Annotated in this window: 50 protein-coding genes and 2 tRNA genes (2 of these 52 running past the window's edge); 30 read left to right on the top strand and 22 right to left on the bottom strand. The window is 61.2% G+C overall.

The features are described from left to right. The 6 genes from G1C95_RS02955 to G1C95_RS02930 all read left to right on the top strand — a co-directional run. A protein-coding gene (locus G1C95_RS02955) for a relaxase/mobilization nuclease domain-containing protein (RefSeq protein ID WP_169171419.1) crosses the window boundary here: on the top strand, positions 1-452 show its final stretch. The gene continues 982 nt to the left of window position 1, outside the view; only the last 452 of its 1,434 coding nucleotides appear in the window; its start codon lies off the left edge, out of view; the stop codon is at positions 450-452. Positions 453-481: 29 nt separating this feature from the next. Continuing rightward, positions 482-1,399: a DUF3801 domain-containing protein gene (locus G1C95_RS02950; RefSeq protein ID WP_169171418.1), complete on the top strand. Its 918-nt coding sequence runs from the start codon at positions 482-484 to the stop codon at positions 1,397-1,399. A gap of 11 nt (positions 1,400-1,410) precedes the next feature. Continuing rightward, positions 1,411-1,734: a hypothetical protein gene (locus G1C95_RS02945; protein WP_169171417.1), complete on the top strand. Its 324-nt coding sequence runs from the start codon at positions 1,411-1,413 to the stop codon at positions 1,732-1,734. After that, complete coding sequence (locus tag G1C95_RS02940) at positions 1,731-2,141, top strand: hypothetical protein (RefSeq protein WP_169171416.1); 411 nt, start codon at positions 1,731-1,733, stop codon at positions 2,139-2,141. Before G1C95_RS02945 ends, G1C95_RS02940 begins: the two co-directional genes overlap by 4 nt. Further along, positions 2,138-3,811 carry a VirD4-like conjugal transfer protein, CD1115 family gene (locus G1C95_RS02935; protein ID WP_169171415.1) on the top strand — a complete coding sequence of 558 codons (1,674 nt, stop codon included), beginning with the start codon at positions 2,138-2,140 and terminating at the stop codon, positions 3,809-3,811. Before G1C95_RS02940 ends, G1C95_RS02935 begins: the two co-directional genes overlap by 4 nt. A gap of 153 nt (positions 3,812-3,964) precedes the next feature. Continuing rightward, positions 3,965-4,037 (top strand) — tRNA-Lys (locus G1C95_RS02930). Between the two features lie 182 nt (positions 4,038-4,219). On the opposite strand, the gene G1C95_RS02925 is transcribed toward G1C95_RS02930, so the two are convergent. From G1C95_RS02925 to G1C95_RS02835, 19 genes are all read right to left on the bottom strand, one after another. After that, complete coding sequence (locus G1C95_RS02925) at positions 4,220-5,035, bottom strand: hypothetical protein (protein ID WP_169171414.1); 816 nt, start codon at positions 5,033-5,035, stop codon at positions 4,220-4,222. A 264-nt stretch (positions 5,036-5,299) separates the two neighbouring features. Next, complete coding sequence (locus G1C95_RS02920; RefSeq protein WP_169171413.1) at positions 5,300-6,307, bottom strand: hypothetical protein; 1,008 nt, start codon at positions 6,305-6,307, stop codon at positions 5,300-5,302. 31 nt (positions 6,308-6,338) lie between these two features. Continuing rightward, positions 6,339-6,884 carry a hypothetical protein gene (locus tag G1C95_RS02915; protein ID WP_169171412.1) on the bottom strand — a complete coding sequence of 182 codons (546 nt, stop codon included), beginning with the start codon at positions 6,882-6,884 and terminating at the stop codon, positions 6,339-6,341. 28 nt (positions 6,885-6,912) lie between these two features. After that, positions 6,913-8,232: a CHAP domain-containing protein gene (locus tag G1C95_RS02910; RefSeq protein WP_169171411.1), complete on the bottom strand. Its 1,320-nt coding sequence runs from the start codon at positions 8,230-8,232 to the stop codon at positions 6,913-6,915. Continuing rightward, on the bottom strand, positions 8,232-10,592 hold the full coding sequence (locus G1C95_RS02905; protein ID WP_169171410.1) for a VirB4-like conjugal transfer ATPase, CD1110 family: 2,361 nt from the start codon (positions 10,590-10,592) through the stop codon (positions 8,232-8,234). The genes G1C95_RS02910 and G1C95_RS02905 overlap by 1 nt, the downstream gene beginning before the upstream one ends. 2 nt (positions 10,593-10,594) lie before the next feature. Further along, the gene (locus G1C95_RS02900; RefSeq protein WP_169171409.1) at positions 10,595-10,960 is read right to left on the bottom strand and encodes a PrgI family protein; all 366 of its coding nucleotides are present in this window, start codon (positions 10,958-10,960) and stop codon (positions 10,595-10,597) included. 26 nt (positions 10,961-10,986) lie between these two features. Then, a complete protein-coding gene (locus tag G1C95_RS02895; protein WP_169171408.1) occupies positions 10,987-11,838 on the bottom strand; it encodes a VirB6/TrbL-like conjugal transfer protein, CD1112 family in 852 nt (283 codons plus the stop codon). A 64-nt stretch (positions 11,839-11,902) separates the two neighbouring features. Next, positions 11,903-12,106 carry a hypothetical protein gene (locus G1C95_RS02890; RefSeq protein WP_033494380.1) on the bottom strand — a complete coding sequence of 68 codons (204 nt, stop codon included), beginning with the start codon at positions 12,104-12,106 and terminating at the stop codon, positions 11,903-11,905. Between the two features lie 169 nt (positions 12,107-12,275). Beyond that, positions 12,276-15,188, bottom strand: coding sequence for an LPXTG cell wall anchor domain-containing protein (locus G1C95_RS02885; protein WP_169171407.1), 2,913 nt, complete (start codon positions 15,186-15,188; stop codon positions 12,276-12,278). A gap of 285 nt (positions 15,189-15,473) precedes the next feature. Then, positions 15,474-17,186, bottom strand: a complete 1,713-nt coding sequence (locus G1C95_RS02880) for a SpaH/EbpB family LPXTG-anchored major pilin (protein WP_169171406.1) — start codon at positions 17,184-17,186, stop codon at positions 15,474-15,476. A gap of 551 nt (positions 17,187-17,737) precedes the next feature. Beyond that, positions 17,738-18,280 (bottom strand): type II toxin-antitoxin system VapC family toxin, encoded by a 543-nt coding sequence (locus tag G1C95_RS02875; protein WP_169171405.1) that lies wholly within the window; start codon positions 18,278-18,280, stop codon positions 17,738-17,740. Next, entirely contained in the window at positions 18,277-19,068 is a 792-nt protein-coding gene (locus G1C95_RS02870) for a hypothetical protein (RefSeq protein WP_205832663.1), read from the bottom strand. Before G1C95_RS02870 ends, G1C95_RS02875 begins: the two co-directional genes overlap by 4 nt. A 191-nt stretch (positions 19,069-19,259) precedes the next feature. After that, positions 19,260-19,478: a hypothetical protein gene (locus G1C95_RS02865; protein WP_169171403.1), complete on the bottom strand. Its 219-nt coding sequence runs from the start codon at positions 19,476-19,478 to the stop codon at positions 19,260-19,262. After that, positions 19,475-20,056: a ParA family protein gene (locus tag G1C95_RS02860; RefSeq protein WP_169171402.1), complete on the bottom strand. Its 582-nt coding sequence runs from the start codon at positions 20,054-20,056 to the stop codon at positions 19,475-19,477. The genes G1C95_RS02865 and G1C95_RS02860 overlap by 4 nt, the downstream gene beginning before the upstream one ends. A gap of 48 nt (positions 20,057-20,104) precedes the next feature. Then, complete coding sequence (locus G1C95_RS02855) at positions 20,105-20,689, bottom strand: WhiB family transcriptional regulator (protein WP_169171401.1); 585 nt, start codon at positions 20,687-20,689, stop codon at positions 20,105-20,107. After that, positions 20,686-22,038, bottom strand: a complete 1,353-nt coding sequence (locus tag G1C95_RS12375) for a helix-turn-helix domain-containing protein (RefSeq protein WP_205832662.1) — start codon at positions 22,036-22,038, stop codon at positions 20,686-20,688. The genes G1C95_RS02855 and G1C95_RS12375 overlap by 4 nt, the downstream gene beginning before the upstream one ends. Positions 22,039-22,380: 342 nt before the next feature. Beyond that, positions 22,381-22,830 (bottom strand): helix-turn-helix domain-containing protein, encoded by a 450-nt coding sequence (locus tag G1C95_RS02845; protein WP_169171400.1) that lies wholly within the window; start codon positions 22,828-22,830, stop codon positions 22,381-22,383. Positions 22,831-23,069: 239 nt separating this feature from the next. Next, on the bottom strand, positions 23,070-24,104 hold the full coding sequence (locus G1C95_RS02840) for a glycosyltransferase family 2 protein (RefSeq protein ID WP_169171399.1): 1,035 nt from the start codon (positions 24,102-24,104) through the stop codon (positions 23,070-23,072). A gap of 28 nt (positions 24,105-24,132) precedes the next feature. After that, positions 24,133-24,879: a TetR/AcrR family transcriptional regulator gene (locus G1C95_RS02835; RefSeq protein WP_205832661.1), complete on the bottom strand. Its 747-nt coding sequence runs from the start codon at positions 24,877-24,879 to the stop codon at positions 24,133-24,135. Between the two features lie 105 nt (positions 24,880-24,984). Between G1C95_RS02835 and ftsY the strand changes: the two genes are divergently transcribed. From ftsY to G1C95_RS02815, 4 genes are all read left to right on the top strand, one after another. Continuing rightward, the gene (ftsY, locus tag G1C95_RS02830; protein ID WP_169171397.1) at positions 24,985-26,403 is read left to right on the top strand and encodes a signal recognition particle-docking protein FtsY; all 1,419 of its coding nucleotides are present in this window, start codon (positions 24,985-24,987) and stop codon (positions 26,401-26,403) included. Positions 26,404-26,690: 287 nt separating this feature from the next. Beyond that, positions 26,691-27,986, top strand: a complete 1,296-nt coding sequence (locus G1C95_RS02825; RefSeq protein ID WP_169171396.1) for an ammonium transporter — start codon at positions 26,691-26,693, stop codon at positions 27,984-27,986. Position 27,987: 1 nt separating this feature from the next. Next, a complete protein-coding gene (locus G1C95_RS02820) occupies positions 27,988-28,326 on the top strand; it encodes a P-II family nitrogen regulator (protein ID WP_169171395.1) in 339 nt (112 codons plus the stop codon). A gap of 199 nt (positions 28,327-28,525) precedes the next feature. Beyond that, positions 28,526-30,352, top strand: a complete 1,827-nt coding sequence (locus G1C95_RS02815; RefSeq protein ID WP_169171394.1) for a [protein-PII] uridylyltransferase family protein — start codon at positions 28,526-28,528, stop codon at positions 30,350-30,352. Positions 30,353-30,361: 9 nt separating this feature from the next. On the opposite strand, the gene G1C95_RS02810 is transcribed toward G1C95_RS02815, so the two are convergent. Together G1C95_RS02810 and G1C95_RS02805 are read right to left on the bottom strand one after the other, a co-directional pair. Continuing rightward, on the bottom strand, positions 30,362-31,669 hold the full coding sequence (locus tag G1C95_RS02810; RefSeq protein ID WP_335341398.1) for an MATE family efflux transporter: 1,308 nt from the start codon (positions 31,667-31,669) through the stop codon (positions 30,362-30,364). 509 nt (positions 31,670-32,178) lie between these two features. Beyond that, complete coding sequence (locus G1C95_RS02805) at positions 32,179-33,363, bottom strand: ATP-binding protein (RefSeq protein WP_169171393.1); 1,185 nt, start codon at positions 33,361-33,363, stop codon at positions 32,179-32,181. 139 nt (positions 33,364-33,502) lie between these two features. On the opposite strand from G1C95_RS02805, the gene dnaB reads away from it, so the two are divergent. The 6 genes from dnaB (at position 33,503) to G1C95_RS02775 (ending at position 40,532) form a co-directional block, all read left to right on the top strand. Continuing rightward, a complete protein-coding gene (dnaB, locus tag G1C95_RS02800; RefSeq protein WP_169171392.1) occupies positions 33,503-34,972 on the top strand; it encodes a replicative DNA helicase in 1,470 nt (489 codons plus the stop codon). 1 nt (position 34,973) lies between these two features. Further along, complete coding sequence (locus G1C95_RS02795; protein ID WP_169171391.1) at positions 34,974-36,317, top strand: MurT ligase domain-containing protein; 1,344 nt, start codon at positions 34,974-34,976, stop codon at positions 36,315-36,317. A gap of 62 nt (positions 36,318-36,379) precedes the next feature. Next, positions 36,380-37,132 (top strand): type 1 glutamine amidotransferase, encoded by a 753-nt coding sequence (locus G1C95_RS02790; protein ID WP_169171390.1) that lies wholly within the window; start codon positions 36,380-36,382, stop codon positions 37,130-37,132. Between the two features lie 143 nt (positions 37,133-37,275). After that, positions 37,276-37,551 carry a phasin family protein gene (locus G1C95_RS02785; protein ID WP_169171389.1) on the top strand — a complete coding sequence of 92 codons (276 nt, stop codon included), beginning with the start codon at positions 37,276-37,278 and terminating at the stop codon, positions 37,549-37,551. After that, a complete protein-coding gene (locus G1C95_RS02780) occupies positions 37,548-39,359 on the top strand; it encodes an ABC1 kinase family protein (RefSeq protein WP_169171388.1) in 1,812 nt (603 codons plus the stop codon). The genes G1C95_RS02785 and G1C95_RS02780 overlap by 4 nt, the downstream gene beginning before the upstream one ends. Positions 39,360-39,611: 252 nt before the next feature. Then, entirely contained in the window at positions 39,612-40,532 is a 921-nt protein-coding gene (locus G1C95_RS02775; protein WP_169171387.1) for a YggS family pyridoxal phosphate-dependent enzyme, read from the top strand. Positions 40,533-40,678: 146 nt separating this feature from the next. Here the strand turns inward: G1C95_RS02775 and G1C95_RS02770 are convergent, their stop codons facing one another. Further along, complete coding sequence (locus G1C95_RS02770) at positions 40,679-41,692, bottom strand: ribose-phosphate diphosphokinase (RefSeq protein WP_169171386.1); 1,014 nt, start codon at positions 41,690-41,692, stop codon at positions 40,679-40,681. 318 nt (positions 41,693-42,010) lie between these two features. On the opposite strand from G1C95_RS02770, the gene rpsF reads away from it, so the two are divergent. From rpsF to G1C95_RS02695, 14 genes are all read left to right on the top strand, one after another. After that, the gene (gene rpsF, locus G1C95_RS02765) at positions 42,011-42,304 is read left to right on the top strand and encodes a 30S ribosomal protein S6 (RefSeq protein WP_169171385.1); all 294 of its coding nucleotides are present in this window, start codon (positions 42,011-42,013) and stop codon (positions 42,302-42,304) included. Between the two features lie 54 nt (positions 42,305-42,358). Further along, entirely contained in the window at positions 42,359-43,006 is a 648-nt protein-coding gene (locus G1C95_RS02760; RefSeq protein ID WP_169171384.1) for a single-stranded DNA-binding protein, read from the top strand. 80 nt (positions 43,007-43,086) lie between these two features. Next, complete coding sequence (gene rpsR, locus G1C95_RS02755; protein WP_003825431.1) at positions 43,087-43,335, top strand: 30S ribosomal protein S18; 249 nt, start codon at positions 43,087-43,089, stop codon at positions 43,333-43,335. Positions 43,336-43,354: 19 nt separating this feature from the next. After that, positions 43,355-43,801 (top strand): 50S ribosomal protein L9, encoded by a 447-nt coding sequence (gene rplI / locus G1C95_RS02750; RefSeq protein WP_169171383.1) that lies wholly within the window; start codon positions 43,355-43,357, stop codon positions 43,799-43,801. 296 nt (positions 43,802-44,097) lie between these two features. Further along, positions 44,098-44,171, top strand: a tRNA-Lys gene (locus G1C95_RS02745). A 199-nt stretch (positions 44,172-44,370) separates the two neighbouring features. Beyond that, positions 44,371-45,324 carry a DMT family transporter gene (locus G1C95_RS02740; RefSeq protein WP_169171520.1) on the top strand — a complete coding sequence of 318 codons (954 nt, stop codon included), beginning with the start codon at positions 44,371-44,373 and terminating at the stop codon, positions 45,322-45,324. 605 nt (positions 45,325-45,929) lie between these two features. Further along, positions 45,930-47,606, top strand: a complete 1,677-nt coding sequence (kdpA, locus tag G1C95_RS02730; RefSeq protein WP_169171381.1) for a potassium-transporting ATPase subunit KdpA — start codon at positions 45,930-45,932, stop codon at positions 47,604-47,606. Positions 47,607-47,609: 3 nt separating this feature from the next. After that, on the top strand, positions 47,610-49,766 hold the full coding sequence (gene kdpB / locus G1C95_RS02725; protein ID WP_169171380.1) for a potassium-transporting ATPase subunit KdpB: 2,157 nt from the start codon (positions 47,610-47,612) through the stop codon (positions 49,764-49,766). 32 nt (positions 49,767-49,798) lie between these two features. Then, positions 49,799-50,407 (top strand): potassium-transporting ATPase subunit KdpC, encoded by a 609-nt coding sequence (kdpC, locus tag G1C95_RS02720; RefSeq protein WP_169171379.1) that lies wholly within the window; start codon positions 49,799-49,801, stop codon positions 50,405-50,407. Positions 50,408-50,559: 152 nt separating this feature from the next. Continuing rightward, complete coding sequence (locus tag G1C95_RS02715) at positions 50,560-53,361, top strand: ATP-binding protein (protein ID WP_169171378.1); 2,802 nt, start codon at positions 50,560-50,562, stop codon at positions 53,359-53,361. Then, on the top strand, positions 53,358-54,047 hold the full coding sequence (locus G1C95_RS02710) for a response regulator transcription factor (protein ID WP_169171377.1): 690 nt from the start codon (positions 53,358-53,360) through the stop codon (positions 54,045-54,047). The genes G1C95_RS02715 and G1C95_RS02710 overlap by 4 nt, the downstream gene beginning before the upstream one ends. Positions 54,048-54,114: 67 nt before the next feature. After that, complete coding sequence (gene fbaA / locus G1C95_RS02705) at positions 54,115-55,203, top strand: class II fructose-bisphosphate aldolase (RefSeq protein ID WP_169171376.1); 1,089 nt, start codon at positions 54,115-54,117, stop codon at positions 55,201-55,203. A gap of 330 nt (positions 55,204-55,533) precedes the next feature. Further along, positions 55,534-56,820, top strand: coding sequence for an adenylosuccinate synthase (locus tag G1C95_RS02700; protein ID WP_169171375.1), 1,287 nt, complete (start codon positions 55,534-55,536; stop codon positions 56,818-56,820). A gap of 22 nt (positions 56,821-56,842) precedes the next feature. Next, positions 56,843-57,671: the 5' portion of a fluoride efflux transporter FluC gene (locus tag G1C95_RS02695; RefSeq protein ID WP_169171374.1), read on the top strand. 119 nt of this gene lie beyond the right edge of the window; 829 of the gene's 948 nt are visible here — the first part of the coding sequence; it begins with the start codon at positions 56,843-56,845; the stop codon falls past the right edge of the window.

Here is a 57,671-nt window from a genome sequence, read left to right as displayed (position 1 = left end):
AGCAGGTGCGTGTGGAGGACCTGTACGGGTACTTCTCCCGTCCACCCACACGGCTGGAGCCCGCTGTGCATGAGCGGATGACGGTCGCGATCGGCAAATCGGATGCGCAGCGCCGCTGGTATGCGATGCAGGCGCGACGACTCGATGAGCTGAACCGGCTGGCGGACGAGTTGAATACGGCCGGCCGTCTTGCTGCCAGTGGTGCCGCGGTGGATGATGCGATCGCCGAAACGACGCGGCGCATCGAGGAGGAGCGGGAAGCGTTTCAGGCGGCGTTGGTCGCGGTCTGCGACACGGACGGCGGCGGGCCGCTGTCTGACGATGCCGTAGTCGAACTGCGGGAGCGTGAACGCAGACTCGACGAGTTGGCCCGCGAACTGGACACGTTGCGTCGCGTGCGTGCTCAGGCTCAGCATGTCAAGCAGCGGCGGCACATCCGCCAACCCGAATAGATGCGGTTCATATATGGAAAGGATCAACGATGATCGAGGAACGATTGGAAGACACTGGTCGGCAGATCGCTATGGGAGTCAGCCGTGCCGGTGGCGGTTTCGCGCTGCGGGTCGGAGAGAAGACCGCCGGCTGGTTTCTGCGATTGGGCGGGCGTGGCTTGTCGGCGATGCGCGGCGTGATACGGAGAGGCCGCGATACCGGGAGGATGAGCGAGAAACGGTTGCAGCGCCTGGCCGGCGGTGACGTTCACGCGGTCGAGTTGGAGCGGCATCAGGCGCGTGCGGTGGCGCGCAGCCTGCGCCGTGCGGGCGTGCGGTATTCGGTGGAGCGTGACGGCCAGTCAACGTGGATTCATTTCGAGGGACGTGATCTCGACCATGTGACGCACGCGGTGCGGAGGGCGCTGCAGGATGTCGGCTATGAACTGCGGATCGACGGCCGGCAGCCGGCCGAGCGGCGCGGAAGCGAGAACACTCAGCCGCAGCAGGCAACGGAACTGGACCGGGACGAACCGCAGGAGCCTGCGCCGGCGGAACCCGAGCGATCATCACCAACGCATCGCGATGCCGCTCAGTCGGAATCGCGTGTCCCGACCGCAACGGCCGAGCAGCGCGACGAGGCATCCCCGGAAGTCGCGGCGGAACAATCCACACAGCCGATACCGGACGATGGTCAACCGCCGCAATCCCCGGCCGTATCACCACTGACTGCACATGGCGAGACTGAGACCGTTGCCGATGAGACCAATCGCCGGACCGTGCCAGAACCTGCTCCGTCAGAGCCGCGTGCTCCGGTCTCGCCGAAACCTGCTGTGAGATGTGGAGAACGGAAAATCAGCCGGCGCGACACACTCGCGGAACTTCGCGCGCGGATCGAGCGCAAACTCGCGGGCAAGCCGGTGCGGCCGGTTGCAACGCGGAAACCCGACCGCTCTCGAACCAGATAGGAGTTTTCAGGATGGGAACGAAACGATACATGATCGTACGCGGCGAACTCCTCGCCGACCCGGTGTTCACGGTTTCCGACACGGGCGGCGAACTGGTGCGGCTGAGGATCGGCGTACGCATGCCGAACGGTTTGGCCGAGCCGGTGATCGCGCAGGGCGGCTCCGTGATGCCTGCGTATTGTCGGGAGCAGCGGTTGGAACAAGGCGACCTGATCGTGGCAAGCGGCTGGGCCGATGCCGGCAACACCTCCCATGACATCGCCAACGCCGAAGTTCGGGTGAACGCGGACATGATCGCCGCCTCCACGTCAATGAACTGGAAGGAGCCGGCATGATTGAGCGGAACATGCCGATGACGCTCACACGGCTTGACCGACTGTTGTGCGGAGATCGTGAGGCATCCAGCATTGAATGGCGCGGAACGAACATGCTCATCATCGACTATGCGGATAACTCTGTGGATAACTTTCGTGAGATAGCGTCTGGAACAGGAGGAACAGCGGCGGAGGACATAGGTGCCGGTTCGTCAAACGGTGGCCGTCGAATCTCCGTCACGCCACTCGCAGTCACAGAACCATTGCCGAATACGACGGAATCTCAGGCCGCATCCCAACCGAATCGGGATGCTGCACCGCTTACTCGTGAGATGGTGCTGGAATCACTAAGGCGGCGCACCAATGAGCGACTACAGCGCAAACAGTCGGAGCAGCGTGCGCGAATAACGGAAGGTACGGTGCGATGAAACGTTTCCCCGTAATCTGTCTGACGATATTGTCCGCCTGCCTGCTGTTCTATCTCGGCAATCGCGTGTGCCTGCAAGTGCGCGGCGACATGACGGCCGGCCTGCCCGCCAGCGAGATCATCGACCGGATATTCGTCGGGATAGCGGAGCGCCCGCTGTTTCTGTCCCTGCACCGAGCCGATCTTATTGCCGGACTGGGCGCGGTGATTGCGATAGGCCTGATCTGGCTATACCGATGGTCGATGCGCCGCGACCTGCGAGAGGGCGAGGAGCACGGTTCGGCCAAGTGGGGCACACCGGCCGATATCCGTCCGTTCCGGCAAGGCGGGCGACATGACCTGCTGATGACCGCGACGGAATCGTTGGGCATCGATGGGCGGGTGACACGACGCAACTTGAACGTGCTGGTAATTGGCTCGTCCGGTTCCGGCAAGACCAGACGGTATGTGCTGCCGAACCTGAGGCAGGCGAACATGTCGTATGCGATCACCGATCCCAAAGGCGAGATCCAGAACGCGGTCGGCGAGCTGCTGCGTGGCAAAGGCTATGCGATCCACTGTCTGAATCTTATCGACCTTGAACGCTCGGACCGGTTCAATCCGATGCGCTATCTCAACCCGTCCGACCCCGAGGCCGGCATTCTGCGCCTGACGGAAAACATCATCACGAACACGGCCGGCGACAACAGGCAGCCCGGCAACGGCGACGGGTTCTGGGAACGCGCCGAACGCAACCTGTTGAACGCGCTCATCGCATGGGTACGGTTCGCCGAGGACGAGCCGGACCTGAACCGGGTCACGGACATGCTCGATCAGATGGAAGCCAGCGAAGCGGACGAGACCATGCAATCCGACGTGGACCTCATGTTCGACGCGGCACGTGAACTCGTCGCCGAATACCACGCAGACCCCGGCCGACATGACGTCGAATCACGACAGACACTGGAGGGTTTGGACTTCGCCGCACGCCAGTACCGCAAATTCCAGCAGGGGGCGGGAGAGACGAAGAAGTCGATCATCATTTCGCTGGGCGTCAGGCTTGCCCCATTGCAGGTCGGCAGCGTGCGACGCATACTGTCCGGCGACGACATGCGACTGGACAAGATCGCATTGCGGCCGACCGCCGTGTTCCTCGCCCTGCCGGACACGGAGAACACATTCTCGTTCCTCGCGGCGATCCTTTACCAATGCCTGTTCGAGTCCAACGTGTACCAAGCCGATCATGCGGGCGGCGGCAGTCATCGTCTGCCGGTGCACTGCTTCCTTGACGAGTTCGCGAACGTCGGTCGCATCCCCAACTTCCAGCGGCTTATCGCCACCATTCGTAGCCGCAAAATCTCCTGCTCGGTCATCATCCAGAACTACGCGCAGGGCAAGGCCATGTACCGCGACGATTGGGAGACCATCGTCGGCAACTGCGACTCGATGCTGTTCCTCGGCGGCACCGAAACCAGCACGCTCGAATGGGTGTCCAAACGGCTTGGCTCGCAGACCATCGACGTCATGGATGACAGCGAAAGCAAGGGCATCAACGGTTCATACACAACGAGCTGGCGGCGCACCAAACGCGAGCTCCTGCAACCCGACGAGCTCGGCCTGCTGCCCACCGACGAGTGCATCTACATTCTGCGCGGCGTCCGTCCGTTCCGCAGCCGCAAGATACCGATGTGACTTGCCTCGGCGCAGCGTGACAAGCGGACGCGCCAGTAGTGTTTCTTTGTTTCTTTACATACATAAATACAGAAAAACTACTGGCCGGCACGGAGGTTATCCGCCACGCCGATTTTTGGATTGTCTGGCGGAGATGTGTATCTTAGTGCTGTTGCCCCTTTAGCTCAACGGTTAGAGCAGCATCCTTTTAAGTTGTGGGTTGTGGGTTCGAATCCCACAGGGGGCACAGTTCAACCCTTGGAAGCCAACGTTTCCAAGGGTTTTTCTGTTTCTGTACGACTACTGAAAGCAAGAATGCCGGCTCAAGGAGCCGGCATTCCGAAGTCACAGACGGGACTCACCCCGTCCAGGCATATTTAATCGTACCAGAAAAACTGTCTTGAAGAAACCTCTGAGCGGGTGGCTTTGTCACTTGGCAGAAAGGATCGTGTTCAATTCTCTGGCAGCGCGACGTAGCGCCGCCGTATCTATCCAGTTGTGGGTGAACGCGGGGTTGATTGAGTTCAACAGGGACATGGACGTACCGATGATTTTGTTGACATTGCGCGCTTCCTTGTACAGGTTGTCGTAATGCGCTTCGTTGTTTCGTACCCTACGGATGTACTGCAGCCCAAGAGAAGTTTTGATGCGTCCAGTTTCCCCATCAGACGCATAAGGAAAAGCATTCCGAGTGGCTGTCATCCACAACTCTTGCTGGTCCAAAGTCTTTTCGCTGGTTTCCGGGTTTCCTATCAGCTTGACCCAAGTGCCCCACATCAACTGGGAGAGCACGTCGTCATGGATGACTTCCGCATTAACACGGTGACTACCACGGCGTACTCGCTGACGAGCATCGGCTCGTGCACGATCATTGGCATCATGAAGTGTCCCTCGGATGAGTCTGTTGACCAGATCCGGGGCGTTGCCCGGAAGACACCAGTCCTGTGATCCTTTTTCCCGGAAGGATAGTTCGCGTAGTTGACGATCCAGTGTGTTGCGCACGGCAAGCTCCACATAGCCAAGCTGCGAATGGAGTATGCCGGCGAATCGTTGGTTCCACTGGCATAAGGCTATGGCAAGATCAACATCGTCGGCGGCATCATCAAGATATCGTCCAAAGCGAGCCTGGCCAAGCAGTGCCGCTACCTCATCGGCCCGATTGCGGCGCTCCAGATCTGTTCCTGAAGAGGTATGGCTGGAGCCATTACTACCTTGCGCATTATCTATTGCGTCGGGCCTGACCATATCTGACCTCCAGATTCGATGTGATGATAAATATCAAGGATAGCGTTACCTTCGGCGCCTCCTGCCATGTCCAGATATTGTGACGATCCGCTGGGCAAAGGTAAACCGTCGGCATATCGGGGATATGCCGACGGTCTGGATGGATTAACTTGCGTTGGCGTGGGGTCGGGAATGGCCGCTTGCGTTTGCATGAAACGTGACGGTTGGTGCCGGGTCGGGGACGTGGGGTTGCGTTCGCGTTTGCATGGGATCCCGCGTCTGCTGTCAGAGGCTGCCGTCCCGGTTGGGTAGGCGCTCTGTTTGCTGGCCGGGAACATTCCACGAGGGCGCCGGCTGCGGAGTGGGCGGCTGGTACTGCGGCTGCTGTGGCTGCGTCGGTTCCGTCGCCTGTTGCTGCGTGGACTGCTGTTGTGCGGACTGTCGTTCGCGTTCCTCTTGCTCGCGTTGGTTCCGCTGCCGTTCCGCTTCCTCAGCTTTTGCCTGCTGAGATTCGACCGTCGCGGCAAGGCCGGTGATCTGTTTTACGACCGCGATGGCATCGGCCAGGTTCTCCTCAGTGACGGTTTTGCCGCGCCATGTGTCGGCAAGCTGGTTGAGCCGTGCATGTTCGTCGGATTCCGGTGCCTTGCGCAGCTTGTCGGCTCGGCCGATCGCCTCGCCGAGGGTCTTGGACGTCTGACTGGTCGTGTCGTCTAGCGTCGTAGCGTATGAGGTTTCCAGCTGTTTGGTGAGCTCTTCCATGCGTTCGATGTCCTGATCGTCCATAGCCTGTTCAAGCTGGCTAGGGTCGATTCGATCGGCGATGGGACTGCGCCTGATGCGTTCGAGCAGCGCCTTTGCGACCGTCATTGCATCATGCAGAAGTTCTGCTTGCCTGCGTTCGTTGTCCGCTTGTGTCGGTTGTTGGATGGTCGGTGCGGCATGATTCGTCGCGGTGATGACGCGAACGCCCGCGATTACGCCGCCGACCAGCAGCAGCGCGGCCAATCCGACCGCCGCCGGTTTGACGGCGTTTTCCGGGAATCGTGGCGCGAACCGACCGCTGTCGGCATCGGGATGCCCGTCATCGTCCTCGTCATCGTTGCGGTCATGGCGTCCGGCCGGTCCGAGGTTCAGAGGTATGGCATCGGCGGCATTATGGGCGATGTTGGCCGTGGAGCCTTCGCATCGTCGCGGCGGAGCATCCATACCGAGGACTTGGGTCGCGCCCGGATCGTCGTCATCGATGGCGGGGAAGCTGGACGGGCCGAGATTGAACGGTACGTCGGTCATGATCTTGTTCCTTTCCGTGACGCGTGGCCGGTTACAGGGCGTCGGTGTCGGGAACGTAGGCGCGTTCCCTGTCGTGGCTGATGATCTTGCTGGCCTTGTAGCCGTCACGGTCGAAGTCCGCGTAGTAGACCTCCCAGATCACGCCGGACTCGGTCTCGACCACGCATGCGGCCGCGTCGTCGTTGATGGCGACCTTCACGTAGCCGTTGCCAAGCGAGCCGGCGTCGTCGTGGCGTATGCGTCCGGCCGGTATCTGCAGGCCTTCCGCATCCTCGGTGAACAGGTCGCTCAGGTTCCGGTCGCGGTCGTCCCGGTCGGAAACGTACGCCTGCACAGCGAGAGGTGCCATCAGCACGCACGCTTCGTCCGTGCGGTAGGCGTCGATCCTCCGCCCGTTGACCGTCGTGTCCGATTTCGGTTCGACCGTCCGGTTTTGATCGTTGCGTACGACGATTGGGTCGATCGTGTGCCGTGCGGGCATGAGCGTGCGCAGGCATGCCGCGCCAAGCAGGATGACGGGAATGAGCGTGACCGTGACGATGATGATCAGGTTGCGTTTGGGGTCTCGATTGTTCATGGATGCTCCTTTGCGTGATGTGGCTCGGTCAGTGGATGAAGTCGATGTTCGCCTGGTTGTCCGCGAGCTGCTGCGCGGTGAGTGTGCGCAGGGTGACGCGGGCTGCTGCGGCGCCGCTTTCGGAGATGATGATGCCGCCGTCTTCGTTGACTTCCTCGACGATGGCGACGTGCCCGTAGTAATCGTCCGCGCCGAGTGTGCCCGCTTGGAAGACCATGACGTCTCCGGGACGGGGAGCCTTGTCGATCGGATAGCCGAACCGTTCGGCGCTGGCACGCCACATGCGCCCGTCGCCCATCCACGGGTCGACGGGCTTGCCGATCTGCTCGCGCCGGGACGCGGCCCACCATGTGCACTGCCAACGCTCGTACGAGGTGATTGCGGGCAGGTCCATCGCGTCCACGTTCACGGCCGTATCGTCGCCGTTCATGACCAACGGCGGTTCCAGCGAGCCGATCACGCTGCCGGTGACGGAACAGTCGCCGCCGGCGCAGCCCTGCTGCGTGGCGTTGAAGCCGGGCAGCCATGACAGGAGTGCCATGAGCGTCGCGAGCACCATGATCGCGGCCGTCGCCAATAGGAACACCGGCATGCCGACCGCGCCCGTCACGGCAGAAACGACGGACGCCATGATCCTGCGCGAGCCTTCGACGGCCGCCCGCATGAGATTGGACAAGCCGTCCGCCGCCTTCGCCACTCCCTTGGCGGTATTTCTGGTGCCACGCGTCGCGGAACCCGTGGAGCCGGGCGTGAATCTGGACAATGACGACGCGAAACGTATGCCTCCGGCCGTTCCGTGCGCCGTGTTCCCCGTACGGCGCATCCCGTCTGTTGTTCCGGATTGCGCGAGCCGGCGTGAGACACCGCGGGTGCTGCCGGGCGGCATGCGCAGCGTGGCAACGGGATTCGGAGCCGTGCTGGATGACGACGTGACAGGCGTATGACGAGCCGGACCGTTCACGATCTGTCTGCCGTTTGCCGGTTCCGCGAAGACGTCCACAGCCGGGTCGGCATCGGCGATATCGTCCAATGGCTCATCCACGCTCATAGGCCGCCGGTTGCGTCGCCCGCCGCTCCTGCCGGTGTTTGGCACCAGCCGGCTGGCGGAACGCAGCCCTTGCCCGACATCAAGGATCGCGTCAGCCGGGTCGATACCGTTTTCCTCATGCTCGTCCGTCGTCCCTGTCGCGGTTTGCATGGTGCCGCGGCCGAGCGCGGCGGCGTCGCCGGCGAGCCTGACCGTGGTCGAGCGCAGTCGGCCCGTCAGTCCTTCGCCTTCGCGGATGCGGCCGGTGTATGAGGTGAGTTTGCCGGCGGTGCCGGTCCGCGGGTCCATGAGTTCGACCATCAGGTCTCCCCGAATTTCGTGGTGAACAGCCGGTAGAGCGTGGAATCGGTCGGGATGCGCCCGTCGAACGGGATGAACGCCTCGCCTGCCTTGAGCAGACCCTCGCCGGGGCGTGCGCCGCCCAACCGTTCCTTCAGTTCGGGCGACAGATGCCACATGTCGGCCAGTTTCGCCGCGTCGGTGGGCGTCTGGTTCATGAGCAGCAGGAACGCGGAGTTGGCGAGCATGAACCGCGCCTCCTTGCTGGCGAGCAGTTCCTCGATGTTCTGGGTGACGCCGGTCATGCCGAGACCCCATTTGCGGGCGCGTTTGAACATGTCGAGGAACTGTTCGGACGCGTACCTGTTGGAGAACATGCGGTGGAACTCGTCCACATAGATCCAGGTGCGCCGGTCCGCTTTCCGGTTGCGGGCGACCCGGTTCCACAGATGGTCGAGCACGACCATCATCCCGAACGTCTTGAGCTCCCCTTCCAGCGCGGCCACGTCGAACACGGTGAACCGGTTGGACGTGTCCACGGTGGTTTGGCCGGCGAAGCCCGACAGGCTGCCGAGCGTATACGATTCGAGGCTCAACGCCAGCCCTCGCGCCTCCGGCTCGCTGCTGGCCACGAGCCTGCGATGCAGATCGGCCAGAGTGGGCTGCGGCAGGGCCGAATTGTTGCGGTATTCGCGGTACAGGCCGAGCGCGCACCGGTCCACGATGGAGCGTTCCGCGGCGTTCAGCCCGTCGGAGCCGCCGATGAGCGCGCCGATCATGGAGATGACCGCGTTCGCCTTCGTGCGGATCGGGTCGCCGTCCAGCGTGGCGTCGAGCGTGATGTCCATCGGGTTGATGCGGTCGGCGGAACCGGCGCTGACGATCACCCTCGCGCCGTGCAGCGCCTCGCACAGGGGCGCGTACTCATGTTCGGGGTCGACGATGATCAGATCGTCGTCGGGCCGTGACAGGAACAAGGCGGTCATTTCGGCCTTCGCGGCCTGCGATTTGCCGCTGCCGGTGGTGCCGAGCACGAATCCGTTCGCGTTGATCGTGGTGCGGGTGCGGTCGACCATGAGCGCGTTGCCGCTGCGCGCGTTGACTCCATAGAACACGCCTTGCTCGTCCATGATCTCCTGATTCGTGAAAGGCATCATGATCGCGGCGCCGCTCGTGGTCAGCGTGCGTCGCATCGGCAGCGGGTTCACGCCCAACGGCAGGCTTGCGTTCAACCCGTCGAGCTGCATGCAGGCGAGGGTTTCGGCCGTGCAGGAGAGCTTGCGGCAGGCGGCGAGCACGTCCTTGACCCGCTGGTCGAGCAGCGGGCGCGTGGGGGCCGAGACCGTGACCGCCGCCAGCGCCTCCACGAGCCGTTCGTTCGACCGGCGCATCTCGTCGCGAAGATTATGCGCCTCCTCCAACGAGTCGCGCAGGTCGGCGGGCAGTTCGTCGGCGGGAATGTGCCGTCGCATGTTCCTGCGGCGTTCCTCTAGGCGTTGCATGTCCATTTCGGCGATCTTGCGGTCCACCAGTTCCGCGCCGACGCTGCGATCGTACGGCGCGAGATGAATCGACACCGTGCCCTCGGTCTTCAAGCCGGTCAGTTCGGCGATCAGCCGGTCGGACATGATCGGCGGGAAGTCGCGTATCCACAACGTCGAGCGCAGCGTGTCGCCCGCGGCGTTCGACAGGCATAACACGCGCGCGTCCGTCGCGTCCACGCACCACGGCGCGACGAAGTCCTTCGACGTGGCGCGGCCGGATTCGACCAGCTTGTCGTCGTAGCGGAACGGTTCGCCCGGACGCAGCAGCAGGGCCAGCAGGCGCAGTCGTTCGCCTCGGCCGAGCGGCGTGATCTTGCAGCCGTCCAACGTGGAAAGCTGGCTTTCGGATGATTTGACGAGCCGGTTCAGCGTGGCCTGCGCGCGTTCCGGATCCTCTTCCATGATCGTGACCGTCAGGTATTTGTCGGTGACCGCGTTGCGGGAGCGTTCGCCGAGCTTGGCGAGCATGATGCGGTTCGATTCCGCGCGCAGCGCGTCGAACGGGCCGCCGTCCAGCCTCATGCCGACCATCGACATCACGTCATGGGCGTCGAGCGTGCGCGTCACGCAGGTGACCTGCAGCCGCGTGGAGCCGTCGAACGTGTTCAGGAACTCCGCCCACGCGTTGATGAGCTGCGCCTGCCGTTCGCGCGTGGCCGTCTCATAGTTGATGTCGGACATGCGCACGGTCACGCTCCACCGAGCGTCGCCCAGATACGCGATCCCGTTGGAGAGCATCGCCTCGTAGCCGATCAGCTCCTTCGCCGTGCGATACCCTCGCTCCCGCCGCCGGCGCATCCTGCGCCCCTGCCCGCCTGCCGGTTTGCGTCGTGCCATGATCATCCGTCCTTTCGTTCGCGTATGGCCTTCCTGCCCCGTTTTCGCTCCCGCCGGCGAGGCCGTGCGGGACCGTCGATGAAATACCGTTGCTGTCCGAACCGGCATGCGATCACGTATCCGAACCAGACCTCCGGTTTCAGTCCCTTCGGCCGCAGCCAACCCCATGCGGCCAACGGCAGGTTCACGAGGAACACCACGTACTGGCCGATGTCGGGGAGCCCGAGCAGGCGCCAGAACACGAGCCACACTCCCGCCGACAGGCAGCCCATCATCGCGGCCGCGGCGAGCTGCCGCCAGCTCATGCCCCACATGACCCGCGCCTCGGTGGCCGTGATCTCCTTGTAGATCCTGATCTCCAACGCCATCGCCGCCGCCTTCCCTGATCTCGCGTCTATTCGCCGAACACGGCCTTGGCGGTGGCCGAGGACACCATGACCAGACAGCCAAGCATGATCGCCCCCAACAGCAGCGTGCCGAAGTTCGCGATGATGTACTGCCACAGGTCGCCGCCGTCCACATAGCCGTCGAGCCGCAGCGCCTCACCGACGAACGTGCGGTACAGGATCACGCCGACCGTCAGGGTGATCGCCTGGAACGAGACCTGCCCGTAGCGTTTCAGATAGCCGACGCCCATCATGCGCGTATGCTCCGAGGCCATGAACACGACCGGCAGCGACGCGAAACAGGTCAGCATGTAGATCTGCATGAACCGCATGTACACGACCGCCAGCAACACCACGCCGGCGATCTGCGAGACGATGAACGGGATCAGCACCAGCACCATGAGCCCGCTCTGGCCGATGAGGCCGGCATCCTCGATCGCGGAGCGCATCTGATCGCCCAACAGCTGCGTCTCGCTGCCGGGCGCGGCAGCGAGTACACCAGACGCGGCGGACACGATCTGCGAGACGACCGCGTCGATGCCCTGCAGGATCAGCGCCGCATTGGACGCGAACAGGAGCACGAGCGCGCATTTGAGCAGCACGCCCCCGATGATCTTCACGCCCAGTTCGCGGTCGCCGTCCGCGCGAGTCGACGCGCGGGCCAGTTCCAGCGTGAACACGATGCTGGCGATGGTGGCGGACACCGGTTTGACCGCGCTCGTATGCACCGATCCCGCCATGCCGTACAGACTCGCGTTGAACTCGGCCGGTCCCAACGCGAGCCGGTCGAGTATGCTGCCATCGATGCCGCCGCCGATCGCGTTGAGCATGTTCACGCACGGTTCCACCAAGTCCGCCATGACCGGTTCACCTTCCTCGTTTGACTGTCCGATGCGAATCGACCGCCCGTTTGCCGACGGGCGTTCAGAAGCTGAGGTTGGCGAACAGGGCGGCCGCGGCGATGATGACCGCGCCGCCGACCAGCTGCCATATGCCGGACTGGGTTTGCGGGCCGGAATGGTCCTTCAAACCTCCGGCCAGGGTGATCGCACCCCATACGCTCCAGATGCCGCCGCCCAGCAGCGCGGCCTTCTGCAGCAGTTCGAGAATCGTGGTGATCGTGTCCATGACGGCTCCTTTGCGATGATGGGACTCAACGGTGAGTGGACGGCCGTCCGGTGTTGTCGAAAGCCGGACGGCCTTGGCGACGGGATGCCGCCGACCCTGCCTGACGGTCGACAGCATCCCCGTAGGAACCGTTGCGGTCATGCGGATGATGCCGTGGCCGCAGCGGAAGTCAGAGGTTGGAAACCGGGTTCCGGCGATGCGCGTGGGCGATGCGCAGCATGGCGAACCCGATCAGCAGGACGAGCATGCCGGCCGCCATGACGCCGGTCAGATCGACGCCGGTGTGCGGCAGCATGCGTTTCATGTAGGCGCTCCAGTCGTCCGGTTCGCTCGTGATCGGCGTGTCCGTGCACACCGTGCCGGGTTCGACCGGCTGCGCGGGCCGGTCGTCGAACGGGTCGTCGTCCTTCGGCACGCATTCGATGACCGGCGCGGCCTGTACGGTCGCGCGATCGGTGTGCAGGTCGGTGACGCCGGTCAATGTGCCGGTCACGTCCACGGATTCGCCCGGCTGCAACACGAGCGTCGCCCAGCCGCCCGGGTATTTCAGGTCGGTGACCGTGCCGTCTCCGGCAATCGTCTCGTCGGACAGTTCGAGACCGGTCAGGGGCACGTCGCCGGTGTTCGTGATGCGGAACACGATCACCGTGCCGTCGCCCGTGATCTCCAACGCGTCCTTCGTGTCGTCGCGGTCGCCCGTCTCCGGGCCGGACGCTTTGTCGAACTTCTCCACGTCGACGGACGGGGAGCGTTCGGGCGTGCGCGTGGTCACCGTGTTCGACGGGCGTTCCACGCCATTCAGCGTCTCCGTGAACGTGTTGGAGAACTCGCCGGCCTTCACCCGTCGGAACTGCACGTATGCGCGCCATGCCTGCGGCCGCGCGCCGTCGGCCGACACCAGGTCGAGATAGCGTTGCGTGGCTGCGACCGTGAACGAGCCGTCGCGCATGTCCAAGGCGAACAGGTCGCCGCCGAATCGCGCGGAATCGAAGCCGCTGCCCGCGATGCGCGAGCCTTTCGCCGCGATCACGCCGCCGGCCGCGTCGTGCAGGTCCTCGGCCGCGTACACGGCCCACTGGCCGGCGTATTCGTCGCCCGACTCGTCGTAATCGTCGTCGATACACCACTGCGTCACCTGCGGGTAGGCGCGGTTCGCGGGCAGCAGGGAGGAATCCAGCCGGTAGAGGAACAGCTGGTCCTTGTAGATGCTCATGCCGTCCGCGCTGTCCGCGCCGACGTCGACCGTCACGTCCTTGAACGGGTCGAGTTGTGCGAGCACGTTCGTGACCGTGTTCGACACCGCGCGGCGCTTGTTCGTGACCTGCACGGCCGTATTCTCGACCGAGCCGCCGTCCGCCGCCGCGATGACCGTCATCGGCAGTACCAGCTGGTATGTCTTGCCGAGCAGCGACTGGTCGATGCCCGCGTCACGTTCCACGGACAGTTCGTGCCGCGCGTATTCGGCCAGATCGGCGGGCTGCGGGTCGCCCGGCAGCACCGTCCCGTCGGCAAGCGTGGTGTCCACGGTCTTGAAGAACGCGTAGACGACGCCATCGGCGACCTGCACGTTCACCCGGTCGGTCACGTCCGCGCCCTGCTCGTCAAGCACGTGGATGCCGGCTTCGTCCACGTCCAGCACGGTTTCGTCGTAGTCGTCGATCACGCCCAGCCGGCGCACCGGATACGCCGGGTCGGCCAAACCTGCCGCGTCGATCGTGATCCGGTAGTACAGGCGGTCGCCGACCAGCACGGTCCTGCCGTCGATGTCCACCGACGCGTCCGCCTGTGTGTCCTGCTTGACCGGCTGCGGGTCGACCGGCCGGTTCGTCACCTCGTTCGACTCCAATCCGGAATTGTTCAACGTGATCCAGCCGCGGTTCGAGATCACCGTGTCCGTGGCAGCGTCCTCGGACACGGTTGCGTCGAACTCCAACCGATACCGGTGGTTCCCGTACGGTTCCCAATGCTCGTCCAGCCAGTCGCGTCGGAAGGCGACCGACAGTTTGTGCCCGGCGTCGTCCCACTCCACGTCGTACGCTTCGGCCGGCACCGTCACGCCGTCGCGCATGTCGACGACCGTCAGGCTCTCCTTGACCGGCGTCGTGCGCACGTCGTACTCGTCCACGAACTCCAGCGTGTGCAGCGTGTAGTCGGATGCGGCGTCCACCTGCAATTCCAGCTCATAGGTGACCGTCTGGCCGGGCAGCACGCTGTGGCCATCGATGCTCGACCCGTCGCCGCCCTCCGTTTCGCTCGCGGTCACATCCTTGTCGAACTCCGGGCGCACGATGCACAGGCGAGGCTCGTTCGTCTCCCAATACTCGTGATCGGCCCAGAACACGCCGCCGCGGTTGATCAGCTCGTGTTTGCCATCGCTGCACGTATTGTCGATCGACCCGCTGCGCGTGCGCATCGCGTCGATGTCCCGCTGCAGATCCTCGCGCACGTCGAACCTCACGTCGAACGGCACCAGCATCGAGAACTGCAACGACTTGCGACGTTCCCTCAGGTCCAGCGACGCCAGATACTCGGTCGTCGCCTTCGCCGTGACCGTCATGCCCTCCGAGACGATGTCGAAACGGTCGGTCACATCCTCGCCGGTCACGTTGATGCCGTCCAGCGAGGGAGCGTCGTATTCGTCCATTTCGGCCACGTACACGCGTACCTCGGACACGTCCCGCACATCGAGATACCGGTCCACCAGCGTCCAATCGTCCACCAGCTCCAACCGGGTGGGCTCATCCCACCACGGCACCGTGAAATTCACCGCCGCCGCGACCACGTCGCCGTCAAGGAACGACATGCCGTCCGCGCCGACGTGATTATCCCGCTCGGGATCGGAAACCATCTGCCAGACGCCGTCGTCGCCCATACGCACCCATGCCTTGTTCGGCAGATACCAGCCCAGCGACGCCGTATCCGCCGTATTGCCATGCCCGCCGGCCGTTCCTCCGACCACGCCGCCGCTTCCGGCGCCGGCTGCGCCGTCCGGCGACCCCAACGCCAGCATCGGCGACACCAGCAGGCACACCGCCGCGGCGATGGCTGCCGCAACACAGCATTTCCTTCCCAACACGCCCATATGAAACACTCCCTTTCACGAGGAGCCAGCCCCCGGCCGCGGCCGCCGCCGCGAGAAAAAGGGAGAGGGAAACCCGCGACGGCGAACGACGAACCGGAAAGCCCGTGCGGATCATTTGACCGGAGCCCACCATTGGCGCCCCACCGCACGCCAGCCAGTATCCGTTCCCATGCCCGCCGCCCGTGGTCCCGGACGGATATTGGAGTGCCGTATGCCTTGAGAAAACACGAAAGCCCCCGTCGCGCGATTCCGTAGGGTTGCGCAACGGGGGCGGTTGTGGAGCGTTTATTTGAGCAGGCGCCCCTTGCGATGGGTCATGACGGCGATGATCGCGCCGCCGGCGGCGAGCAGGCCGCCGATGACGAGGAACAGAACGATGCCGCCACTACCAGTCAAGGGCAGATTCGTGATCGTGGTGACGTTGCGCACGAACAGCAGGCCGTTCTTCTCGATCTGCACGAGCGAATCGGCCAGTGAGGGCACGCGTTCGAACACGACCAGCGCCGCTTTACCGGGATCCGCGGTGATCGTGACCTTGACCCGCACGTCGAGGTCACGGTAGCCGTCCGGCACTCCGGTTTCGCGCACCCAGTACGTGCCGGCGGCCAGACCGTCGAACCTTACGAGACCGTTGCGGTCGGACGTGGCGGTCACGTCCTCATCGGGACGGTCGGCGCGACGGTACTTGGCGTCGTCCACGAACGTGTCCGCCGTGTAGAGCGTGAACGTCGCGCCGGCAAGCGGCGTCTTGCCGTCCTCGCCGATCTTGTCGAATTGGAAGCCGTGCGTGTACACGGTGGTGTCCGGAGGCGTGAGCTCGCCAGTCTGGTTGGTTTTCGGATCGTTCGAGTACGTGAGCGTGACCGTGTTCGTGTTGCCGTCGCCGTCGATCGTCGCATGCTCGGTGAGCGTGGCCGAATAGTCGATGCGCAGCAAACCGCCCGCCATGCCGTCACAGCCATACGTATAAACCCATGCGCTCAGGTCGAGATCGATCGTGGTTGCCGTGCCGCCGTCGGACTCGCTTGCCCGCAGCGTGTAATCTTCACCGTCGAGCGGGCTCCATGACTGGCCGTCCTTGCTGGCCGTGACGGACAGATCATCGTTGAACCGCTGGCCTTTCGACAGGGTGTCCGCCAGGCGGAACACGTACGGGTTGGCCGTATCATTCGCGTATTTCGTGGTATCGGGGATGAGGGTTTCAATACGATAGTCCACGATGTCGCCCACATTGCGGTCGTCCGTCAACGTCGCATCGTCGCCGTCGATGATGCTCTTGCCGATCGTGACGCGCTGGTTCTTGATCTCGGCTGCGCCGTCGGCGTTGCCGATCGGCGGTTTCGCGGCGGTGATCGCCGTGCCGACCAGTATCGGCGCCGAACGCGTGGTACCGGTCAACGCCGTGTTCGCATCCTCCAATAGGTACAGGCCGGGCTGCAATCCGGCGAACACGACCGAGGAAATCGTGCCATCGGCGGTCGGCGTCGTCGTGCCGGACATGACCGGCGCATCCGTGACGGAAACGGTGGCCGCCATGCGATCGGCGAACAGCCGCCAAACCGGGGAATCCTTCGCATCGCCCTGCCGTGCCAGCCACACGATCGGATCCTCGCCGCCGGAACCCGTGTCCGCCGCGCCATCGTTGCCCCGCGCCGCCTCGCCGGGCATCCCACCGTCGGCATCGGCCGCATCGGCCGGGTATTCGCCGTCGCCGACCTTCGGCAGCGAGGCGATCACATCGCCGCGCACCGCGTCCTCGGTGCGCACCGTCACCGCGGAACCCTGGATCGCGAACCCGGCGAGTTTGACCACTTTGAAGTTCGCGCCATTCAGCGACGAGCCCGGACCGGCGTTCAGCGTGATCGAATCACCCAATACGGGCGTCGTCTCGCCGGTCTCATCGGCATGGGCGATGCCTCCGGCCGTCGCCGTGGCCAGCAATAGCACGGCCGTCATCGTCGCGCGCAGCAGCCGGCCGATCCTGTGGGAAGAGAACATGATCGAAGTCCTTCACTATCCGCATCCCCTGAACCAAGGTACGAACCGCGTCGACGGGGAAGAGAAAGGAAGAGAACCCGACGGCGCGGCCATACCATGAGAGGGAAGGTGCGGAACGTTTACCCGAACCACCCTTGGCCCGACCGCACGCCCCTCATCCTGCCGCCGCCCGTCACGGCTTTGTGGTCCCACGCCGATAATCGTCACCGTCCGACGCCGTTTATCGGCCGGTAGTTTCGTAGCATTTCTTTATTTTTGTATTTCTCGATAGCATGGGAGCATGCCTATCAACTGGTGGCGAGTCGCGCGCCTTGCCTGCTACGTTCTTCTTCTCGTCACATCCGTGGGAGAAAGCCTGCTGCTCACCGTCATAGCCGTAGCCGCAATGGCACTGGACGTAGCGGAATATCTCTGGGAAGGTCACCAGCATAACCAGCGTGGCAAGCAGTGATTATCGATTATGCAAAGGGAGCCGGCCACCTTGGCCGGCTCCCTTGACGTGTGACGAATGAGGCGAGAAATCTGCGCGTGGATAACCTGTCTCCAGTAACTTACTCGGTGAGTTCCAGCTCGCCTTGTTCCGGAGGCAGTTCAGGAGGGTTGCATGCGATGATGTCGGTCTGTCCCTGCTCTCGGGCTTTGCGCACCGTATTGATGAGCCCGTTATCCCATGTGTAGACGTGACTGGCATGTGCGTATTTCGCGCTGGCAAGAACCGCGGCATCACCTGGTCTGAGATTCTGCAACGCGGGAGTTTCACTGAACCAGCTGGCAGCATCTGCCGTCAGATCAACCATAAGCAGTTCGCAGTCGCGGCACCAATCCAGCAGTTGCTTCTTGTGACGGCGCTCCTGGCTGCGGGATTGTCCGGACTGGCCGGAACGGACAATGAAATTGCTGGATAGTTCGATCATCACTATCGAAGGCAGCAGCAGTTCCAGCTTGCCGGCGATGCCGTCATTAAGCAGACGCTTGGATCGAGGCAGATACGACGGGTCGGTCGTATCCTCCGAGCCGAGCGCCACATTGACGATCACATTCGTGTCTACCACGGCGCGCTTGGGATAGTTCTGCGGAACCTCGTTGTCGCTCACCGTTCACCTCCATCCGCGGTGTCGTCGATAGCGTTATCCCGCAAGGCGGATACGAAATCAACGGATCCAAGTCCGCCGGTGCAATCCAAGCCGATCGTCCCTTCCAAGTCTTCGGCCGTGACCAACGGATGATGTTCTCCGCGGACGATTATCAGTTCCTCCGCATCCATCGACAGCAGCTCGCCATCATTGGCCCGGACAAACCCTCGCGCATCGACCTCCATGCCCATCTGAATCTGTTTCACGATCGAGTCCAGCTCCGGTCCGAACCTGACATCGATACGACTCTGAGTGACACGGTCGATAAGGCCAAGCGTACGATGCGTAGTCTGCAGGATGATCTTATCCACATTGCCGCGCACATGACCAAACGAACGACGAGCGCCGCGAATCAACAACCGGTTGAGATCCGTAAGCGTCGCGGGTGTGAAGGTGCCCGCTACGCCACGCGAAGCAATCGTGACATCCGCTCCGGTCTCCTTGGCCAAGTCATTCAGGGACGACAATACTCCCGAGAATCGGGATATCTTTTCCCGGCTGACGGTATCGCTTGCGGCAAGGCGCGCGATCACACCCAGAGTGGCAAACGACCGTTCCGTGGCCTCGTCCACGACTACGGGCTCCGCCGCAAGATCAATGCTGTGCAATTCCATACGGGAGATGCGCCAGTCGGACGCATTCGCCACAGCCAGCATTTTGTTGAATACGGACACAGCCTGCCCCAATGCTTTCGGGGTTACGGCATCCGGCGCGCAATCCAGCTTGAAGCTAAAATCCTCGTCGTCCATGACACACCTCCTTCCTATCCGGAACAGAACAGACGACATTGTGGCGGCGCAAGCCACGCCGCCACAAGCCACTTCCATACCATTGCTGCACACCAGTGTACGAGAAACATCTCCCATCGCAAAGAGCAAATCGTCGGCAACATGCCGCACTTCAGCTTCCGCATGCTGTCCTTGCTTACTCATTCGCTTGCTCACTCGTGCCGGTCGAGGTATTCGGCGAGGGCTTGGGCGACGAGGTCCTGCATGCGGATGCCCTTGATGCCGGCGGCCGCTTTGATGCGGTTGCGCAGCGAGGTGCGGATCTTGATGCTGGTGACCATGTAGGGGTCGTTGGGCGGTTCCTCGCGGTAGATGTCGTCGACCGACGTGATCTCGCGTTCGGCGGGCAGATAGCTCAGGTTCCCTTTCATCGTCCGACCGCCCGTCTCAGCTCGTGCAGGACGAGGCCGTACTCCCAGAGTTTGGCCGGGCGGCGGCCGAAGCTGGTCTTGATCTCCTGCCGTTTGGGCACGATCGTGTCGAAGCGTGGCGTGTCCTGTGTTTCGAGCGCGTGCATGGCCTGCCGGAACGCGACCGTATTCGTTTCGACGCGGTTGAGCAGTACGGCGGCGGGCGTGCGTCCGGCCGCGTTGACGGTCGCCCATGCTTGCTGCAGGTCGACGGGAGATTCGGTGGTGGGCACGATCACGAAGTCGGCCGTGTCGAGCGCGGTTTTGAGGCCTGCGTGCGTGGGCGGCGCGTCGATGACGAGCCATTCTCCCGGCGCGGTGCGGATTGCGGCGAGTTCGTCGCCGGTGGCGGCCCGTACGTTGAACGGCAGCGTTTCGTTGTTGAGGTTGGCGATTCTGTCCCACAGGGTCGCGGAGTACTGCGGGTCGGCGTCCAGAAGCGTGACATGCTGCCCATCGCGGACGAGCGCGTGGCACAGGTATTGCGCGATGGTGGTTTTGCCGACCCCGCCCTTCGCGTTGGCGATGGCGATTCTCATGACGGTCTCCCTTTGTTTTTGTTTGTATTTGTGTTTTTCTTTGTTTCTTTATTTCTTTGCGGATGTGTCCGGCTGCGCCTGTTCGTCGGGCGTCTCCGGCGGATCGCGTTCGCCGGGTTCGAGCCGGGTGAGCCTGCGTGGCCGTCCGAGCGGTTCGCCGTTGCCGGTTTTGCGTGCGCGTTCGTTGCGTCGCCGGTTACGTACGATGCTGTGGATTTCGGGGTGGGCGTCAAGCCAGTCGAGCAGCCGCCGGTACGGTTGGGCGAGATCCGCGGCCTTGCGGCCGGGCAGGACGTCGTGGACGATGACGACGCGCATCGCGTACTGGCGTTCCTTGTAGGTCATGCCGCCGAGGATGCCGTGCGTGACCGGGCGCAGCAGGCTGCGGGCCAGGCACGGCATGAGCATTGGGCATTGCGCGCACAGGCGTTTGGCTGCGCCGCGCAGCATTTGGTCGGGGCGTGAGTCGCCGGCGGCGTCGAGTTCCATCCAGATCATGTCGTACAGGTCGAGCTGCGCCTGCGCGCACAGGCCGCCGGGCGGCAGCATCGACGTGTGTATCCACTCGTCGCCGCCCGTAGCTCGTGCTGGTTTGCCGGCCGGCTTGCCGGTGGGGCGGAACCCGTCCATCATGCGCTCCGTTCCATGCTCAGCATCCGGTCGAACGCTGCCAGTTTCTCTTCCTTCTGCCGCAGGTGTTCCTTCCAGCGTTTCGTCTGCTCGTCGGCCTCGACCCGTGCCCGCTTGACGGCTTCCGCGGTGCGCGTGTTGCCGTGCAGCGCCAGATTGCGTTCGTCGTACGCGCACACCGGGCACTTGTCCCGTCGGATGGAGCCGTTGAGATGGTTCTGCGCGAACGCGATTCGACTGTTCGACCTGCCGTGCTGGAACGACGAGTAGCCGAAGACCGGGCACTGCGTGACGGTTTCGCACGAGACCAGCACCGCCGCATGAGGGTCTTTCTCCTCCTCGTCTTTCGCCGGCATGGTCCCCGCCTTGATGCGTTTGACCCTGATCCGTCGCTGTTCGATCTCGCTGCGCCGTTCCTGCCACAGGCGTTCCCAACGTCGGGCGAACTCGGACATGCTCAGCATTTTCGGACGCCAGAACGGATTCTTGGCGGTCCACAGCACCAGCTCCAGAATCTCCATCTGGCTGTGCTCCGAGAGCAATTTCGCCGCGGCCCGCTGGTCGCGCGCCCGTGGCGGCTTGGCCCACACCTGTTCGCCGGCGAGCAGTTCGGCGAACCGTTCCAGCAGCGCGTCGCAATCGGACGCGGAGACATTGTCGCCGACGAACGTCCCGTCCGACTGATGGTTTTCGCTGGTGAAGCCGAAATCTTGGTTCGGTTCGTCGTCGCGGTCCGGTGCGTCGGACGATTGGCTGATGGTGGTTGTGCTGTTCCCGGCTGAGTCTCCCCGTGGGGAGATGTCCCCTTTAGGGGACAGAGGGGTAATAGGTTCATAGGATGGTTTGGGTGACTGCACGGTCACCGGGCTGGTGACTCGCAGTGCATCGGGCGTCTTGCTTCCACCCGGTGTTTTTCCTGCACCCGGTGACTGTGATGCACCGGGCGCTTCGCATGCACCGGAGTCGGCATCCTGCTCGGTGTCGTCCGCTTCCTCCATCTGGCTCCCGCCTCTGCACGACGTGCGCGGCTTGCGGTCCGTCGGCGCGGGCAGCGTCTCGTCGCGGTCCATGCAGATCTCCCATACGGTCGGCCGCTTGTACTCGGGCAGGTACTGGATCACCTCCGTGGCTTCCGACTTGCGGATGAAGCCGTTCTCCTCCAGCCAGCGCAGCTTGCGCTGCACCGACCGTTCGCACATGCACGAGTTCCTGGCCATCTTCTTGATGCCGGGGAAGGAGTTGCGACCGTGCTCGTCGGCGTTGTCGGCGAGGTTGATGAGCACGAGCTGGGCGTACGGGTCCTCGATCAGCCGCTTGAGCGTGAACACGCGGCTCAATGCCTGGATGCTCATCGGCGTTCACCTCCCGCCGGATGCGCGGCCACGGCACGCCGCAACCGGTCAGCGCGGCTGACCGATTCGTCGAGATACGGTGAAACCGTGATATAAGACTTTCCCTCAAAACCGTGGTTTTCCGGGCTTCCGCACGCGATGACGGTCACGTGCGCGGGTATACAATCCTGCTTGTAAGACATAAGAATCCAATCTCTGTCTGCACCGCGAAAGCCTTCCTTTCTCTTCACAAAATTCAGGCTTTCTTGGTTACTTTGATTGGAATCCGGGAAACGGTTTTGACCGGCCGCCTCCACGGATCCCGAACGGACCTGGCCCTCTCCCGCAAGGAGAGGGCTTCTTCTATGTGAAGGCGACCACCTCCTTCGCCATCGAAGGAACGGGATCGTCGGACAGGCCGAGCAGCCAGTCGCTGGAAACGCGGAAATGCGACGCGATGCGCCTGATGTCGGGCAGCGTCCAGTTGATGTCGCCGTTGAGCTTGCCCGTCACCGACGACTTCGACAGTCGCATGATACGGGCAAGCGCCGCGTAGCTCACATAATTCGGCTCACCCATCAGCATGCGCACGCGGCGCGTGGTCACGCCGTCACGGCGCAGCTCGCGTTCGCCCGCCGCGCCTTGCTCAGGCACGCTCGTGTCACGGTTCGCGGCGGGAACCAGCAGAAAACGGGTATCATGGGACTGAGGAACGACACCACGCCCGAACAGGACGCGCGAAGCATCGGCGAAGCCGTCAACGGCAAACACCGGCGACAACGCGCACGCGGCGGAGGCACTGGTCCGAGACATGGAAACACGCTTTCCATGACCGGGAGCCGTTCAAATTTAATCCGTGAAGCGGGTCGGGGCAGTACGTTTAATCCCCGAAAAACCCACGACTTAAAAGGACGCTGCTCTAACCGTTGAGCTAGAGGGGCAACAGCATGACATCATACATGCAATGGGTGGACATGCCAAATGCTGTCGGATATCACCGGTGAATCCTTTGTGGATTATTTGGTAGCTGCCTGCCAACCATCCGCCGACCGTCAGTTGAAGCCGACGAAACGGTTGGCGATGGTATAGCCTCGGCGAATAATCCAGCGGCCTACGGAACCGCGCAGATTCAGCGCCCGGGACATGGCACGCGAACGCACATCGTGCGCAATCGTAGGCGAATAAGCCTGCATATCGGCCCAAAGTTGGCGTTTCTTCTCGTAGTTCTCCGTATCCTTCGACAGAATCAGGAACACAGAGGTCACCGACGACTGGATGGCCAGGAAGTGAATCATATAGCGGTACAGTCCATCGGGCACCGTGCCGCGCTCCGGCGTGGCCTGCACCATGCAATGGTTGACATGAATCAGCTGGTCCACGCGGCGGATCATCACATCGGTCTGCACGCTCTGGCCCTCGCGGCCGATGAAATAGTGGTAGAACGGCAGATCCAAGTATTGCAGGCGCTTCACCCACGGGAACGGCTGATAGGCGTAGATGAAATCAACGTAGAACGTGTGCTCGGGGAGCACCATGCCGGAGTCGCGCACCACCTGCGTGCGGAAGGTGAGTGCGTGCATAAGAATGTATTCGGTCAGGCCGAAGCGTCCCAGGTCATCCCAGGTCAGCGGTACGCCGGGCTTCATGGCGTGGCGGAAGTTCACCACATGCTTGTGGCGTTTGGTCACCTTGTCATACACATAATTGGTCACCAGCATATCGATGGGCTCGGCTTCGTCATGCTGCGCACGCAGTGTGGCAAGCACCGTGTCGATGGCCTGCGGATCCACCCAATCGTCGGCATCCACCACCTTGACGTACATGCCGGTCGCCTGCTTGATGCCGGTGTTCACCGCGCCGCCATGGCCCTTGTTCTCCTGATGGATCGCGCGCACCACGCCGGGATTGTTGCGCTCAAGCTTACGGGCATATTCCAGCGTGCCGTCCTTTGAACCGTCGTCCACAATCAGCACCTCAAGATCGGAGGTGTCGGAGGCCGAAAGCAGCGAATTCACGCAACGATCCAGATAGGACTCCATATTGTATGCGGGTATTACGAAGGTGAGCGTCTTTGCCGGGGTCGTCATACGTCTTCTAGTTCTTCCCTTGGGTATCTTAAACAAGCGGTGTGTTAGTTTCTTCCCCACACGGTAGCACCTTATTGTCGGTTTCGGCAGCCTCCGGCATAGGTTGCGCCCCTGAATACATATCCGGTTGCCCTGAAATATCCCTGAGCGTGTCGGACTGTTTCTTCGCCTTCGCGCCTTCGAAGCGCAACTGCGGCTTGGAATCCAGACGGCTCAGGCCATGCCAGGCCAAATCCACGATGTAGGCGGCCAACTGCTCCTTGCTGACCTTCGGCCGATCGGCCCAATACTGCCCGGTGAATACGGTCATACCCACCAGCATTTGTGCGTAATACGGCACGCCCTTGGCCGAAAGCTTCTGTCGCTTGAACGTGGCAGACAGCAGATCCTCGACGCGCATCGAAATATCGCCCAACAGGGAACTGAACGATCCGGAAGGATCGGTGCTTGGCGAATCGCGCACCAGCACTTGGAATCCTTCGGCGTTCTCCTCAATATAGGTGAGCAGGGCGAGGGCGGTGCGCTCCACAATCTGGCGCGGGTGCAGGGTCGGATCGTCCAGAGCAGCGGTCAGTACTTGGGTAAGCGCTCGCATCTCACGATCCACAATCACCGCATACAAGCCCTCTTTGCCTCCGAAATGCTCGTAGACGATCGGTTTGGAGACCTTGGCGTGGGAGGCGATCTCTTCCACGCTTACCGCTTCGAATCCTTTGGCGGCGAACAATGAGCGACCTACGTCGATAAGCTGTTCGCGGCGCTGAAGCGACGTCATACGTGAAGATTGTGCCATGCCGAACCAGTGTAGTCGGCGGGTGGAATGGGCGACGGAAGGCTGCGGCGAGGTGCGCGAGGCCTAGTGCCGCGTAGACTTGGTGCTATGGATACAAATACTGTGTTAGCCATTGTTATTGGCGTAGTGATTGTGGCGGCAATCATCGTCGGAATCATCTGGTTCCGCAAATCGCGCGAACGTGGTTCGAGCCAGACGGCAGGCCAGGCAGCAGGTGCGCAGGAATCGGCGTCTTCCGCTTCCGCGACTGCGACGAGCGTGCGTTCGGTTGCGAAAGAAGCAGCGGCGCAAACAACGCAGGCCGGTCCGTCGGCTGAAGCAGGTGCTACTGCCGGCGCGGAAGCATCATCTGCAACTGACGAGTCCGCTGAAGTCGCTGAGACTACCGAAGCTGCTGAGGCTACTGAGCTCGATGAAACCGCCGCGCAGTCCGACGCTGCCGTTCCTGCCAAGCGCACCCCTGTGGTGCCGGATATCGCACCGGTTGCCACGCCGACCGCAAACGAACCTGTGGCGCTGGCCGAAGCTGCTCCTGCTGCTCCTGCCGAATCCGCTCCGGCACCCGTTGTCGAGTCCCCGGAACCGGTGGCCGGCCGCCTCACCCGATTGAAGGCGCGACTGGCCAAGTCCGGCAATCCATTCGGCAAAGCGCTGTTCAATATTCTGACCAAAGATAACCTGTCTGAGGCCGATTGGGAAGACGTCGAAGACACGCTGCTGCTCGCCGACGTGGGTGCCGAAGCCAGCGCACAACTGGTCGACGACTTGAGAACCGATGCCCGCGTGACCGGCAAGTCCGATGCCGCCGAAGTGCGCGAGGCTCTGCGGGACAAGCTCATCGATCTGGTTGGCCGCGATACTGACCGCAGCCTTAACGCCGCAAAGCCGGGGGCACATAAGCCGTCCGTAATCATCATGGTGGGTGTCAACGGCACCGGCAAAACCACTACGGCCGGCAAGCTCGCCCGCCTGTTCGTGGCCGAAGGCAAATCCGTGATGATGGGTGCGGCCGATACCTTCCGTGCCGCCGCCGCCGACCAGCTCGAAACCTGGGGTGCCCGCGTGAACGTGCCGGTGGTGCGCTCCGACAAGGATGGTGCTGACCCGGCGTCCGTGGCCTTCGAAGCCTCGGCCAAAGCCAAGGAAGCCAATACGGATGTGCTGATTATCGACACCGCCGGCCGTCTGCAGAACAAGGCGAACCTGATGGACGAGCTGGGCAAGATCCGTCGCGTAACCGAAAAGAACCTGCCCGTGGACGAAGTGCTGCTGGTACTCGACGCCACCACCGGCCAGAACGGCATGACGCAGGCCAAGGTGTTCGCAGAGGCAATCGGCATCACCGGCGTGGTGCTGTCCAAGCTTGACGGCTCGGCCAAGGGCGGCATTGTCATCTCCGTGCAAAAGGAGCTGGGCGTGCCGGTTAAGCTCGTGGGTCTTGGCGAAGGGCCGGACGATCTGGCACCCTTCGATCCCGAAGGCTTCGTGGACGGCATCCTAGCGTAGCTGTCTGCAATGTGAAACGCCGACCAAGGCTGAATCAAGGCCGTGAATCATGTTGGAAACATGGTTCACGGCCTTCGCTTTTCCCAATATTCAAGCCGCAACACACCCGTATCACCGTGCGTTCGTGGGGTCCAACGCTTAACAATCGCGTAACCTGCCGTAACGCAATCAAAATGAGTCGGGCGTTCACTGTCACACTGTTAGCCCCGCAAAGGGGACGGCAAATAGTGAGTAAAGCAGCGCCCGACCGAAGGCCTGGGTGCCATGAACAAGAGAGGGAGGTAGACATGGGAACGCTTGATTCCGGTAATACCGCATGGATCCTGACATCCGCGTCCTTGGTTTTCCTCATGACGCCTGGTGTGGCGTTCTTCTATGGCGGTATGGTTCGTGCCAAGGCCGTTCTGAACATGCTGATGCTTGAGGCGGCGGCACTGTCGGTGACGATGGTTATCTGGACCCTGTGGGGCTGGTCCATCGCCTACGCCGGCAATGATATCGCTGGCATCTTCGGAGACCCGGCCACCGGCTTCCTGCTGAAGGATTCGATGGTCGCCGAGGATGGCGTGTTCACCACCACCGGTCTGAACGGCAACAACTACCCGGTGTCTGTTGACGTGGCATTCCAGGTCGCCTTCGCCATGATCACCGTGGGCCTGATCTGCGGCGCCATCGCCGAGCGTGTGAAGTACAGCACGTGGATGATCTTTGTGGCCCTGTGGGTTACCTTCGATTACGCTCCGATGGCCCACATGGTGTGGAACGGAGGCCTGCTCTCTGGCACTGGCGCAATCTCCACCGCCATCGGCGCTGCCGCCCACGATTTCGCAGGTGGTACCGTTGTGCACATCAACGCCGCAGTCGCCGCTTTGGTGATTGTGCTCATCATCGGCAAGCGCAAGGGCTTCGGCACGCAGCCGTTCCGCCCGCACAATGTTCCGTTCGTGATGCTCGGCGCCTTCCTGCTGTGGTTCGGCTGGTTCGGCTTCAACGCCGGCTCCGCGTTCGCCGCTAACGGCACCGCTGGCTACGCTTGGGTGTCCACTTCCGCTGCGACCGCCGCCGCCATGCTCTCCTGGGGCTTCACCGAAAAGATTCGCTCCGGCCACTACACCGCCATGGGTGCCGCCTCCGGTATGGTTGCCGGCCTGGTCGCCATCACCCCGGCCGCCGATGTGGTTTCCCCGCTGTGGGCATTGGTGATGGGTGCCATCGCCGGTGTGCTCACCTGCCTGGCCTGCGGTCTGAAGTTCAAGTTTGGCTACGATGACTCCCTCGATGTCGTCGGCGTCCATGGCGTCGGCGGTCTGACCGGCACCGTGCTCGTCGGCTTCTTCGGTCAGGGCACCGGTCTGCTGGCCGGTGGCGACTGGAGGCAGCTCGTGGTCCAGGTGCTTATCGCCCTCGTTGCCATCCTGTACTCCGCCGTGATCACCGCCATCATCGCCTTCGCTCTGGAGAAGACCATCGGTTGGCGCGTCACCGAAGCTCAGGAAGTCGGTGGCATCGATTTGGCCGATCAGGGCGAACGTGCCTACGATTTTGCTGGTACTGCCAGCTCCGTTCTCAAGGAGGTGAGGTGAGATGAAGCTCATCACCGCAATCATTCAGCCCCATAAGCTCGACGACGTCAAGGAAGCGCTCGCAGCTGCCGGCGTGCACGGTCTGACCGTGTCCGAAGCCAACGGCTACGGTCGCCAGCGTGGTCACACCGAGGTCTACCGTGGCGCCGAATACACCGTGGATCTGATCCCGAAGATTCGCATCGAGGTGCTGTCGGACGATGCCGACGCCGAAACGCTGGTTGGCGTGATCGTCAAGGCCGCCGGCACCGGCACCATCGGCGACGGCAAGGTGTGGGTTGCGCCGCTTGACTCCGTAACCCGCGTGCGCACCGGCGAAACCGGCTCCGCCGCAATCTGATTACACGTCCCAGCTCCCCTGCTGTAAAAGTGGAAGCTGGGCATCAATATGACAGGATTCCCGCACGATGCCTTCCCCTTGGCCGTGCGGGATTTCTGTTACTTGCCTGATTTTTGTCATCTACCGACTTTTTCGAATAATCAGTCCCCGAATAATCGGGGTTCGTGCCTGATCCCAAGGCCCGAAGGAGGCTAATCATATGGCCAGCGCAGTTGATGGTCTTAAACAACGGTTCATGGCAATGAGCCAGCCGGACGACGATGGCGTCTACCGCAACGGCGCGGCCAAACGCAAGGCGCGCACCGATCTTGCCATGGACTGCCTCAAACAGTTGTGGGCCGAGGCTTGCGACGGCGTTGGCTTTGACGTGCCATTCAAAGGCATCGGTTTGGCGGCGGTTGGTTCGCTCGCCCGCGGGCAAGTGGGCCCCAGCTCCGATCTTGATTTGGTGCTGATCTATGACGGCCATGTGCTAAGCGATCAGCAGCTCAACGAATTCGCCAACAAACTATGGTATCCGCTGTGGGACAGCGGCTTGGATTTGGATCATTCCGTACGCACCCGGCAGCAGTGCGAAGCTGTGACCGACAGTGACCTGCCCGCTGCCATGGGATGGTTGGACGTGCGCCCGGTGGCCGGTGACGAGACGCTGATCGACAACACCGCCACTTCGATTCTTGAACGATGGCGCAAGGCTGCGCGCAAACGCTTGCCCGAACTGCTGGAATCCGCCAGCTCGCGACTGGGCGAATTCGGGCGCATGCAATACGTCAACCAGCCGGATATCAAAGAAGCGCGCGGCGGATTGCGCGACTCGGTGCTGGTATCGGCACTCGCAGCCTCCTGGCTGGCGGATCGCCCGCACGGCGTATACGACGAAGCCGTTGAACGTCTGCTGGATGTGCGCGACTGCATTCATGTGGTTGCAGGTAAAGATACGAACCTGCTGCTCGCGCCTTATCAGGCCCAAGTCGCCTCCATGCTGGGCCTGGCCGACCCGACCTGGCCGCAGGCCGAACGTGCGGCCTACGCCATTGACGATTTGCAGACACTGCTTGCACGTATCGGCCGGCGTATCTCCTTCTCCCTGGACTCCACCGCCTCGCGCGCTGAACATTCGCTCACCCATGAAAAGCCGCGGTTCGCATTCTTCCAAATGTTCTCCCAACGCTCCGGCGGCAAACGTGAAGCCCCACAGTTCGAAACCATCGCGCCCGGCATTGTCAAGCATGAGGGCGAACTGGTGCTCGCCCCCGGAGTTGAGCCGAAGCAGGACGCGAAACTAGCGTTGCGCATGGCCGTGGCAGCCGGCGAGTTTGGGCTACCGATCAATCCGGCGACGCTGGTCAATCTCAAGAACTGCCCGATCCACGACAACCAGTGGGATGAGGAATCACGCGAATTATTCGTGCGATTACTCGCCTGTGGGCCGGCGCTGCTGGACGTATGGGAAAGCATTGATTTCGTGGATTTGCCCGGCCGCTGGATGCCCGAATGGTTGGGTATTCGCAACCGTCCGTCCGCCTCCGCCGCCCACCGCTACACTATTGACCGCCATATGGTGGAGACGGTTTCCCGTCTCGGGCGTGAGACGCCTTCCGGTGGCCGCTATGACGACGAGCATATGCAGGCGCTGCTGTTGGCCGGCATCACGCATGATTTGGGCAAGCGCGCGTTCGTGCGCGATCATGCCGCCGAAGGCGCTCGCCATGTGCCGGTGATTCTCAAGCGTATGGGGTATGCGCCCGATGTGGTGGACTGGGCCACGACTTTGGTGCGCGAGCACCTGACGCTTTCCGAATTCGCTACGAAGCGTGACCCTTATGATCCGGCAGTGGGCAAGGAGTTGGCTGATCGGCTGCATCATGATTCCGCACTGTTGGATATGCTGTTCGACCTGACCCGCGCCGATGGGTCGTCGCTGGGTGCCACTTCCGGAGAAACCATCACCAAGCAATACGGTTGGTCCACATGGCGCGAGCAGATTGTTCGCGGCATGTATGCTGCGGCTCGTGCGGCGATGTAGATGTTGTGCCTACTTCATCCAGTTGTCGCCGCGCACGCGCAGGGCGTTGAATAGGGCGCGCAAACCAATGAACACCACATTGATTACGCTCCACAGGGCTATGGTGCGCGCAGTGTCCGAGGTCAGTACCGAGCCGCTGGCTACGCCAATTGCCGTTAGGCACGGGAAATAGACCAGTGCAGTGACGGTGCAGGTCAAGGCTAGGTACCGGTAGTCGCCCGCGCCGATCAGAATGCCATCCAACGCCCACATCCATCCGCCGAGTGGCAGGAATATGGCCAACGTCACCAGCCCGACCGTAATCTGCTGTTGTACGGCAAGCGTAGGCGAGAACAGGGGAGCGGTCACCAGCCCGACGACAGCCAGCGCGAATCCGATGATGATGCCGCCGACCAGTCCGGCTCTGCCAGAGGCTTGCGTCATCGCACGCGCCCGATCGCGTCGACCCGCGCCCAGTTCCGTGGCCACCAAAGCCTGGCCGGCGATGCCAATGGCGTCCAGCATGTTGATAACGAAATTCCAGCTCGAATTCACCGCCTGATAGGCGGCCAGCACCTGATCTCCCATGCGCGCGGCCAGCATCACTGTGGCCACCATGCTTGCGCGCAGCGCCAGGGTGCGCAGGAACAGGGGAGCGCCATCGCCCGCAGTGGTCAGAATGCCGGCCAGGCGGGGCTTCCAATCCGCGCCATCCGCCTTGGCCCACAGCAGAGCCGGTATGGTTAGGAAAATGCCCATAAACCATTGGGCGATCAGCGTAGCCGCGCCCGATCCGGCGATGCCCCAGCCGAAACCGAACACAAACAGCAGGTCGAGCACCGTGTTCGTGACTGCGCCGGCCACCGCCGCAATCAGCGTGATACGCACTTTCTTAAGCCCACGGAAAATGCCGTTTGCCGCATACACCAGCAGCATGCCGGGCAAACCGAACACAATGGCATGCAGATAGGCGACCGCGTGTTCCAGCACTGCGCCTCGCGCGCCCATAATCCAGCACAATGGTTCGGCTGCGGCAAACAGCGCTGTTGACACGATTGCGCCGATTAGCAGCGCCAGCCACATGCCGTCGATGCCGGCTTCCAACCCTTCGCGCCGGCGGCCCGCACCGATGAGATGCGCCACTTGGCTGGTGGTGCCGTATGCCAGGAACACGCACAGTCCTACGCAGGTGAGGATGATGGTCGAGCCGATGGATAGGCCTGCCAAAGCGGCGTCCCCGATATGGCCCACGATGGCCGTGTCAATCAGGATGAACGCAGGTTCGGCAATCAGTTGGCCAAAGGTGGGCAATGCCAGCGACAGAATCTGACGGTTGATATGACGGTTGGTGTGATGGTGGTCTGTCTCGTCGACCTGTTGGACTGCGGACTGTTGGGTTGCAGCAGGCTGGTTTGCGGCCTGGTTGACCTGGTTGGCTTGGTGGTCGCCATGGTGGTTGTGATGCACGCCTCCCACCCTACCGCCTTGGTGCTCCTTGCCGGTGCGATGCAGGTTCATGTGAACGTATGTGGGCTCATGCGAGCGCGCGATGGGGCCGACCTGCCCAATATCATGATTGCCGATATGACGCAACTGGCGATGATGCACGTGAAAAGTTGTCCCCGACTATCCCCATGTTGTGCACAGCGTTATCCCCCATGTGTGTACAACTCTGTGGATAACTTACTGTTTATCCACAGAGTTATGCCCATCATGTGGATAACTCATTTTTCTATCCACATTTGCCCTTCCGCGTGTCGAACAAACCATGAACGAACGGTGAACAACAGCGCAAAGCGCCATCGAATCAGTATCGGCTCAGCGCTGCTTTCAGCAATCGCATAACATCAAGCATCATGTTCCGTTTGACTGCTGGTGTTCAGTCGGTAGTAGGCCGCATGCTCGCGCAGATATTCACGCAAATAGGGGATGGCGAAATCCACGTATCCGTGTCCGGCTTCTTTAATGACTTGGGCATCCAGCAGCCTCATGCGATAGATATTCGCATAGTTGGTGTCGCGTCCCATTCTTTGGGCAATGGCTGAAGTGGAAGATGGTCCATCGTCCTGTGCCATCGCCAGCAGGTATGTGCGGTCAATGGGGGAGAGACCGTCCATCTCTGGGCCATGAACGGTGTCGCCAAGACGAACGAGAGCTGCGGCAATTCCTGTTTCGACGTCTTGAGCGCTCGCGAGGATGTGGTCTTCGGCGACGCCACGACGGCGCACTGTGCGCCATATGTTGTAGCCGACGAGTTGAATCATGAACGGGTATCCTTCAGTGGCTTTGGCGGCTTTGCTAAGATCCTCATCTTTTAGAGTGATACCGGTGTCCGCGAATGTTTTGCGGAATGATTCTTGTACTTCATCCCAGGGAACATCACCGAGTTTTTCTGGTTGGGCTCGGCGCAGGAACGTTGTAGCGTCGTCGTTCAGCCATTTGGAAGATAGGCTGGGTAGTCCAGCGAACACAAAGGCGTAATTACGTTCCTGCGTAGTTAGAAATTGCATAGCGGTGGCGATGGCGATCATGTCATCGCGGCTTGCTGCCTGCGCTTCGTCTATGGTGACCAGCAACCCGCCGTCGTGAGATTCCTCGACGTCGAGCCTGCGGCTGAGCGCATCCCGCAACGTCAATGGCATCATGTCATCGCCTGCTGCCTTCAGCTCGCCGAATTGCAGTGTGCCCACCAGAGGAACTTTGAGCTCAGGCTTGAATGAGATGCCGATACCCTCGTGCTGCGGTTCAACGCGAGACATCAGCCGCTTGGTTAACCCCGGCGACGCGGATTCGGCTACAACGCTCCACCCCTGAGCTTCGGCCATCTTATGAAATTCCGTGAGAATCACGGTTTTGCCGACACCACGCGCTCCGGTAACGCACATCAGGCGTCCAGGAGCACCGGGGCCATCATCAAGTCCCTCTTGGAAGTCGTCGAGCACAGGTTGTCTGCCCACCAGCAGTGGCGGCGTCCGTCCGGCGGTGGGTTTGAAGGGGTTGGTACGATGCCTTTTTTCTGCTTTGAAGACCATGTCTTCATTCTAGGGCAAATATAAAGAAATATAAAGAATATAAAAGAATATAAAAAATACAAAAGGGCGATGCGCGGCTGTCGGAAAGGTTGCGCTGACGCTGCCAAGCCGACCCAGCGTGGGCCTATACTGGCTGACTATGGCAGAAGGAAACGAGAACTATCAGGGTGGTTCAGGTTGGACGGACGATACGCGCGGATCCCGCGCCGACCGCGCCGATCGCGGCGGTTCTAACGCACGAACCAGCAACGCGGCAAGCAGTGGAACTGACCTGTTCGACCGTGTGCCCCCGCATGATGACGACGCGGAAATGGCCGTGCTCGGCGGCATGCTGATGAGCAAGGACGCCATCGGCGAAGTGTCGCAAACCATCGAAGTCACCGACTTCTACCAGCCCAAGCACCAGATCGTCTATAACGCGATCATCGACCTGTTCGCCGCCAGCCAGCCGGTGGACGTGGTGCTGGTGGCCAACCAGCTGCTCGCCGACGGCAATCTGGACAAGGTTGGTGGCGCCGACTATCTGCATTCGCTGGTCGCCTCCGTGCCCACCGCCGCCAACGCCATGTATTATGCGCAAATCGTGCATCAGCGTGCGATTTTGCGCAACGTGATCGCCGCCGGCACCAAAATCGCGCAGCTTGGCTATTCCGCCGAAGGTTCGCAGGCCGAGGATGTGGTCAACCTCGCCCAGTCGGAAGTCTATGAGATGTCGATGGGCAAAGTGCGCCAGGATTACGCGGCGATCGGCCCGGTGGTGCATGATGCGCTCGACCAGCTCGACAAACTCCAGCAAGGCTTGGTCAACAAAGGTGTGCCCACCGGGTTCCGCGATATCGACGATGTGACCCAGGGCCTGCAACCCGGTCAGATGGTCGTCGTCGCAGGCCGCCCGGCCATGGGCAAATCCACGCTCGGCATTGACTTCGCGCGCGCCGCCGCGCTGCACCACGGGTTGACGTCCATCGTGTTCAGCTTGGAGATGAGCAAGGTGGAATTGGCCCAGCGCATCATCTCCGCCGAAACGAATATTCCGATGGCCGCGCTGCGTCGCGCCGACGACATCACACCGGAACGATGGAACACACTCAACCAGTTCTGGACGAAAATGCAGAACGCGCCGCTGTTTATCGACGATTCGCCGAATATGTCGCTGATGGAAATCCGCGCAAAATGCCGCCGCCTGAAGCAAACCAATGATCTGAAACTTGTGGTTATCGACTACTTGCAGCTGATGACTTCGGGCAAGGCTGTGGAATCCCGTCAGCAGGAGGTTTCTGAATTCTCTCGTGCTCTCAAGCTGCTGGCCAAGGAGCTTGAAGTGCCGGTAATCGCATTGTCGCAGCTCAACCGTGGCCCTGAAATGCGCAACGATAAGAAACCACAGCTTTCCGACCTGCGTGAATCGGGTTCAATCGAACAGGATGCTGACGTGGTGTTCCTGGTGCACCGACCTGACTTCTACGATAAGGAGGACCGCCCGGGCGAGGCCGACATCATCATGGCCAAGCATCGTAACGGCCCCACCGAAACCTTCCATCTCGCCTTCCTCGGAGCCACGTCCAAATTCAAGGACATGCCGCAGGACTACAACGCACAGGCGGTGTGACATGTTCGCTACAGCTGCAATCGGCAAATTCATCCGCTGGGGACTGCGCGTCACCAAACACGGCGGCTCGGCATTCCCCGGCAAAATAGTCGAGCAGATCGACCCCGGATTCCTGGCCCGTACACTCGGTCAGCTGCCCCTTGGCGTGGTGCTCGTCTCCGGCACGAACGGCAAAACCACCACCACCCGCATGGTCGCCTCCATGCTCGCCGACCTAGGGTTGAAGGTATTCACCAACCCCACCGGTTCGAACTTCACGCGCGGCGTGGTCTCCGCACTGCTCGCCGAAGTCTCGCTGGGCGGCACATTGGACGCCGATATCGCCGTGCTGGAACTGGACGAAGCCTACGCCGTGCATTTCGTGCGCCAGGTGCACCCGCGCTATGCCCTGCTGCTCAACGTGATGCGCGACCAGCTGGATCGCTTCGGCGAAATCGACACCACCGCCAAACTGCTCAGCCACGTCGCCGCGGCGACCAGCGGCACCGTGGTGCTCAACCGTGAGGATCCGCGCATCGCCGCGCTCGCCGACGTGGTGCCGGCCGGCACGCAGGTGCGCTACTTCGGCTTGGCTGACGGGTTGCGACGCTACTTCCCCTCCGATGACGATATGACCACCACAGTTAGCGCCGAGGTTCAGGGGCAGGGTGGTGCGCAAGCAGATGCTCAGACGGATAGCACTGCCGGCACTACCAAACTGCCCGCCGATGTAACCCTTGTCGCTGTTGGCGACCATCAAGCCACATTCCTGATGGATAGCAAGGAACACGCCACTTCCGTCAAGCTGGAAGGCGTCTACAACCTGTACAACGCCGCCGCCGCGCTCGCCGTGGCGCGCGCTGTGATAACCGATGCCAAGGGCGGTGCCGATGCCGCCGCGCTTGTTCGCGCGGCCTCCCGCGTCACCCCGGCATTCGGCCGCGGCGAAATCATTGACGTGAACGGCTCGCCGGTCGAACTGCTGCTGGTCAAGAATCCGATGGGCTTCCGCCTATCGCTGGCCAGCTTCGATGCTTCCGGCGCGGACACCATGATCGCCATTAACGACGAATACGCCGACGGGCGTGACATGAGCTGGCTGTGGGATGTGGACTTCACCAGTCTGCGCTCCGGCGGCGTGAGCATGGTATCCGGCGTGCGCGCCTGGGATATGGCCCTGCGTCTGGAATACGACCAAGTGCCGGTCGCCACCGTTGAACCCGACTTGGAACAGGCCGTTGACGCATTCGTCGCCGGGCATCCCGGCGTACCCAAGCACATCTACTGCACTTACACTGCCATGCTCAAAATCCGTGCGATACTCGGGCGCATCACCCATGTTGCGGACGCGGGCGTAGGGCGCTGATAGCTGGAAACAACGCTGACAATGAAACGCTGGAAACCAACAGACAAGCCGGAGAACAAACAATGACCAAGCAGATTGACGTCATGTCCCTCTACCCAAAGGATATGAACATCTACGGCGATTCCGGCAACGTGCTTACGATTCGCCGCCGACTGGAACTCTACGGCTATGAGCCGGTGATCCACCAATACAATCAGGGTGACGACTGGCCTGGGCATGTCGATATGATTCTTGGCGGCGGCGGGCAAGACACCGGGCAGAAAAAGATCATCGACGACTTCTACAGCCGTGCCGATCTGCTGCGCTCGTTGGCGGGCGACGGTGTTCCCATGCTGATGATCTGCGGCCTATACCAGCTGTTCGGCGAATACTTCGAAACCGTGGATGGCACCAAACTGGACGGTATCGGCGTCATCGGCGCGTATACCGTGGGCCAAGATGTGCGCATGATCGGCAATCTGGTGGAACACAGCGACCAATTCGGCGATGTGATCGGCTACGAGAATCATTCCGGGCAGACCTTCCTGCGCGACGGCACCCGTCCGCTGGGGCATGTTGACGCCGACGGTTGCGGCAACAACGGTGAGGATCATACCGAGGGCGCGCGCGTGAACAACGTCATCGGCACGTATATGCACGGCTCGCTACTGCCCAAAAACCCCGCAATCAGCGATTTTCTTATCGAAACCGCCGCAACCCGACGTTATGGCAGTTTCGATGCCTCCGACCAAACCCCTGAACAGGCCGCGGCACTGGCGCACTTGGACGAAACTGCCGCTGCCGCGCGTCGAACTGCCGCAGCCCGCCCGCGCTAATCGTGTCGCGGTGTATTGGCAGCGCATAATGCGACGGAATCATTCCAACGGCTTAATGCACACCGCGCTGCCGCTGCGGTAGTCTAGGTAGCTAAGGACGCGGCCACCCCGGTCGCGCCAAACCCACGCGAAGGAGGGTTATCATGGCTGATTTCGATCTGGGAGAGGGCCTGCGCAAGGTCATGCTGGCGGGCATCGGTGCCCTGGCCACCGGTTACGAAAAAGGTAACGAAATCGTTGAGGATCTGGTCAAGAAGGGTGAGCTGACGGTGGAGCAGGGCAAGGCTCTGAACACCGAGCTCAAGCGCAAGGTCGGCGAATCGCTGGTCAACGACGCCAACAAGGATGACGCCGCCAAGGAGCAGGCTGAGACGACGGACGCCAAGCCCGCCGAGGATGCCGAGGATAAGGCCGAGTGACCTCCCCACAAACACCCAGAGAGCCGCAATCGACCCCGCTTTCCAGCAGGGTCGATACGGTTCTCACGCCCGCAAAAGCCCAGCGTGAGGCTGGGGGCGCGGGTGCCAATGCCGCGGCCTCAAGTGCCGACGGTGGACGTTCTGGCATTACTCCGGACGATACTATCGCCCTGTTCGGTCTGCGCCGCGACGATTTTTCTCGCCGTTATCATCTGACGCGTCGCAGCAGGATTAAAAGACTGGCGCAGATTACGCGCATCGTCGAACGATTCGACATTCTGCACGGGTTGACGCCGGTGAAAATGCGTCTGATGTTCGAGGCGCTGGGCCCCACGTTCGTCAAAGTGGGGCAGATTCTGTCGATGCGCTCCGAAATGCTGCCGCAAAGTTTCTGCGATGAACTGGCCAAGCTGCGCGCCGACGCTGACCCGATGCCATATTCCACTGTGCTGCAGGTGCTGGAAGCCGAATATGGCAGGCCTGTAGGCGAGATTTTCGAACATATTGATCCCAAACCATTGGGTTCCGCTTCTTTGGCGCAGGTGCATCGTGCCACATTGTCCACCGGCGAAGACGTGGCCATCAAAGTGCAGCGGCCCGGCGTGCGCGAAACCATGGCACAGGATGTTGCCATTATGCGCTCCATCGCCAAAACCGCCTCCAAAGTGATGCGTTCCTCGCAGATCGTGGACTTGAAGGGCGTGGTCGAGGAACTGTGGGAAACCTTCCAGTCGGAAACGGACTTCCTGATCGAGGCACGCAACCTCGCCGAGTTCAAACGGTTCTCCGAACGGTTCCGCTACATGGACTGCCCGACCCCATACACCGATTTGTGCACCGAACATGTGGTGGTGATGGAGTATGTGGACGGCATCTCCGTTTCGCACCCTGGCCAGCTGATCGCCGCCGGCTACGATTTGAAGGAGATCGGCACCAAACTCGTCGATAATTACGCCACGCAGATTCTCGACGACGGCTTTTTCCACGCCGACCCTCATCCGGGCAATATCATCGTACGCGACGGACAGATCGTGCTCATTGATCTGGGTATGACCGGCCGGCTCGACGGCCGTACGCGCAGCGTGCTCAAAGACATGATTTTCGCCGTAGCCAAGCAGGATTCGCCGGCGCTGGCCGACGGGCTGTTGCGTTTCGCGGGCACCGAGGCTGATCCTGAGGATTATCCGGCGCTGCTGGCCGACCTCGACGTCATTGTCAAGGAATTCGGCACCGTGGATTTGGCGGAACTCGATCTGGCGGCGTTCCTGACCTCGCTTACCCAGCTGGCCCAGCGTCATGGCATCGAAGTGCCCAGCACCGTGACCACTGTGGGGCGCGCGCTGGTGACGTTGGAGGGGCTGCTGGACGAGTTCATTCCCGACGTGAATATGATCGAGATCATTTCCGAACATATCGCCACGTCAAAAACACCGCAGCAGATGGTTAAGGACGAAGTCAAGGATCTGGCAGTTGAAGGGCATCAGGCGCTGCATTCCACACTCCTGGCCTTGAACGAGCTGAAGGTTGCCTCCCGAATGCTCACGCGCGGCCAGCTGCGCGTGAATATGGAGCTGGTCGGCAGCGAAGAGCCATTCCAGCTGCTGAGTGATATGGTGAACAGGCTGACGATGGCGCTGATTATCGTCGGTTTGTTCGTCGGCTCGTCCATCGTGTATTTCGCGGGCATGAAGCCGATTATTTTCGGCGTGCCCATCGTGGGATTCCTAGGGTATATCGTCGCCTTCGCGCTCGGCGTGTGGATCGTCATCGACATCTACCTCAAAGGCCGCAAAACCAAACGCCGCTAACCTGTTGGTATGCACGGTTTGCCTGTCGATTTATGCGGTTCGACTGTCGATTCGTACGTTTCGCCTGGTCGTTTGCACGGTCCGACTGCAGGATTGTTATATACCTACGTAACAATCCCGCAGTCGAACCGTGCTAATCGGCAGTTGAATCGTGACAGTTGATAGCTGAACCGTGTCAATCGGCAGTTGTTGCATGCACATCAGTGGTGGGGATTACGATAGGGGCGGTTTGATATGCAGGGGAGCGACGACATGACGGCTTATATGGATCACAAGGATCTCGCCAACGAGACGATTGATGCGGCGCGCGCGCGGCAGATTGCGGACGGCGTGCACGATGTGCTCGAACGTATCGCCGCAGCGGAGGCGGCGGCCGGGCGCAAGGCCGGTTCCGTCAAGCTGCTGGCCGCCACCAAAACCCGTGATGTCGGCGAAATCATGGCCGCCATTGATGCGGGCGTGCGTATGATCGGCGAGAACCGTCCGCAGGAGATTGTTGTCAAAGCCCCGGGACTGGTGCGGTTGCTGAGCGAACGTGGATTTACCATTGGCTGCACCGCCGATGTGCCGCCGGTTTCGTTGGGCGCGAGTGTGCCGTCGGGTTCCGCGCCGGTACAAGCCTCGCCTGCCGTCGCTGCTGCTGCGGAGGGAGCTGACGGCGACGCCGCACATGCTGCGCTTGCGACGCATATTCCATTTCATGTCATCGGCCAGCTGCAATCCAATAAAATCAGCAAGGTACTGCCCGTGGTCGATGGCATCGAATCGGTGGATTCCATCGAATTGGCGGAGAAAATCGCACGCCGCGCCACAATGCGCGGGGTGACGGTTGGCGTGCTGCTGGAAGTCAACGAGTCCGGCGAAGCGAGCAAGTCGGGGTGTGAGCCCAGCCATGCCATCGACTTGGCCAAGCGCATCGGTTCGATGGGCGGCCTTGAATTGCAGGGGCTGATGACCGTTGGTGCTCACGTGGACGACGAAAACGTGATCCGCGCAGGATTCGCGCATCTTCGTCGTACGCGCGATCAGATTCTCGCATCGGGTGCGCAAGGCACCGAGCATTGCACCGAACTGTCAATGGGCATGACGCAGGATATGGCCCTCGCCATCGAAGAGGGATCCAGCATCGTGCGCGTCGGCACTGCCATCTTCGGCGCACGCGCCTTCGTCTGATTGGTAATCAGAATCTGAAACTGCAAAAGACTGTCATCTTCCGAGCAATGTGGAAGGTGACAGTCTTTTTGCGATATGTATGTACAAGCTGTAATGGCTTGGATTTTGTGGTCGGGATCAGTGTATCAGATTCGAACCAGTTTGAATCAGGCGTAGATATTGCGCGGACGCATGTCTTCGGGCAGGCCGTCGAGCAGGATGGCCACTGAGCCCTCTTCGAACACGGAACGGATGCCGGCCGCCAGCAGCGGGGCCACGGACAGCACAGTCATATTTGGCAGACGCTTCTCTTCGGGAACTGGCACGGTGTCCATCAGCACGATTTCACGTGCACCGCACTTGCTCAGGCGCTCCACGGCGGGGCCAGACAGCAGACCATGGGTGGCAACCAGCGTCACCGACTTCGCGCCGGCGTTGTTCAGCGTGCGCACAGCCTCGCAAATAGTGCCGGCGGTGTCGATCATATCGTCCACCACCACGCAGTCGCGGCCGTCCACGTCGCCGATGATGCCATGCGCTTCGGCATGGTTCGGGCGCGTGATATCGCGCTGCTTATGAATAAAGGCGAGCGGCAGATTGCCCAGCTTGGCGGCCCACTGCTCGGAAACCTTGATGCGTCCGGCGTCTGGCGAGACCACCGTCGTGTTGTCCAACGGCAGGGCGCCGCGCACATAATCCAACAACACCGGGGTGGCGGTCAGGTGATCGACCGGACCATCGAAGAAGCCCTGCTCCTGCGTGGCATGCAAATCAACCGTCATAATACGGTCGGCGCCGGCGGCGCGGAACAGATCAAAAATCAGGCGAGCGGTGATGGGCTCGCGGCCGCGGTGCTTCTTATCCTGACGCGAATAGCCCAGGAACGGAGCGACCACGGTAATCGACTTGGCGGACGCGCGTTTCAGGGCGTCGATCATGATGAGCTGTTCCATGATCCACTTATTAATATCGCCCGAATGGCACTGCAATACGAATACGTCGGCACCACGCACCGGCTCGGTGTAGCGCACGTACATCTCACCGTTGGCGAAATCGTACGCCGTGGTTTCCAAAATCTCGGTGCCGAGCACTTGCGCGACCTTGTCAGCCAGCTCGGGGTATGCGCGACCCGTCACCAATACGAGTCGTTTATCCGGGGTGCCTTCAAGAATCGCCGACATGCTTTCGCGTCCTTTTCACTTGAGAGAAATAGCCATCAAATTTGCCACAAACTAGTGTACAAGCACCCCGTCGCAGGCACGCACGGTGTCGCCGGTCATTTCGCTGTTAAGACAGGTATATGAGACCGCTGTGCTGCTGCTGGATGGCGGGATTGTGCGAAACGCTTCAGTGTAGCACCTCAGTCCGGCCCGCGCTGTATCTTTGAAAAGTTGTTTTCCGGCGACTCGCCTTCGGCGTGTTGCCATTATGAAAGCATCGCGTAAACACACTCCTGCCATGGAACGTCCATGGCCGAACTAGTCCGAAGGAGGTGGGTGATGTCTGCGCACAAGTACGAACTGATGTTCATCGCCGATCCTGAGCTGGATGAGCGCGGTCTGAAGAAGCTGACCGAGCAGTATCTGGAAACCGTCACCAAGGAAGGCGGTTCCGTTGATGAGCCCGATTACTGGGGCCGTCGCAAGCTTGCCTATGAGATTGCCGGCAAGACCGAAGGCAACTACGTTGTGGTGACCTACACCTGCGAGCCCGCCGTGAGCGACGAGCTTGACCGTGTGCTCAACCTCAACGAATCCGTGATCCGCACGAAGATTCTTCGCAAGGACGCCTGAGTCAAGGCGCCCGGTTCAGCTGCACAAGCTGTAGGTAGGTAAAGAAGGTACGTTATGGCAGGCGAAACCACCCTCACCATCGTGGGTAACCTCACGGCCGATCCCGAGCTGCGCACTCTCGGCAGCGGCGCGACCGTGGCCAGCTTCACGATCGCTTCCACCCCGCGCAACTGGAATCGTCAGACGAACCAGTTCGAGGACGGGCAGGCGCTGTTCATGCGCTGCTCCGCGTGGCGCGATCTGGCCGACCACTGCGCGCAGTCGCTGTCCAAGGGCATGCGCGTGATCGCCACAGGCCGTCTGCAGCAGCGTTCCTACCAGGCGCAGGACGGTTCCCAGCGCACCGTCGTGGAGATGCAGATCGACGAGATCGGCCCCTCCCTGCGCTATGCCACCGCGCAGGTGTCCCGCCAGCAGTCGCAGGGCGGCTTCCAGGGACGCTCCGGCGGCTATCAGGGTGGCCAGCCCCAGCAGGGCTACGGCAACCAGGGCGGCTACAACGGCGGCGCCACCTACCAGGGTGGCCAGGGTGGCTACAACGCCGGTGGTGCCGGCTACGGCCAGCCCGCCGCATCCAACCCGCCGGCCCAGGCTCCCGCCGTCGACCCGTGGAGCAACGCCGCATCCTCCGATGCCGGCAGCTTCTCGACGTTCGGTGCCTCCTCCGATTTCGGCGGGGACGACAACGAGCCCGAGTTCTGACGGATCCCGGAACCCACCTGCCGGGAACCTCCCATGGCGCGTGCAGCGCCAAGCACATTTCAAGATTTAAGGAGAACATCATGTCACGCAAGAGGCCGCAACCGCCGGTCAAGCCGTTCAAGAAGAAGCCGAACCCCCTGAAGACCGCCAAGGTCACCGAGATCGATTACAAGGACGTCGCGCTGCTGCGCAAGTTCATCTCCGATCGCGGCAAGATCCGCTCCCGTCGTATCACCGGCGTGACCGTGCAGGAGCAGCGCGAGATCTCCAAGGCCATCAAGAACGCCCGCGAGATGGCCCTGCTGCCGTACGCCACCTCGGGTCGCTGAGTCAGGAAGGCTTTGAACAATGGCTGAAACCAAGGTTATTCTCACCAAGAACGTGCCCAACCTGGGCCACCCCGGCGACGTCGTCGACGTGAAGTCCGGCTACGCCCGCAACTACCTGTTCCCGCAGAACCTTGCGTTCGCGTGGAGCAAGGGCGCCGAAGCCCAGATCGTCGCCATGAAGCGCGCCCGTCTGGCCAAGGCCGTCGCCACCCGCGAAGAGGCTATCGCCGCCAAGGACGCCATCGAGGGCACCACCGTCGAAATCGCCGCCAAGGTCTCCGAGTCCGGCAAGCTGTTCGGTGGCATCTCCGCCGAGAAGATCGCCATCGCGCTGTCCTCCAAGGCCGCCGTCAACCCGAAGGCCATCGAGGTCGAGACCATCAAGACCACCGGCGACTTCCCCGCCAAGGTGGCCCTCCACCCGGAAATCACCGCTTCCTTCTTCGTGAAGGTCGTGGCCGAGTGAACCATTCCGGCCCCTCCCGCCCCGGCGGGAAACCGGAATCATTCAGACTGAAAGTCTGAGCTTAAGCATTGCGAAACCCCGCACAGCTTCGGCTGGCGGGGTTTCGTGTGTTTAGCGTTGCTGTTTTGCTGGATTCGTTTATGTGCGTCTATTTGTGTGCCTTTTTCTGTCTGTCTTTTTGTGCTCGATGGACTGGTATAGAGGCTGTAATCGGTGATATAGTGCGCGACACGCCGATGTTTGCGTCAGAGCGAATCCCGAGTATAGTAATCACTCGGCTCAAGAAATTGACCAACGCCCCTTTAGCTCAGTTGGTTAGAGCAGCTGACTCTTAATCAGCGTGTCCAGGGTTCGAATCCCTGAGGGGGCACCTTCCGAAAGGCACTGTCAAGGACAGTGCCTTTCTTGTATTTCGAGCAAGCTTGTTATTCACACCGGCTCGTATTGTGGTGCCGCGGTATGAAGCGATGAGAGACGTGCCGCAGGGCGCGCAAGACAGGGAGAAAAGAGGCGGCGCAGTGGCGGCACAAGGCAACGATGCACGAACGACAGTAGAGGATACGGAACGTATGGTGCAGACGCGCCAGACGGGCGACAAAGCCGGTGCGCACGCATCAACAGCCTCTGTGCCCAGTCTCGAAAAAACACCGCGCACTATTCTGATCGGCGCCGCGTTGGCCTTGGGCGGCGGCGTACTGTGGGGCGTCAACGCCACCGTTTCCAAAATCCTGATGGCCGACTATGGTGCCGACCCCCTGTGGATTGCCTGCGTGCGCGAAATCTTCGCCGGATTGATCTTCTTGGTCTGCTCTGCAGTGTTCCTGCCCAAGCAATTCATCGGTGCGCTCATGGACTGGCGTTCCTATCCGCGTATGCTGCTGTGCGCTGTCACCTGCGTGCTGATGGTGCAGGTCTCCTATCTCAAAGCCATCGACTGGACCAACTCAGGCACCGCCACCGTGCTGCAGACATTGAATCTGCTGGTCGTGCTGGCCATCGTATGCGTCACCGGGCGGCGTTTGCCTGGCAAGCGTGAAAGCATCGGTGTGGCACTTGCCTTCATCGGCACCGTGCTGATCGCCACAGGTGGCGATCTGACGCAACTTTCGCTGCCGTTGCCAGGTCTGGCTTGGGGATTGACCGACGCAGTGTGCACCTCGCTAATGGCTGTGCTGCCGATTGCATTGATGGCCAAATATGGCAACTTCACCATCAATGGCATTATGTTCATCGTTTCCGGACTGCTGCTGGTGCCATTCGCACGTCCTATCGCCACAGCGCCTGCCTTGGATTGGATGGGCGTGGCGATGATGGTGTTCACCGTGGTCGGCGGCACGTTCGGCGCATATTGGCTGTATCTGGGCGGCGTGCAGCGGGCTGGTGCGATGCGTGCCACGATGCTTGGCACCAGCGAGCCGGTCACCGCCACGATTTCCGGCGTGATGTTCGCCGGTGCAGTGTTCACGCCCACCGATTGGGTGGGCTTTGCCATGATCATTGTCATGGTCTTCCTCGTGCGCTAACCAGCATCGGTGCTCCTGCCGTTTATCACGGCTGGCCTGCCGGTTTGCACGGTTCGGCCGCTGGTCTGCACGGTTGGACTGCGGGATTGTCACATACCTACGTAACAATTCCGCAGGTCAATCGTGCAAACCGGCAGGTGAACCGTGCGGGCCGACAGTCCGACAGCCCGACAGTGACGATTGGGCGACGCCGATAGCCTGTCGTGTTAGCAAAGTGTTAGGAACCGCATACACCGGCGTATGCGTTCCGTTAGAACCGGCATAAGCCCATCGCAAAGCCTCTAGGGTTATTTTTCGCAATGGTGCCCCGGAGGTTGTGCGGTTGCCGCTGCATCCAAAGCGTCGACAGCCGCATAACGGCACGGGGTATTCCTACTGAATGGAGAAAGAAATGCCTTGGTGGGTTGATGTGGCCTATGTGGCTGGCACGATCCTGTTATTCTTCCTGCTGGATGTGCTCGGCAAGGCGGTGGACAAGCTATGATTACCACCATTTTCACTGTTATCGGCATCGTGTTGGGGATCGTCGGGCTCGTATACATGTTCTATGCCCTGTGCCGCCCCGAGAAGTTCTGAGACAACGTCTGTAAAGGTTCCCAATACCCATGGTTTACCTGTTTGCGATTCTTACGCTGGCGTTTGTGGCGCTTGTTTTGGCTGCCATCTACAAACCGCTCGGCGATTACATGTACAACGTATTCAATACCGATAAGGATCTTGCCTTCGAACGTTGGATCTACGCGATTATCGGTTGCGATCCCAAGAAAGGCCAGACTTGGCGCGCCTACCTGCGCGGCGTGCTGGGCTTCTCCCTGCTGAGTGTGCTGGTGCTCTACCTGCTCCAGCGCGTGCAGGCCTGGCTGCCGTGGTCACTCGGTCTGCCGAACGTAAAAGGCCCGCTGGCCTTCAATACCGCAGCCTCCTTCGTGACCAACACGAACTGGCAGTCCTATTCGCCAGAACAAACCCTTGGCTATACGGTGCAGTTCGCCGGCCTGGCCGTGCAGAACTTCGTTTCCGCAGCGGTCGGCATCGCCGTGGCCATCGCTTTGGTGCGTGGCTTCGCATGGCGCAAGTCCGAAACCATCGGCAACTTCTGGGTTGATCTGACCCGCTGCACCATGCGCATCCTGCTGCCGATTTCCGTGGTGATGGGCATTATCCTCATCGCTCTTGGCGTGGCACAGAACTTCGCCGGTGTCGTCGACGTGAACACTATCGCCGGCGGGTCCCAGAAGATCATGCAGGGCCCGGTGGCTTCCCAGGAGGTTATTAAGGAACTGGGCACCAACGGCGGCGGCTTCTTCAACGCCAACTCCTCCCATCCTTACGAAGACCCGAACCTGTGGACCTGCATCATTGAAACGCTGCTCATGCTGGCGATTCCGGTGTCCCTGACCCGCACTTTCGGCCGTATGGTCGGCTCCGCCAAGCAGGGGTATGCGCTGCTGGGCGCAATGGTCGTATTGTTCGCCATCTCCTTCTTCGCTGTGGTGAGCTTCGAATCCTTCAGCGATGACCCGATCACCCGCCTGACCGGAGGCTCTATGGAAGGCAAAGAGGTGCGCTTTGGCACTGTGCTGTCGGGCATCTTCTCGACCACCTCGACATCCACCTCTACTGGTGCCGTGGCCTCCATGCATGACTCGTACACCGCCCTCGGCGGCATGATGTACCTGTTTAACATGATGCTCGGCGAAGTCAGCCCCGGTGGCGTGGGCGCCGGCCTGTACGGCATTCTGGTGATGGCCGTCGTGGCCGTGTTCATCGCCGGCCTGATGGTCGGCCGCACACCTGAATACCTTGGCAAGAAAATCGGCCCGCGCGAGATGAAAATGGCGTCGCTGTACTTCCTTGTTATGCCGGTGATCGTGATCGTGGGCGTATCCCTGAGCTATTTGCTGCCGTTTGCGCGCCAATCGATTGTGAACACCTCGCTGAACAATTCCGGCAACCACGGCTTCACCGAAGTCGTCTACGCTTTCGTTTCCGCCGCGAACAACAACGGTTCCGCCTTCGCCGGCCTCACCGCCGACACCCCGTGGCTCGACACCATGCTGGGTCTCGCCGTGCTGCTCGGCCGCTTCGTGCCGATTCTGCTGGTGCTTGCGCTCGCCGGTTCCCTGGCCAAGCAGGACGCCGTGCCTGTAACTGCCGGCACCATGCGTACCGACAACAAACTGTTCGTCGGCCTGTTGGTCTTCGTTATCTTCATTATCTCCGCGCTGACGTTCTTCCCGACGCTTGCTTTGGGACCGTTGGCTGAAGGTTTGGTGGCATAACACATGTCTGAAGCTACTGCAAATGACGTCATGAAGGACGTCAAGAAATCCAACAACCAGTCTCTGGGAGCGATGCTTCTCAAGAGCCTGCCGGATGCGTGCAAAAAGTTCGATCCGCGCACGATGTGGCACAATCCCGTGATGTTCATCGTGTGGGTGGGTGCCGCCTTCCTGACACTGGTCGGCATTTTTGAGATTTTCGCGCCTGAACTGCGCCAGGGTGAACCGATCCAGTTCACTTGGATTATCGCCGTATGCCTGTGGGCTACCGTGCTGTTCGCCAATCTCGCCGAGGCCGTGGCCGAGGGACGAGGCAAGGCTCAGGCCGATGCCCTGCGCAAAACCCGCACCACCACGCCCGCCCGCTTGGTAGTGGGCTATGATGCTGCGAACGATCCTGATGTGCGCGGACCAGAAAAGGGCGAAGGACCCACCACCATCCAGGAGGTGCCGTCCAGCGACCTGAAGCTCGGCGATGTGGTTGTTGTCTCCGCCGGTGAACTGATTCCTGGCGATGGCGACATTATTTCCGGTATCGCCTCCGTCGATGAATCCGCCATCACCGGCGAATCCGCCCCCGTGATTCGCGAATCCGGTGGCGACCGTTCGGCCGTCACCGGCGGTACCCGCGTGCTCTCCGACCGCATCGTGGTGCGCATCACCCAGAAGCCCGGCGAAAGCTTCGTCGACAAGATGATTGCTCTGGTCGAAGGTGCCAATCGCCAGAAGACCCCGAACGAAATCGCCCTCGATGTGCTGCTTTCGTCACTGACCATCATCTTCCTGATCGTGGTGCTGTGCCTGAACGGCCAGGCTTCGGCGGTTGGTGCCTCCGTCAGCCTCACTGTGCTGCTCGCCCTGCTGGTCTGCCTGATTCCGACCACCATCGGCGCACTGCTGTCCGCTATTGGTATCGCTGGCATGGATCGCTTGGTGCAGCGCAACGTGCTCGCCACCTCCGGCCGCGCCATTGAGGCCGCCGGCGATGTGACCACGCTGCTGCTTGATAAAACCGGTACCATCACCTACGGCAACCGTCAGGCCTCCAACTTCCATCCGCTGCCCGGCATCGACCAGGACGAGATGGTCAAGGCCTCGGCCCTAAGCTCGCTGGCCGATTCCACGCCGGAAGGCCAGTCGATTGTGGCCCTTGCCAACCAGCAGGGCTTCCACGTCGCTGAAGTTCCGGGTGCCACTCCGGTGGCCTTCACCGCCGAAACCCGTATGTCCGGCCTTGATCTGCCCGACGGCACGCGCATCCGCAAGGGCGCGACCTCCGCTGTCGAAGCCTGGGTTGAGAAGGAAAGCGGCCATCCTATGGAACAGGCCGTGAACGATGCGATGCACGATCGTGTGCGCGCCGTATCCAACGCCGGCGGCACCCCGCTGGTCGTGGCTCGTCAGGATGCCAACGGCAAGGTTACCGTGATGGGTGTCGTCCAGCTGAAGGACGTCGTCAAGAAGGGCCTGCGCGAACGTTTCGACGACTTGCGCAAGATGGGCATCCGCACCGTTATGGTCACCGGCGACAATCCGCTGACCGCAGCCGCCATCGCCAAGGAGGCTGGCGTTGACGATTTCATCGCCGAAGCCAAGCCTGAAGACAAGCTCGCCTACATCAAGGCCGAGCAGGCCAAGGGCCAGCTGGTCGCCATGACCGGCGACGGCACCAACGATGCCCCCGCTCTGGCACAATCCGATGTCGGCGTGGCCATGAACTCCGGTACCTCCGCAGCCAAGGAGGCCGGCAATATGGTCGACCTCGACTCCGACCCGACCAAGCTCATCGACATCGTGGCTATCGGCAAGCAGCTGCTGATCACGCGCGGTGCCCTGACCACCTTCTCCATCGCCAACGATATCGCCAAGTACTTCGCGATTATTCCGGCCATGTTCATGGAACAGTTCCCGGGCCTCGGCGTGCTGAACATCATGGGTCTGCACTCGTCGCTGTCCGCCGTGCTGTCCGCCGTGATCTTCAACGCGATTATTATCGTGCTGCTGATCCCGCTGGCGCTTAAGGGCGTCAAGTACCGTGCCGAATCCGGCGAAAAGATTCTGGGACGCAACCTTAAGATCTATGGTCTTGGCGGCATCATCGCCCCGTTCGTCGGCATTTGGATCATCGATCTGTTCGTTCGCCTCATCCCTGGTTTCTAATCGGTGAGATTGATAAGGCTAAGTAGGTAGAAATGAAGAACATTCTGTCCCTGAATCTGCGCGCCTGGTGGGCGGGCTTCAAGGCAATCATCGTCTTCACCGTCATTGTGATCGTCTATACCTTCGTAATGACTGGCATCGGTCAGCTCGGCATGTCCGATCAGACCAACGGTTCGATGATCACCAATGCCAACGGCGAAGTGGTTGGCTCGTCACTGATCGGCCAGTCATTCACCGATGCGGACGGCAATGCGTTGCCGCAATATTTCCAGTCCCGTCCGTCTGCGGCCGGTGACGGTTATGATGCTACGGCATCAGGCGGCACCAACAAGGGCCACAAGGACGCCGACCTTATCAAGTCGGTGAAGGAGCTGCGCAAGCAGATCGCCAAGCGTGAGGGCGTGAGCGTCAAGGACGTTCCGGCGGACGCGACCACGTCATCCTCTTCCGGTCTTGACCCGCACATCAGCCCCGAATACGCGGCCATTCAGGTCAAGCGTGTGGCCAAGGAACGTGGCCTGTCGCAAGAGAAGGTCGAGCAGATGGTTAAGGATCACACCACCGGTCGTGGCCTGGGCTTCCTAGGCGATCCAGCGGTCAACGTCGTAACCCTCAACAACGATCTAGACAAGCTGAACTGAGTGGTGTAGTACCCATATCATTCCGAGTGGCCTACTGTCATCCCGAGCGAAGTCGAGGGATCTCGATTTGCGGGACGCGCAGATTACGCTCGGAATGGACGGGAAGCATGGCGGCTAGGCTGAGGTAGGTACATGCGATAAGGGGAGGGCGTATGGTTCAGGAACATAACCAGGAGCACAACAAGCGCGGCATTCTCAAAGTGCTGCTCGGTGCAGCACCGGGTGTGGGCAAAACCGTCGCCATGCTGGAAGAGGGACATCGTCTGAAGTCTGAAGGCAAGGACGTGGTTATCGCCCTGCTGGAAACCCACGGACGCAAAGCCACCAGCCAAGCCGCCGAAGGTCTGGAACAGGTGCCCCGGCAGCGCATCCGCTATCGCGGTATGTGGCTTGAGGAAATGGATCTGTTCAAGGTCATCGAGCGCAACCCACAAATCGCGTTGGTGGATGAATTCGCCCACACCAACGCCCCCGGCCTGATCCACAACAAACGCTGGCAGGACGTCGAGGATTTGCTCGACGCCGGCATCGACGTCATCACCACCATCAATGTGCAGCATATCGAATCACTTAACGATGTGGTGCGCGACATCACCGGCAGCGTGCAGAAGGAAACGGTTCCCGATCGCATTCTGCGCGCGGCCGACGAGGTCAAACTCGTTGATTTGTCACCGAACATGCTGCGCGAACGCCTCTCCCAAGGCCTGGTGTACAAACCGGATCGTGTGGACGCGGCATTATCGAACTATTTTCGCGTGGGCAACCTCACGGCCCTGCGCGAGCTGGCCCTGCTCTGGCTGGCCGGCAATGTGGATGACGCACTCAAGGAATACCGCGCCGAACACCATATCAACGCCAAATGGGAGGCACGCGAACGTGTGGTCGTGGCCTTGTCCGGCGGTCCGGAAGGCGAACAACTCCTGCGGCGCGGTGCCCGTGTGGCTCGAGCCTCGGGCGGCGGCGATCTGGTGGCCGTGCATGTCACCAGTGATGACGGTCTGCGCTCATCCAACCCCACCATGCTGGAGAAGCAGCGAGAACTGGTCGAACAGTTGGGCGGCACCTACCATCAGATCGTCGGCGAGGACATCGCCGAGGCACTGCTGCAGTTCGCCCGCGCCAACAACGCCACACAGGTGATCGTCGGTGTTTCACGTCGCTCGGCGCTTGCACGTTGGCTGGGGCGTCCGTCATCCACCAATCAGGTCATCGAAAAATCCGGCGACATCGACGTGCACGTGGTGACGCACAGCTTTGCGCACAAAGGCCTGAAACTGCCGAGCACCAAGCGCACCATGACCATGCCGCGCATTCTGGTCGGCTTCATATTCGCCTGCGTGGGCGTTCCGCTGGCAAGCTGGCTGCTGATGGGACTATCCGATCCGACAGCCATCGCCCGTGATGCGCTGGTATTGCAGCTGATCGTAGTGATCGCCGCCCTGATCGGCGGCGCCGCTCCTGCCACTGCAGCCGCGGTACTGTCTGGATTGGCGCTGGATTATCTGTATGTTGCGCCGGTAGGCACGTTCCATATGCCCCGATGGCAAGACTGGATGACGATGGCACTGTATGTTGCTGTCGGTGTGATCGTCTCCTTCGTGGTCGACCGTGCCAGTGAACGTGCGCGTCTGGCTCAACGTGCCTCCGCCGAATCCGAAACGCTGGTCAATATTTCCAGCGCTGTGCTGCGCAGCACCGATCCCCTGCAGGCAATTGTGCGCCGCACGCGCGAAGCCTTCGGATTCACCTGCGTGCGCATCCGCGACCATGATCGCGTGATTGCCGCCGACTCTGATGCGCTTACCAGCGATGAAGGCGTGCCGGCAGACGTCTCCGCCGCCTCTTGGAACGCAGTATTCGGAGCTCCGGATGTTATCTCTATCAACGATAACGGCTTGGCGCTGGAACTGTACGGACGCTCCATCGAAGCGAATGACCAACGTCTGCTGATGGCCATCGTCTCGCAGATCCAAACCGTGCTTGAACACAATGATCTGGTCGCCAAAGCCAAGGAAATCGAACCGCTGGCCGCAGCGGACAAGCTGCGCACCGCACTGCTTAACGCAGTCAGCCACGATTTGCGCCGCCCGCTGGCATCGGCCACTGCCGCCGTCTCCGGCTTGCAACGGATGGGTGCTACGATGAGCGAGAACGATCGGCGCGAACTCTTGGGCGTGGCCAACGTTTCGCTTGGCCAGCTCACCCGGTTGGTAACCGATTTGCTGGATGTGTCGCGCCTCCATGAAGGTGCGCTGCCATTGTCTATGGTCGCCTCCGACGTGGGCGAGGCCATCGTTCCCGCGCTGGACGACCTCAATATTGGTCCATCCGCAATCGATCTTGATATTGATGCGAACCTGCCGCTGGTGATGGCCGATCCGCCACTGCTGCGCCGCGCGATGTCGAATGTGCTTATCAACGCCATGCGCTTCACTCCAAAGGGCGAACGCGTGCGCATTTCCGCCTCCGCTTTCAACAGTCTGGTTGAGATTCGCGTGGCCGATCACGGCCCGGGTGTGCCAGACGCGCGCAAGGATGATATTTTCGTGCCCTTCCACCGGTTGGGCGACACCGACAACACCACCGGTTTGGGGCTGGGCATGGCGCTATCTAAGGGGTTTGTCGAATCGATGGGTGGTTCGATCAGCGCCGAAGATACGCCCGGTGGCGGCCTGACCATCGTGATTACGCTGTGTGCCGCCGACGCCAAGATCGCCCTTGGCCAGCCAATTCCCAAGGATCAGATTCCTGACCCAGGGGAGGGGATAGGCGAAGTGACGATGCGCTTTTCGGGTGCGGTCACCGATGTGATTCTGCCTGTGGGCGCGCGCATTGAGCATGACACGCACGCCGCCGAGGCTGCGGCTGCTGAGGAGACCGTTGGGTCTTCTGAAGCCGCTCATACAGCTAACGCTATTGATACTGTTGATGCCGTTGGGAAGGAGCAGCAATGAAGATTCTGGTGGCCGACGACGATCCGCAGTTCCTGAAAGCCCTGAAGATTACCTTGCGCTCGCAGGGGTATCAGATTGTCACCGCCGCCGATGGCGTGGAATGCATCACCGTGGCCGTCGAAGAACATCCGGATATGTTCGTGCTGGATCTAGGGATGCCGAAAATGGATGGCATGGGAGTGATCCAAGGCGTGCGCGGCTGGACGGATGCGCCGATTCTTGTGGTGTCGGGCCGTACCGACGCTCGCGAAAAGGTCGCTGTGCTGGATGCCGGTGCCGATGATTATGTGACCAAGCCTGTTTCCATCGATGAGCTGTTGGCCCGTATCCGCGCCCTCGCCCGCCGTATTCCGCAGGAAAGCGAAACGCCTACTGTGCAGCTGGGCGATGTGACCGTTGATTTGACCGCCCACGCGGTATTTCGTGACTATGGTGCCCAAGGGCGGCAGGTTCGCGTGCGTCTGACGCCCACCGAATGGAAGGTGCTGGAGATTCTGGTGCGTAATGCCGGCAAACTGGTCACCCGCAAGGATCTGCTCACCGAAATCTGGGGCTCCGAACATATCAATGATTCAGGCTACCTACGCCTGTATGTTTCCCAACTGCGCAAGAAAATCGAAGCCGACCCAGCCAACCCGAAATTCCTGAAAACCGAACCCGGCATGGGCTACCGTTTGGAGCTGTGAATCTGCCAGCTCGTGCGTTTTGAACGTGCGGCTGCGTGCGGCTAGGGGCCGCGCGATAATGGGAGACATGACGATTGCGACTGCGGAACGATATGCCGAAATGCTTGATGCCGCCCACCGCGGCGGATACGCTTATCCCGCCATCAATGTAACCAGCACACAGACGCTGAACGCTGCGTTGCAGGGATTCGCCGAAGCTGAGTCTGACGGCATTATTCAGGTGTCAGTGGGCGGTGCAGCCTATTTTTCCGGCCAATCCGTGAACGATCGAGTGGTTGGTTCGCTTGCTTTCGCCGCATTCGCGCATGAGGTCGCGGCCCAGTATCCCAATATCACCGTTGCGCTGCATACCGACCATTGCGCCAAACAGTATTTGGACAGCTGGGTAAGGCCCCTGCTTGACCATGAAATCGACCAGGTTAAGCGCGGCGAGGAGCCCACCTTCCAGTCGCATATGTGGGACGGTTCCACCGTGCCGCTTGATGAAAACCTTGATATCGCCGCCGAATTGCTCGACAAATCCGTGCGTGCCCACACCGTGCTTGAAATCGAAATCGGCGCGGTCGGTGGCGAAGAGGACGGCCATCGCGCCGAAATCAACGACAAACTGTATTCCACGCCGGCCGATGGTGTGCGAGTGGCTCAGCGCTTGGGGCTGGGCGAGCATGGCCGTTATATGGCCGCCTTCACCTTTGGCAATGTGCATGGTGCGTATAAGCCCGGTGTGGTCAAGCTGCGCCCGGAGTTGCTTGGCGAGATTCAGCATGAAGTATGGGAAGCCGCACATGATGGGCGCGTAGGCAGCTTGGGCGCGGCCGCTGTCTCGTCCTGCGCGTTGCCGGATATGCCTGAAGGCAAGCCATTCTCGTTGGTGTTCCACGGTGGCTCCGGTTCCACTGCGGAAGAGATTGCCGAAGCCGTCAGCCACGGCGTTATCAAGATGAATATCGACACCGACACTCAATACGCTTTCTCCCGTGCCATTGCCGGGCACATGTTCCGCAACTATGACGCCGTGCTTAAAATCGACGGCGAAGTGGGCAACAAGAAGATGTACGACCCACGCTCGTGGGGACGTGAAGCGGAAACCGCTATGGCCGCCCGCGTAGTCGAAGCCTGCAAGCAGCTCGGTAGCGCCGGCAAAGCCCTGCGCTAGGCGACTGACGCATCGCAACCGGCACATCTGCACGTTCGTTGCGGCACTTATTGTATGGAATTCCGCAATAAGTGCCGCGAGCAGGTCTGAAACGGCCTTGAGATGGCACTTATTGTGGAAATTCCACAAAAAGTGCCTCGTAGGTAGGTGAATGCATGCTCTACGAGGCACTTATTGTGGATAATCACGCAGAAAGTGTCATCTGGAGCGCGGCTGTACGCTCCTTGCGGCACTTATTGTGGAAATTCCACAGAAAGTGCCGTATTTCGGTAGAGGGCTTCGGGTAGTCTACATGAGGCTTAACGGTGCACAAAGGCGGAGGTGCGGAACATGCCAGGAATCGTTCTTATCGGCGCTCAGTGGGGTGACGAGGGCAAAGGCAAGGCTACCGATCTGATCGGTACCAAGGTCGATTACGTCGCCCGCTTCAACGGCGGCAACAACGCTGGCCATACCGTAGTGGTCGGCGACGAATCGTACGCTCTGCATCTGCTGCCCAGCGGCATCATCTCCCCGAACGTCACGCCCGTCATCGGCAACGGCGTGGTCGTGGATCCCGAAGTGCTGTTCGAGGAAATCGACGGACTTCAGTCGCGCGGTGTGGACTGCTCCCGACTGCTGGTGAGCGAGGCCGCGCACATCATCGCGCCGTATCATCGCACTATCGATAAGGTGTCCGAACGCTTCCTTGGCAAGCGCAAGATCGGCACCACCGGCCGCGGCATCGGCCCGGCGTATGCGGACAAGATCAACCGTGTGGGCATTCGCGTGCACGATTTGTTCAACGCCGAGCATCTGCACGACAAGGTGGAGGCCAGCCTGCACCAGAAGAACCAGATGCTGCTCAAACTGTACAACCGTCGCGCCATCGACGTGAACGCCGTTACCGACGAGCTGCTCAAGCTCGGCGAACGCCTGAAGCCGTATGTGGCCAATACGGGACTGATTCTGAACAAGGCGCTTGACGAAGGCAAAACCGTGCTGTTCGAAGGCGGCCAAGCCACGATGCTTGACGTGGATCACGGCACCTATCCGTTCGTCACCTCATCCAACCCGACCGCGGGCGGTGCCTGCACCGGTACCGGCGTGGGCCCCACCAAGATCAATCGTGTGATCGGTGTGGCCAAGGCCTATGTGACCCGCGTGGGCGAAGGCCCGTTCCCCACCGAACTGCTGGACGAATCCGGCGAATGGCTGCGCACGCAAGGACATGAGTTCGGCGTGACCACCGGTCGCCCGCGTCGCTGCGGTTGGGCGGATACGGTTGTCAATCGTTACGCCTCCCAGGTTAACGGTCTGACTGATATCGTGCTCACCAAGCTTGATGTGCTCACCGGTTTGAAGGATATCCCGATCTGTGTGGCCTACGATGTGGACGGCGAACGTCACGATGATATGCCCACCGATCAGGCTGCCTTCGCCATCGCCAAGCCGATTTATGAGACTATGCCCGGTTGGAGCGAGGATATTTCGCAGTGCCACGACTTCGATGAGCTGCCCGTCACCTGCCAGGCCTACGTCAAGCGCCTGGAAGAGCTGAGCGGCTGCCGTATCTCCGCGATCGGCACCGGTCCGCAGCGCGATCACATCATCTCCGTTCATTCGCTGATCGACTGATTCAGCTGCCTGTGGCCGCATTATGGATGTGTACGACGCCCCTACCGCCGTCGGCGGGGCAACGATAGCGCCGCCGACCGAATCCGGTTCCTCTGTGGAACCGGTGACCAGCACGCAGGAGATTTCCGCAGCCCAGGTGCGCGCGCATATCACGCCCACACCATTGGGCGCGGCTGCGGCGGATCAGCCTCCGCAGATTCCGCTTGCCCCGATCAAACGGGTGCAGGCACGATTCAATCCGCTGGCCGACGGCATGATTTATTTGGTCGTATTCCTGGGCGGCATGCTCGGCACGTCCATGCGCTATGGCCTGAGCCTGCTGCTCCCGGCGACCGCAAGCAGTAGCGGCTTCTGGCAGGCCTTCCATATACCCACATTCATCGCGAATATGATTGCCTGTTTCATTTTTGCGATGATGACCTCTTACATATCGCAGGCGTCGTGGATTCACAAGCGCGTTCGTCAGCTCACCTCAAGGGGTGTGGGCATGGGTATGTGCGGTGGTTTTTCCACCCTGTCCGCACTGGCTATCGAAGTACTGACTACCCTGCAAGCCAATCAGATTGCAGGAGCGCTGGTCTACCTGCTCGTCAGCTTTGCCGGTGGTCTGCTGGTGGCCTATGTGGGTGCGCGTGCTGGCCTGAGGGTGGCGTCCAAACGAGCCGCAAAAGTCGCTGCTGAAACGTTGCGGCATCATCACCGCCATGTTGCCGCCGGGGAAACGATTATCGTCGGTCCGGATCCGCTCTCGCCGGGTGGAGTGCAGGCGGTAAGCCTAACCACGCCGGCGCCGCCGGAAGGTGACTTCGGCCAGCCGCAGCAGAGCGCGGCTTCCGCGTCGTCATCAACAC

Origin of the sequence: Bifidobacterium oedipodis (assembly GCF_012932425.1) — a bacterium.
In the GTDB taxonomy this organism is placed as follows: domain Bacteria; phylum Actinomycetota; class Actinomycetes; order Actinomycetales; family Bifidobacteriaceae; genus Bifidobacterium; species Bifidobacterium oedipodis.
The sequence above is the reverse complement of the archived record's forward strand: the minus strand, read 5'-3'. Positions and strand labels throughout refer to the sequence as shown.

What these genes read in the sequence shown, in the direction of transcription:
- G1C95_RS02825 (WP_169171396.1), top strand. Translation starts at nt 26,691, where the DNA reads ATGGGAACGCTTGATTCCGGTAATACCGCATGGATCCTGACATCCGCG.
- G1C95_RS02840 (WP_169171399.1), bottom strand. Translation starts at nt 24,104, where the DNA reads ATGACGACCCCGGCAAAGACGCTCACCTTCGTAATACCCGCATACAAT.
- G1C95_RS02895 (WP_169171408.1), bottom strand. Translation starts at nt 11,838, where the DNA reads ATGGCGGACTTGGTGGAACCGTGCGTGAACATGCTCAACGCGATCGGC.
- G1C95_RS02820 (WP_169171395.1), top strand. Translation starts at nt 27,988, where the DNA reads ATGAAGCTCATCACCGCAATCATTCAGCCCCATAAGCTCGACGACGTC.
- G1C95_RS02835 (WP_205832661.1), bottom strand. Translation starts at nt 24,879, where the DNA reads ATGACGTCGCTTCAGCGCCGCGAACAGCTTATCGACGTAGGTCGCTCA.
- G1C95_RS02870 (WP_205832663.1), bottom strand. Translation starts at nt 19,068, where the DNA reads ATGGACGACGAGGATTTTAGCTTCAAGCTGGATTGCGCGCCGGATGCC.
- dnaB (WP_169171392.1), top strand. Translation starts at nt 33,503, where the DNA reads ATGGCAGAAGGAAACGAGAACTATCAGGGTGGTTCAGGTTGGACGGAC.
- rpsR (WP_003825431.1), top strand. Translation starts at nt 43,087, where the DNA reads ATGTCACGCAAGAGGCCGCAACCGCCGGTCAAGCCGTTCAAGAAGAAG.
- G1C95_RS02790 (WP_169171390.1), top strand. Translation starts at nt 36,380, where the DNA reads ATGACCAAGCAGATTGACGTCATGTCCCTCTACCCAAAGGATATGAAC.
- G1C95_RS02905 (WP_169171410.1), bottom strand. Translation starts at nt 10,592, where the DNA reads ATGGCACGACGCAAACCGGCAGGCGGGCAGGGGCGCAGGATGCGCCGG.
- G1C95_RS02885 (WP_169171407.1), bottom strand. Translation starts at nt 15,188, where the DNA reads ATGGGCGTGTTGGGAAGGAAATGCTGTGTTGCGGCAGCCATCGCCGCG.
- G1C95_RS02860 (WP_169171402.1), bottom strand. Translation starts at nt 20,056, where the DNA reads ATGAGAATCGCCATCGCCAACGCGAAGGGCGGGGTCGGCAAAACCACC.
- rpsF (WP_169171385.1), top strand. Translation starts at nt 42,011, where the DNA reads ATGTCTGCGCACAAGTACGAACTGATGTTCATCGCCGATCCTGAGCTG.
- G1C95_RS02715 (WP_169171378.1), top strand. Translation starts at nt 50,560, where the DNA reads ATGGTTCAGGAACATAACCAGGAGCACAACAAGCGCGGCATTCTCAAA.
- G1C95_RS02815 (WP_169171394.1), top strand. Translation starts at nt 28,526, where the DNA reads ATGGCCAGCGCAGTTGATGGTCTTAAACAACGGTTCATGGCAATGAGC.
- G1C95_RS02925 (WP_169171414.1), bottom strand. Translation starts at nt 5,035, where the DNA reads ATGGTCAGGCCCGACGCAATAGATAATGCGCAAGGTAGTAATGGCTCC.
- fbaA (WP_169171376.1), top strand. Translation starts at nt 54,115, where the DNA reads ATGACGATTGCGACTGCGGAACGATATGCCGAAATGCTTGATGCCGCC.
- rplI (WP_169171383.1), top strand. Translation starts at nt 43,355, where the DNA reads ATGGCTGAAACCAAGGTTATTCTCACCAAGAACGTGCCCAACCTGGGC.
- G1C95_RS02920 (WP_169171413.1), bottom strand. Translation starts at nt 6,307, where the DNA reads ATGACCGACGTACCGTTCAATCTCGGCCCGTCCAGCTTCCCCGCCATC.
- G1C95_RS12375 (WP_205832662.1), bottom strand. Translation starts at nt 22,038, where the DNA reads ATGAGCATCCAGGCATTGAGCCGCGTGTTCACGCTCAAGCGGCTGATC.
- G1C95_RS02740 (WP_169171520.1), top strand. Translation starts at nt 44,371, where the DNA reads ATGGTGCAGACGCGCCAGACGGGCGACAAAGCCGGTGCGCACGCATCA.
- G1C95_RS02845 (WP_169171400.1), bottom strand. Translation starts at nt 22,830, where the DNA reads ATGTCTCGGACCAGTGCCTCCGCCGCGTGCGCGTTGTCGCCGGTGTTT.
- G1C95_RS02760 (WP_169171384.1), top strand. Translation starts at nt 42,359, where the DNA reads ATGGCAGGCGAAACCACCCTCACCATCGTGGGTAACCTCACGGCCGAT.
- G1C95_RS02855 (WP_169171401.1), bottom strand. Translation starts at nt 20,689, where the DNA reads ATGATGGACGGGTTCCGCCCCACCGGCAAGCCGGCCGGCAAACCAGCA.
- G1C95_RS02915 (WP_169171412.1), bottom strand. Translation starts at nt 6,884, where the DNA reads ATGAACAATCGAGACCCCAAACGCAACCTGATCATCATCGTCACGGTC.
- G1C95_RS02945 (WP_169171417.1), top strand. Translation starts at nt 1,411, where the DNA reads ATGGGAACGAAACGATACATGATCGTACGCGGCGAACTCCTCGCCGAC.
- G1C95_RS02865 (WP_169171403.1), bottom strand. Translation starts at nt 19,478, where the DNA reads ATGAAAGGGAACCTGAGCTATCTGCCCGCCGAACGCGAGATCACGTCG.
- G1C95_RS02805 (WP_169171393.1), bottom strand. Translation starts at nt 33,363, where the DNA reads ATGGTCTTCAAAGCAGAAAAAAGGCATCGTACCAACCCCTTCAAACCC.
- ftsY (WP_169171397.1), top strand. Translation starts at nt 24,985, where the DNA reads ATGGATACAAATACTGTGTTAGCCATTGTTATTGGCGTAGTGATTGTG.
- G1C95_RS02910 (WP_169171411.1), bottom strand. Translation starts at nt 8,232, where the DNA reads ATGGTCGAACTCATGGACCCGCGGACCGGCACCGCCGGCAAACTCACC.
- G1C95_RS02900 (WP_169171409.1), bottom strand. Translation starts at nt 10,960, where the DNA reads ATGGCGTTGGAGATCAGGATCTACAAGGAGATCACGGCCACCGAGGCG.
- G1C95_RS02700 (WP_169171375.1), top strand. Translation starts at nt 55,534, where the DNA reads ATGCCAGGAATCGTTCTTATCGGCGCTCAGTGGGGTGACGAGGGCAAA.
- kdpB (WP_169171380.1), top strand. Translation starts at nt 47,610, where the DNA reads ATGTCTGAAGCTACTGCAAATGACGTCATGAAGGACGTCAAGAAATCC.
- G1C95_RS02950 (WP_169171418.1), top strand. Translation starts at nt 482, where the DNA reads ATGATCGAGGAACGATTGGAAGACACTGGTCGGCAGATCGCTATGGGA.
- G1C95_RS02710 (WP_169171377.1), top strand. Translation starts at nt 53,358, where the DNA reads ATGAAGATTCTGGTGGCCGACGACGATCCGCAGTTCCTGAAAGCCCTG.
- G1C95_RS02940 (WP_169171416.1), top strand. Translation starts at nt 1,731, where the DNA reads ATGATTGAGCGGAACATGCCGATGACGCTCACACGGCTTGACCGACTG.
- G1C95_RS02880 (WP_169171406.1), bottom strand. Translation starts at nt 17,186, where the DNA reads ATGTTCTCTTCCCACAGGATCGGCCGGCTGCTGCGCGCGACGATGACG.
- kdpC (WP_169171379.1), top strand. Translation starts at nt 49,799, where the DNA reads ATGAAGAACATTCTGTCCCTGAATCTGCGCGCCTGGTGGGCGGGCTTC.
- G1C95_RS02935 (WP_169171415.1), top strand. Translation starts at nt 2,138, where the DNA reads ATGAAACGTTTCCCCGTAATCTGTCTGACGATATTGTCCGCCTGCCTG.
- kdpA (WP_169171381.1), top strand. Translation starts at nt 45,930, where the DNA reads ATGGTTTACCTGTTTGCGATTCTTACGCTGGCGTTTGTGGCGCTTGTT.
- G1C95_RS02795 (WP_169171391.1), top strand. Translation starts at nt 34,974, where the DNA reads ATGTTCGCTACAGCTGCAATCGGCAAATTCATCCGCTGGGGACTGCGC.
- G1C95_RS02775 (WP_169171387.1), top strand. Translation starts at nt 39,612, where the DNA reads ATGACGGCTTATATGGATCACAAGGATCTCGCCAACGAGACGATTGAT.
- G1C95_RS02770 (WP_169171386.1), bottom strand. Translation starts at nt 41,692, where the DNA reads ATGTCGGCGATTCTTGAAGGCACCCCGGATAAACGACTCGTATTGGTG.
- G1C95_RS02785 (WP_169171389.1), top strand. Translation starts at nt 37,276, where the DNA reads ATGGCTGATTTCGATCTGGGAGAGGGCCTGCGCAAGGTCATGCTGGCG.
- G1C95_RS02890 (WP_033494380.1), bottom strand. Translation starts at nt 12,106, where the DNA reads ATGGACACGATCACCACGATTCTCGAACTGCTGCAGAAGGCCGCGCTG.